This is a genomic window from Nonomuraea longicatena, from assembly GCF_039525605.1.
In the GTDB taxonomy this organism is placed as follows: Bacteria; Actinomycetota; Actinomycetes; order Streptosporangiales; family Streptosporangiaceae; genus Nonomuraea; species Nonomuraea longicatena.
Window position 1 is genome coordinate 215,992 of record NZ_BAAAHQ010000011.1, and the last position, 55,521, is coordinate 271,512.

Sequence of the window (55,521 nt, forward strand, 5' to 3'; positions counted from 1 at the left end):
GCAGAACCACGAAGGGAACCGGGAACATGACCACCACCATCACCCGCGGCAACGCCTCCACCCGCACGCTGCTCACCGCCGCGGCGGCCGCCATGCCCGTCTGGACCGTCCTCGCGCTGACGCAGGCGTTCACCCGCGAGGGCTTCGACCTGGTCCGCCACCCCTTCAGCCAGCTCGCCACCGGCTCGCTCGGGTGGATCCAGATCGCCAACTTCCTGATCGTCGGCCCGTTGCTCATCGCCGGCTCCCTCGGGTTCCGCAAGGCCCTGCACGGCAAGCCCGGCGCCACCTGGGTACCGCGCCTGACCCGGATCGCCGGGATCGGAATGATCGGAGCGGGCGTCTTCGTCGTGGACGCCGGTTACGGCTTCCCCGTGGGCACACCGGCCGGGCCGCCGGCGGAGATGAGCTGGCACGCCGTCCTGCACATGGTGGCGGGGTCGGTGACGTTCCTCGCCTTCGCCGCGGTGTGCTTCATCCTCGGCCGGTACTTCACCCGTGCCGGCGCCCGAGGCATGGCCCTCCTCTCCCGCCTGGCCGGTGCGGCCGTGATCGTCGGTGACGGCTGGGCGATCACCGGCGGGCACGCCGGCTCGGTGACGCTCGCCACCGGCGTCGTCATCGCGATGGGCTGGATCTCCCTGGTCGCCGCCCATCTCCGCAAGTCCGCCTGAATCACCCACCACATCACCCCAGAGGAGAAACCATGAGAAAGATCGTCGCCGGGCTGTTCGTCTCGATGGACGGAGTCGTGGAAGCACCCGAGAAATGGCACTTCCCCTACCTCAACGAGGAGATGACGGCCGCGGTCGGCCAGATGTACGCCGAGGCCGACATCCTGCTGATGGGACGGACGACCTACGAGACCTTCGCCGCGTCCTGGCCGCACCGCAGCGGCGAACTGGCCGACGCGATCAACGGCATCCACAAGCTGGTCGCCTCGACCACCCTGGACACCTCCGACTGGAACAACACCACCGTGATCGACGGCGATGTCGTCACGACCCTGAAGGAGATCAAGGGGCGACCGGGCGGGAACATCGTCCTCGTCGGCAGCATCAGCCTGACGCGCAGCCTGCTGCAAGCCGGGCTCATCGACGAACTACGGCTGCAGGTGCACCCGATCGTGCTGGGCACCGGGATGCGGCTGTTCACCGAAGAGACCGGCCGGGTGCCCCTCAAGCTCACCCGATCCACCGCCTTCGCCACCGGCGTGCTGGACCTGACCTACCAGCCCGCCTGACCCACCGGCATCCTCACGGCGTGTCTCCCATGGTCGCTGAGACGCACGACCTCTCCAGGAAAGGACCGATACCCATGGCCAAGTTCGACTCCGTGCAGGACTACCTCAACGCCCTGCCCGAGACACAGCGGCAGATCACCGACCAGCTCCTGCCGATCATCGAGGCGGCTCTCCCCGGAGCCGGTGCCCTCTACCAGGGACACCCGGTGTGGAGCGCGGGAGAAAGCCCGGCAAGTCCCCGATCTGCTACGTCAAGGCCTACCCCTCCTACGTGACCTTCGGCTTCTGGAAGGGCCAGACGCTGACCGACCCGTCCGGCCGACTCGACGCCGGGGGCCGGGGGATGGCCGGGGTCAAGCTCCGCTCCCTCGCCGACATCGACGCCGACCTGTTCGCCGAGTGGCTGCACCAGGCACGAGCCATGGAAGCGACAGCCGGAAGCTGACCCAGCAAACCGCTGACGTACGACCGTACCGAGACATCCGCTGCACTCAACCCTGAAGGAAACCGAACATGAGCCTCCACACCGTCGTCTCCAAGGACGGCACCCAGATCGCCTACGACCGCTCCGGCAGCGGCCCCGTCATCATCATGATGGCCGCCGGGCCGACCGACCGCTGGGCCCTGGCGGGGATCGCCGAACTCCTCGCCAAGGACTTCACCGTCTTCAACTACGACCGGCGCGGCCGAGGCGACAGCGGCGACACCGCTCCCTACGCACGCGAGCGCGAGTACGAGGACCTGCAGGCACTCATCACGGAGGCGGGCGGGAACGCTGGGGTCTACGGCTCCTCCGGCGGCGCCGTCCTCGCCCTCCAAGCCGCCGCGTGGGGCGCCGACATCGGCCGGCTCGCCCTCTGGGAAGCACCGTTCATCCTCGAAGGCAGCCGACCGCCGGTCCGCGCCGACTACCGGCAGAACCTGGAGAAGCTCCTGGCCGAAGGCCGCCGCGGCGACATGCTCGACTCCTTCATGATCGACGCGGTCGGCATGCCCGCCGAGTTCGTCACCCCCATGCACGACCTGCCCATGTGGCCCGGCATGGAACGCATCGCCCACACCCTCGTCTACGACTCGATCATCACCGGCGACTTCTCCATCCCCGCGGAGCTGCACAAGGTCACCGTGCCGACACTCGTCCTCGAAGGCGGCACCACCCCATGGATGACCCAAGCCGCCAAGAAGCTCACCCAGACACTTCCCGACGCCCGCCACACGGTTCTCGCCGGGCAGACCCACGACGTCCAGCCGGCGGCCATCGCTCCGGTGCTGGCCGAGTTCTTCTCCTGATCCGCCGTTCACACGACAGCCGAACGGCTGTGCCGCGATCCCGTCCGGTCTTCCGACCAGGCGGGATCGCGGCTTGTTGCACTCACCCGGAAAGCCGGAGGTCACCGCCAAGATCTCCCGGCATCGTGTTGGCCGCCGAGGTGAAGCGCGCCCGCATCGCCGATTTCCTCCATGTTGGTGCGGTACGCTGCGCATGGCAGCTAGCCAAATTTGGCTAGTGAAGATCGGGAGGGTTCGATGAAGCCGGTACGGCTGCTGGTGCTGGGCGCGCTGCGCAGGCGCGGGCGCGCCCACGGCTACCAGGTTCGCGCGGATCTGGAGTCGTGGGGCGCGCACGAGTGGTCGACCGCCACCTCGGGCTCGGTCTATCACGCGCTCAAGAGCATGGCCGGTCAGGGCCTGCTGGTAACGCACGAGACGGTCGCCTCCGAGGCCGGGGGGCCGCCACGGATCGAGTACGAACTGACCCAGCAGGGCGAGCGGGAGTACCTCGACCTACTGGGTCAGGCGCTGGCCGCCCGCGAGCCGAGCCTGGACGTGCTGGGCGCCGCCGTCGGCCTCATCGAGGACCTTCCCCGGGAGCGGGCCCTGGAGTTGCTGCGCCAGCGAGCCCGCGCCATGCGCGAGTGGCGCGCGAGCATCACCGCGCATCTGCCCGAGGACGCGGATCTGGCGACCTGGGGCCCGGTCGGTGAGGTGCTGTCCCTGTGGCTGAGCACCGCCGACGCGGGCGCCCAGTGGACCGACCGGATGATCCGCCGCCTGGAAGAGGGCGCGTTCACCATGACCGGCGAATAGGAGTTCCCCCGATGGCCGACGAGATCGCCATACCGCTGCTTCCCTGCCGCTCCATCGACGAGATGGCCGACTTCTACACGATGCTCGGTTTCCACCGGATCTACTACCAGGTCCGTCCGAACCCGTACGTGTTGCTCAAGCGCGAAGATCTTCAGCTGGGCTTCTTCGGCATGCCGGAGGCGTTCAAGCCCGAAGACTCCTACGGGACCTGCGCGATCGTCGTGCCGGACACCGGAGAGCTGTTCGAGGCGTTCGCCGAGGGCATGCGCGCGGCGCACGGCAAGCTCCTGGTCTCCGGCATCCCCCGGATGACCCGGCCACGCAGGCGGAAGAACGACGGCAACCACTCCGGCTTCGCCGTCATCGACCCCGGCGGCAACTGGATCCGCTTCACGGCCGCCCGCCCCCTGCCGGAGAAGGAGGAGGCCACGAGCAGGCTCACCACCTCGCTGGACCGCGCGGTCGTGATGGGCGACTCCAAAGGCAATCACGGGCGGGCGGCCGAGATCCTGGACGGTGCCCTGGAGCGGGACAAGGACACCGCGTCGGCGGCCGAGCTGCTGGAGGCGCTGGTTTACCGGGCCGAGCTCGCCGTCCGCGCCGAGGACCACGCCGCCGCCGGGCACGCCCTGACCCGGGCGCGCGCCCTCACCCTGACCGAGGCGGAACGCGAGCAACTCGCCCAGCCCCTGGCGGCCATCGACGACCTCGCGGCCGTGCTGGGTCTCTGACCGGGTACGGCGCTTGCACGGGGTCGCCGAGCGGCTGCGCGCGCATGTGGCTGAGGCGGGCGTGACGGCCAGGCGATGGTGTCCGTGGCCGTGCACGATCAGGGCTCGGCCGGGTGCCCTGTGGTGCGGCCGGTTTCCGCATCGGCCGAGGGCGGGCGGAGTGGCGGCCATGGGTGCGGCGGGGTCAGGCCCACAGTGCGTACACGTGGTTGTCGTCGCTGCCCACGAAGACGGTTCCGTCGCCGGCCGCCGGTGAGGACCAAAGGTTCTAGTCAGGAGTCGCCGCAGGACCGGCTGATCACCCGGAGCTGGGTCGCGGTCCCGGCGCGGACCTGCTCGGCGGCGGACGCCGCCGAGGCCGCGTCGGTGACCACGGCGCTCTTGTACGTCTCGGCCAGGCCGCCCAGGACGTCGTCGAAGCCCGGGTCACCGGACTCGACGCCGATCGTCCGCAGCCGCCCGGCGGCCTCGTCGAGTGCCTTGCGCATTGCGGCGGGGTCGCCGGTCAGCGTGGGCAGCCTCGACACGAGGCCGTCGGCGATCTCGGTCGCCTTCGCGCACGCCTCTGCCCGATCCAGGAGGTTCCCGGCCTCCTGGATCGTCCCGCACCCTGTGGCGAGGAGGACCGCGCAGAGGGCGGCCGAGAGCGATCTCATGCGTGCGACCCTATGTCAGCCGGTCGTCGACGCTGCCCTGGAAGATGGCGAGCAGTCCTTCCTCCAGGCCCAGGGTGTGGAATTCGTTGGCACCGTGCACGAGGCCCAGCTGCACGTTCTCGGCCACGGCGAAGTCCTCCTGGTCGAAAACGGCGTCGTTGGTGAACTCGAAGCGTTTTGCGAGACCCGCCTCGCCGCGCTCGCCGGGGAAATCCGGCTCGCGGTACAGCATCTCGTGGGTCCAGATGGTCCGGTCCGGCCCCTCCGGATGGAAGATGTTGATCGACACGTAGTCCGGGTGCATGATGAAGAACGTGTTCGGGAAGAGCACGTAATAGACCGAGGCGTATTCGAGGATCCGCCAGGTCTCCGGATCCGACCCCCGCGCCTCTTCGATATTGCTCCGGGCGGCGATCATCCGGATGTGCGGGCCGTGTTCCGTGTGCGCCAGCACGCCTTTTCTGAACATCTTCGACAGCGTCGTGCGGTGCAGATAGGGGACGTGGTACCCCTCAAGATAGGTCTTGATCAGCATTTTCCAGTTGGCCTGCTTGATCACCTTGGACTTCCGGTAGCGCACCAGGCCGTCGACCTGGAAGTCCACCAGGTCGTCCAGCATGGGCCCGAGGTAGGCCGCGAGGTCGAGGTCGGCCTCCGCCGTGGGGTGGATCCAGACCAGCCCGCCCGCCTCGGCGACCGGAAGCTCCTTCAGGCCGTACTCACGGCGGTCGAGCCCGGGGAAGTTGTATTCGCGGGTGATCGACCGCAGCGTGCCGTCCAGGTCGTACACCCAGTTGTGGAACGGGCAGACGAACGCCTTGAGCTGCTTCTCCTCGCCGGACACCAGCCGCGCGCCCCGATGGCGGCACTGGTTGAGGAAGCCGCGTAACCGCCCTTCCTTGTCGCGCACGATGACGTAGGGCAGCCGGTTCCAGTCGCTCAGGAGGTAGGAACCGGGTTCGCGCAGGCTGGAGACGTGACCGGCCACGAGGGGGTGGGTGCGGAAGACCTTCTCCATCTCCCGGTCGAAGATCTCGGTCGAGGTGTAATTGGAGACGGGTACCCGGACCACTTTGCCGAGCATTTCTTCATTACGGTCCTGTTCCCTGAGTGCGAACAGTTTCCGCATGGTGTCGATCTGTTCTCGTTGTTTCACCGCACACTCTCGCTGATGGTGTATGATCTTGGTGGATTGAATCACGGTGTGCGGTCGCCGTCAATGGGCATCTCGGTTATGGGAGCATGAATGGACCTGCAGCAGTTCGCGCGTGACGTGTTCGCATCTCAGCCGTTCAGCCAGTTCATCGGGGCACAGCTCTCCGAAATAGGCGCCACCAGCGCGGAAATCAGAATTCCGATCGCCGACAACCTGAAGCAGCAGCACGGGTTCGTGCACGGCGGCGTGATCAGCTATATCGCCGACAATTCCATCACCTTCGCCGGCGGCCTGGCACTGGGCGGCAACGCGCTGACGTCCGAATTTAAGATCAACTATCTGAAGCCGGCGGTCGGCGAGGTGCTCGTCGGCCGCTCCTCCGCGAAAAGCGTCGGAAAACGGCAGGCGGTGTGCCAGTGCGAGATCTACGTCGTCGCCGACGGCCTGGAGAAACTGTGCGCCATCGCCCAGGGGACCGTGGTGCCCGCCGGGTCCTGACGGCTCAGCGCAGTTCGATCAGCCGGGCGACCTTGAGCCCCAGATGCAGGGCCAGCCGCTCGCGCTCGCCCAGCGGCTGACCGGCCTCGTGCGTCACGGTCGCCACCAGCGTGCGCACCGGCCCGGCCGTGATCAGCTCCTCCTCGATCAGCCGATGCGCCGCGTCGCCGCGCACTCGTTCGTCGGCCGAGATCAGGTCGCGCACCAGCTCGCGTTCGCGTCCCCTGCTCAGCTCGCCGAGCAGGAAGTCCCGGTGCAGTACGCGCGCGGTGTTCTCCGCCGCCCGCCGCAGCGCCGCCGCGTCCTGGCCGGTCACCGGGCCGTCCGAGGCGAGCAGCCACAGGAAGCCGAGGAGACTGTGTTCGTACCGGACCGGCATGCCCACGCGCGCCACCCGCAGCCCGAGCTCCGGCCGGGCCGGTACGGTGAACAGGCCGGTGGCCCGAGCCGCGCCGCCGGCCCTGACGTGCGCCACCAGCTCGGCCGGCACACTCCTGCGCATGATCGACTCGACCCGGGCGTCGTCCGTCTCCCCGGTGTGCGAGTTGTAGGCGAGCAGCCGCAGGTTGGGGTCGTCGAGCGCCACCGACCGGCCGAGCCGGGTCCCGAGGTTGTCGACCAGTCGCTGGAGCTCCGATGCCATGCCTCGCAGGCTAGTCGCGCCCTTCAGTCCACCGGCGTCATGCCGAGCTCGCGCATGAGGAAGGACACGATCTCCGAGTAACGCTCGATCGCCTCGGCGCCGTCCAGCGGGGTGTGCCCGGCCCCCTTCCACACCCTGAGCATGACCGGGTGCCCGGAGGTGCTGGCCGGACGCAGCGCGGAGGTGAACATCCGCCCGTGGAACGGCTGGCACCCGAGGTCGTGCTCGCCGAACGCCTGCAGGATCGCCGGGTAGGCCGTCCCCGGCCGGACATTGTGGTACGGGGAGTACTTCCGGATGATCGCGGCGTCCTCCCGCTGGTCCGCGTCCCCGTAGTCCTCGTGGAAGACCGAGTAGACGTCCCGGTGGCCGTGGGTGAGCGGCCTGAGCATCTCGAACAGCGGTACCTCGGCGACCAGCGCCCGCCACAGGTCGGGGCGCTGGGTGAGGGCCACGCCGGCGACCAGGCCGCCGTGGCTGGAGGAGTGGAACGCCAGCCGGCCGGGCTCGGACAGCCCGGCCGCGATCAGGTCCTCCGCCACGGCGTACAGGTCGTCGAAGGTGGTCTGCTTGCCGGCCAGCCTGCCCTGCTCGTACCAGTCGCGGCCGTACTCCGCGCCGCCCCGCAGCACCGCGTGCACATAGATCCCGCCCGCCTGTAGAAAAGGCGCGTAGTCGCCGAGGTAGCGCGGCAGCCACGCCACGTTGAAGCCGCCGTAGGCGTTGACGAGCGTGGGCTGCGGGCGGTCGAGGTCCAGGTCCTTCCGGTGGATGACGAAGCAGGGCAGCCGGGTCCCGTCGCGGCCGGTCGCGAAACGCCTGGTGACCGTCATCCCGGCCAGACCCGGCCGGGCCCGGCCCACCGCGATCGGCTCGTCCCCCTCGACCCGGTAGGCGGCCGTCGGCTCGACGAAGGTGTTGAAGGAGAACACCGGTACGTCGGAGCGGTCGAACCGGCGGAAGATCAAGGCCGTCGGCGAGCTGCCGATGCCCGGCAGCGGGATCCGGCCCAGCGGCTCGCCCTCGACGGTGAACAGCCGGAAGCCGATGGCCGCGTCCACGACGTCGCACAGGACGAGACGGTCGCCGGCCTTGGTGACGCAGCGCAGCACCGCGTCGGACTCGGGGACGAGTTCGCGCCAGGTCCACTCGTCGGTCGAAGTGGCGACCGGAATGGCGACCAGCCGCCCGCGCGGCGCGTCCCCGGTGACCACGGCGAGGTAGGTGTCCTCGTCGTACCAGACGCCGTGGCACTCGCCCGCGTACCCGGGCGGCAGGAACGGCCGCCACGTGCCGGTCCGCCGGTCGCCGACGTGTGTGGCCGCCTGCTCGTGCTGCCCGGACAGCGTGATCACCCAGGTGCCGCCCGGCGACACCTGCGGGGTGAGCCCGGACGGCGAGCCGGGCAGCCCACCGGGGTCGATCTCGTGGACCAGTTCGCGCTGTTCACCCTCCATGTACCAGACGCGGTGCTCGCCGCCCTCCGACCGGTCGCACACGTAGAAGGCGCTGCCGTCGGGCAGCCAGCCGGGCACGGCGCCGGAGAGCAGATGCGGGTGAGACGCGAGCGGCAGGGGGCGGCCGGTTCCGGTGTCCACGACGCGCAACGGGCCGATCGGCCGGCCGCCGTGGTACAGGCCGAAGACCACGCGGTCGCCGTCCGGGCTGGGCTCGAACCAGACGAGCTGCGCGGGCCTGCCGTCACGCGCGTGGTCGTCGTCGCGGGGATCGACGAGCAGCCTGCCCGGGTCGTCCGCCGAGTCCGAGACCCACACCCCCTGCTCCGGCTGCCCCGCTTCCACCGGGCCCATCCGGAACCACCGGCCGCCGAGGCGGCGCGGAGCGCCCGCCCCCAGGCTGTCGAAGGCGGCGGCGGCCGCGACCTGGGCGTGCACCCTCGGAAAATGGTGCCAATCGCGCAGATAGGAGCGCGCGGCCTCGTCCTCCTGTTCCTGCCAGGCCAGGGATTCCTCGGTGTCCTCGCGCAGCCACTCGTACGGGTCGCTCATGTGTACTCCTCGCACGTCACACCCTCGGGAACTGGTCCTTCCGGCACGCTACCGATGAGGTGTCGCCGTCGACCGTGGACGATCGTCGTGATCAGCGAGTGCGGATTCCGACAGATGTCGCAGCGCGAAGGCGCGCCCGCCGAGGTAGCGGGCGCGCCTTGGGCAGGTCAGTCGAGGTACCACTTGCCGCACTTGCTCGTCCCGCCGATCCGGGCGCAGGCACGCGCGGCGTAGTAGTTGTTGAAGACCGACTGCGTCCGCCAGGTGAACGGGCCGCACTGCTTCCACCCCCGTGCCTCGGCCTCCGTCCGCCCGATGATGCCCTTCCGGTCGGCGGGGAAGCGCCGGTGACTGCGGTCCACCCACACGCGGTCGCCCGACTGCCGCCCCGACTTGATCTCCGCCCGGCTGTACCGGTCGAAGATGCTCTCGTTCTGCAACTCGACCCGCCGCCCCCGGTAGTCGAACGACGCGCCCGACCCCACGGCGCGGAACCTGCCCATGACGCCGTTGCCGTCGCAGTCGTCCGGCGACGCCACCGAGGTGCCCGCCTCCGCGTGGGCGGTCGTCGCCATCGGGAGCCCCAGTACCCCGATGGTGATCATGATCGTGATGATTCTCATGTTCCCTCCCCGTCCGGTCTTCGGCCACCACCGTGGGGCGCGCTCGGCCCGCCGCTCAACAGTTGCTCGGGCGAATGGGACGGATGGGACGCTTCCCAGCCCCTGACCTGCGAGTTCCGAGAGGTCTTGGGACGGGACTGCCGCCGCGCGGAACGGCCTGGGATCATAACTGGCGATGGCTCATTCGACGCTTCTGCAGAGCTTGAAGAAACGCAGCGGACAGAGTTACACCGACCTCGCCAGGAAGACCTACCTCAGCAGTTCGACGCTCCACCGCTACTGCACGGGCAAGGCGCGGATCCCCGACGCCGCCGTCCTCACGCGCATCGCCCGCGCCTGCGGCGCCACCGACCAGGAGATCGTGGAGCTCACCCGCGCCTGGCTCGCCGACCGGGACCCCGAGCCCACTCAGCTTGCCGATCCCGCCGCCCCCACTGAGCCGGCCGATCCCGCCGTTCGCGCCGATCCCGAGGTCGGCGCTTTCGCGCCGGCCCGCAGGTCGGTACGGCGCGGCAGGGCGTTGCGCGTCGCGGCCGTGGCGCTCCTGCTGGCGGCGACGGGCCCGCCAGGCGGCCCGTCCGAGGCCGCTCCGACGCAGTGGGTCAGCGGCCCGAGCTGGGTCATCGCCCCCAAACCCGTGGAACCCACCAGATTCGGCGTGACCGTGAACAGCAACACCGGCGAGGTGCCCGGCTTCCGGGTGGGATCGGTGCGCTTCTGGGACAGCCACAGCCGATGGACCCAGATCGAACCGCGTCCGGGCGAGTACGACTGGAGTGCCACCGACCGCCTCGTCAACAGCGCGCGCCGCGCCGGGCTGCCCGCGCTGTTCGTCCTCGGCGGCACCCCCGCGTGGGCCGCCCCCGACGCGCCGCGCATGGCCTACCCCGACGGCTCGCGGGCCGCCGCCCCCGACGATCTGCGGCATTGGGAGAGGTTCGTCGGCACGCTCGCCGAGCGGTACCGGGGCCGGATCGAGGCGTACGAGCTGTGGCCGAACGGCAACGACCGCCGCTACTACGCCGGGGACACGGCGTCGCTCGTCGAGCTGACCAGGGTGGCGAGCCGCGCCATCCGGCAGGCCGACCCGAAAGCCGTCGTGGTCTGCCCCGGCATGGGACGCCTGTGGAGCGACGAGGGCCGCGACCTGCTCCGCAGGTTCGCCGAGGCGGGCGGTTACGCCCACTGCGACGTGGCCGCTGTCAAGCTGCACCAGCGCATCGCCTCCGATCCGCCGGAGACCGTACTGTCGATCCTCGACTCCGCCTACAAGATCATGCACGGCGCGGGCGTCCACCCGCCGATCTGGAGCACCGGCACCACCCACGACCTCGTCCTGGAACACCCACTGGACGAGGCCCGCGCGATCGACCACGCGGTGCGCTTCTTCCTGGCCGGCATCTACGGCAGCGCCAGCGGGAACCTGCAGCGCACCTACTTCTACGCCTGGGGCAACCCGAACCTGCCGATCGTGCTCCAGGCCGTCGGCGGGGCGCCCACCAAAGCGGCGCTCGCGGTCGAGCAGCTGCAGCGATGGCTGGCCCGCGCCCGGGTGCGGGCCTGCGGGAAGGGCGCGGCGATCCGGCTGCCCGCCAACGTGTGGCAGTGCGAGTTCACCGTCCCGGACGCCTCAGGGCGGCAGCAGGACGCCGTCGTACGCTGGACCCACGCGGGCACCGCCTCGACCCCGGCCCCACCGGGCGCCGCCCGCCTCCACCGCCTCGACGGCGTTTCCACGCCGATCTCACCCGGCGACTTCCTCGACATCGGCACCCGGCCGGTGCTCATCACACGGACTCCAGCCACGGCGGGGCCACCGTCGTGAAATGCTGCCAACTGCCCGGTTCCGCGCCCGGCAGCCCGCTGCCGACCTCGGACAGGTGCCGCAGCGTGAAACCCGCCTCCACCAGGCTGTTGACGATCCGGCTCAGCGTCTGCGTGTACTCCCTCGGCTCGCTGATCCGGCGGCCCTCCGGCGTCCGGTTGTAGACCCAGGGCTGGTCGGGGTAGCTGGTCTCGGACTCGTCCAGGTAAGGGCGCCTGAGCGAGTAACCGTCGCCGTTCCACGCCTCGTGGGTGAGCCCGGAGCCGCAATGGAGTCCGATCTTTGGGATCGGATGGAGGCAGCGGCAGGGTGATCGCCTCCACCCAGTCGGGCAGGCCGCAATGGAGTCCGACCTTTGGGATCGGATGGAGGATCCGAGGACAAGAGGCTGTCGCCTCCCGTGACGGAGCCGCAATGGAGTCCGACCTTTGGGATCGGATGGAGGCCGAGGGCGCGCCCCTGGTGATCGACGACACCGCGCCGCAATGGAGTCCGACCTTTGGGATCGGATGGAGGGCGCGGGGCAGGGCCCGGACGCCTACTGGAGCAGCGGCCGCAATGGAGTCCGACCTTTGGGATCGGATGGAGGTGTCTGTGACGTTGATAAACGGCTGTGTGGCGACGGCAGATGGCGGGGTTGGCGGGTGATTTGTACATGAAACGGGGGGTTTGGGGTTCGGAACCTCCCGGGGAAACTGTGTGAGCTTCGGGTTCCGAAGTGGGTGGCGCCCCTGAAGGGGTCACCGTTGTCGGTTTCTGTTGTCAAGTGGCTGTGGTTGATTAGAGCGATTCGAAGAGGCCCAGGCCGAAGTGGGAGAGGTGGCCCAGGGCGAGTGGGCCGGAGACGGGTTCCGGGAACTCCAGTTCAAGGGCATGTGCGGCACGAGTGCCAGTGGAGCTGGGGTCTCGCCGTCGGCGTCGGACGAACATGGTGAAGTGCGGCTCAGTCTGCTCCTGGACGATCAAATCATGTGACGGTCTACCGCGATAGGTCAGCTCCCGCGCCACCTCCCCGAGTAGAAAGTCTCCGACGTCCCAGCGAGGCTTGCGGTGACGTGAGGATACGAACGGTGTGGCCGACCGCCAGCGCCGAGCCGGAGCCGCAGCCGGACAACACGATCAGCGCGACGAACGCGAGAGGGAACGCACCCTCTCAGTGTCGCCGATTCTGTCGGTGCCGCCTGCTTTGCTGGTCGCCGCAGCCGGAGGATCCGGCTCGGGGAAGGTGGCGGAGATGATGCTCCCGGCGGGAGACGAAGAGCGTTTCTGGGCCCTGGTGGAGGCGGCGTGGGCGCCCCTCGGCCCGTCGGCGACCGAGGCCCGGCAGGCGCTCGCCCGCCGCGACCCGGCCGAAGACGTGTGGAACAACCAGGCCCTGGGCTTGGTCGACTCCATGCTGCCGCGTTTCCTCGATCAGCTCGCCGACCTGACGCGCGAACTCCCGGCCGCCGACCTGGTGAGCCTCGACCGGGTGATCGAGCGCAAGCTGTACGACATCGACCGAGCCGACATCCAGGAGGTGACCGACGGCTCCGACGACGGCTTCCTGTACGCACGCGGCCTCATCGTCGCCTTGGGCCGCGACTTCTACAGCGCGGTCGCCCGCGACCCGAGAATGGCGGTGCCGGACGGCGAATGCGAGGACATGCCCTACTTCTTCTCCCGCCTCCACCACCGGCGCTTCGCTTCCTTCCCCGACACCGGCTCAGGCATCTCCCGCGAATCGGCCAGCAACCCCGTCGGCTGGGCGTCCTGACACCGGACCGGACATGATCAACCGGCCTCACGCAGCGGCCGGAACTCGACGCTGAGCCGCATCCCCAGAGCCTCTGCCAGGCGCTCCAACATGGGGATGGGCGGCATGGTCCCGCCTGCCTCGAACCGCGCCACCGCCGACTGCTTCAGCCCCGTGCGCTCCGCCACTTCGGCTTGCGTCAGCCCCAGCCCCTCACGCCGCACCCGCACGGCCTCACCCAGCTCGCACCGGATCCTGGCCGCCTCATAGGCCGCTCCGGCACCGGGCCGACCCATCACCTCGGTCTTCCTGTCCGCCGCCGCAATGGAGTCCGACCTTGGGTCGGATAGAGGACAGTGCCTCCAGGCTGAGGAGAATCCCGAGAATGTCGTGGCCGCAATGGAGTCCCCCTATGGGGTCGGATGGAGGCAGCGAGACCGAGGCACACCAGTCCGCCTACCCGGTGCCGCAATGGAGTCCGACTTTTGGGATCGGATGAAGGCTGAGGAGACGACGAACTCCAGCGGCGAGGCTCTGGCCGCAATGGAGTCCGACCTTCGGGATCGGATGAAGGCGCAGAATTCGCGCGGGCGGCCGGACCCGGTGTAGGCGCCGCAATGGAGTCCGACCTTTGGGATCGGATGGAGGCCGAGCACTGTCGGCGTCTACAACGCCGCTGGCGCGGGGGCCGCAATGGAGTCCGACCTTTGGGATCGGATGGAGGTGTCCGTGACGTTGGTAAACGGCCTTATGGCGACGGCGGATGGCGGAGTGGTCGGGTGGTTTGTACATGAAGCGGGGTGTTTGGGGTTTGGAACCTCCCGGGGAAACCGTGTGAGCTTCGGGTTCCGAAGTGGGTGGCGCCCCTGAACGGGTGACCGTTGTTGGTTTTCTGTTGTCAAGTGGCTGTGGTTGGTCAGAGCGATTTGAAGAGGCCCAGGCCGAAGTGGGAGAGGTGGCCCAGGGCGAGTGGGCCGGATACAGGTTCCGGGAACTCCAGTTCAAGGGCGTGCCCAGCACGAGTGCCAGTGGAGCTGGGGTCTCGCCAGCGGCGTCGGACGAATGTGGCGAAGCGCGGCTCAGTCTGCTCCTGGACGATCAAAGCAGCTGATGGTCTACCGCGATAGGTCAGCTCCCGCTCCACCTCCCTGAGTAGAAAGTCTCCGACGTTCCAGCGAGGCTTGCGGTGACGTGAGGGTACGAACGGTGTGACCGAGCGCCAGCGGCGAGCTGGCCTTACCCAGTCGTCGGGCAGCAACTCTTCACCTCCGGCGCCGGTGAGCAGGACCTGGAGGTTGCGTGGTCCGGTCACGCCCTCGGGGACCCCGACGCTTCGGCGTCCCAGCGCGTCGAGTACGTCGAGTTCCCGAGTACTCAACCCGCCCGGTGTCCAGACGACGATCTCGTCGATTCGCCCGTCCCCGTCAGCGTCGTACGGCAGAAAGTGCGCATGTCGATGCGCGTCGGTGAGTGGTACGCCCTCGGCGGACTTGCCGGCGAGCAGGCTCTCGCCCGCCCCTCTCCCACGCGTGAGCATCTTGACGCAGGCTCCCCGCAGCGCGTCCATCAGGGGAACCGCGTGCGCGAGGCGCGGCTGCCGCAGACCGTGGACGGTCAACCGTACGACGGTGACCTCCGCCCGAGGCCGTACCGCCGTCCGGCGCGGCTCCGACGGCGCGGGCACCGCGTAGGCGATCTTGTGGGCTCCCGGAGGGTAGAGCAGTTTGGCCGCGCGGACGTCGGCCGGTCGCTGGAGCAGCGCGTCCAGGTCGAGCGGCAGGCTCGGACACAGCAGCTCGGCCTGCTGCTGGTGCGGGGCGACGGCGTCGAGGTCCAGCCCGACCGGTACGGCGGCGCCGTGGCCGGCGGCCTCCGGCGGCACCCGGTCGAGCACCCGCGCCTCACACGTGGAGTCGGCCCGCCCGAGGTAAGGAACGGACTTCGCCAGCCGCGCGAACGCCTCCCGCTGCTCGGGGTCCAGCTCAACCGGCCAGACGGCGTACACGGTCTGGTCGCCGTCCAGGACGGCGAACGCGTCGATCGCCTTGTCCGAGCTGGTGGATCCGCTGCGATGCCGGGCGTCGGGATAGTAATGACGGGAGTGCGCGATCCGGTACGGCGGCAGCCGGTACGACGGCGGCACGGCGAGCGCGGCCAGCAACGGATGCACGACCCGCTCCTCCAGTTCCGGCACCCGCATGCGCCACGTGGCATAAAGGGCGCGCAGCAGCCGCCACGGCGAGGGCGGGATCTCGACGACCCCCTCGTTGACGTACCGCCCCCACGGGGTGGCGTGATATCGGCCCCAGGGAAAGTGGACGGCCAGGACGACGGCCATGTCAGCTCTTCCACAGGACGGTGACCGGCTCGGCGCCGACGTCGCCGACCAGCGCGGCGATGCGCGACTCCAGCGCGACCACGTCGGGCAGGTCCTTCGGCTGCTCGACGACCTCCAGGTCACACGCGGTGCGCAGCCGCAGCCCGCGCGCGAGCAGGGTGCGGATCTCCCAGAGCGCGAGCAGCGTCAGCAACTCGGTGACGTCAGCGCCGAGGCCGTACGAGCGCAGCAGATCGACGTCCACGACGAACATCGCCTTGATCTCCGAAGCGGTCCATTCCACCCGGTGGAAGGGGATCGAGCCGTACCCCTCGCTGGTGCCGCTCTCGCCCGCGACGAGCTGGTGGCGCACGTGGTCGGCTTTGCGCCCGCCGCTGAACACCTCGCGCACGTCGTACGCCTCGATGACCGAGGACACCGCGCGGGTGAACCGGGGCTGCCCGAGCCACGACTTGTGGCTGAAGAACACGCCGTGGAGCAGGCAGAACGGGTCCAGTTCCCAGACGGCGCGGGCCATCCGGGGATAGTCGAGCGGCGTGTCCTTGACCAGCCCGAGCCGGTCACGGATGACGTCGAGCATGGGCCTGCCGTCGAGGGTGGAATCGCGGACGAACGCCGACGCGAGCCGGTGGGCCTCCTCGCGCGAGGAGGTCAGATACCCGTCGGGATCGTCCCGCCGGCACACCCGCACGTACGGCAGCGCGGCCACCAGCGCGGCGGGCCGACGCTCGGCCCGGTCCCACGCGGTGGCCTCCAGTCGATTGGCCATGGATTGCACGGATTCCACCAGCAGGCTGTCCCCGCTGCCCGCCCGGCTGAACTTGGCCGCGCCGACGTCGGGGAAGCTCGTCGGCTGGAAGGTCGATCCCAGCACGGGCCGCAGGTGGACGGTGAAACGCAGGCGCGGCTGGTCCAGGGGGATCACGCGGGCACTCCTTCGGTATCGGAAACGGCTTGGTCGACGAGCTCGGCGACGCAGATCCGCGTGAGGGACCGCTCTCGGGCCCGCCGGGTGACCGGCAGCAGGAGGGCGGCGGCCAGGCGGGCGCCGTTCACCCGGGACGGTGGCGGGCTGGGGACACGTGGTCGCAGCCCCGCCATGCGCAGCCGCAGTAACGCCTCCCTGACCACGCCGTCCACATGCCCGGCGGCCAGCCGGGCGGCCCAGCCGGGGCCGGGCGCGAGCTCAACCGCGTGGTGACGGTCCTCGCCGCTGCGCTCGTCGCGCACTTGGACGGTCAGGACGCCGGTGCCGAAGAACGGCAGAAGCAGTGAGACCGTCCAATCGGGCAGCAGCCGATCCTGCTGCGGCCAGGCGGCGGCGCCGGGACGGCACCCGAGCGCCAGCAGTCCCCGCAGGTGGTCGGCGATCAGCTCGTCGCGAACGAAGGCCGCGACGAACGCGGCGACCAAGCCCGGCGGAACCCGCTGCCCGCGCGCATAACCCGTCTGCGCGCCCCGGACCGTGGAGGCCGCGCGCCCGTCGTCATCCGGCGCTTCGGGGGGTGTGAGCGCCCGGACCCGGTGCGCTGCGGCGAGTGCCCGCGCCAGCGTCGGGCCGTACAGATCGACTCCGCTGCCGGGTGCGTCCTGCCAGCTCCTGCCGGTCACCCGGGTGAGCAGGGCCCGGATCTCAGGGCCGCTCGTCCCGGTGCCGTCCCTCAGGGCGGCGAACGCGGCGGCCAGCCAGACCTCAGGCGAGCCGTCGTCCAGCGCCGTCAGCCAATCTGCCCGCTCGTTCGGAAGGTAGGGCGCGATCTCCTTGCGCATGCGCCCCGACCGGCCGACCTGTTCGTGCAACCGTCCGAACTCGACCACGAACCGGCCGAGCGCCGCCCGCCCCTGCCCCGCCGCAATCGCGTACATCTCGCGTTCGACCCGCCGCAGCGCCGTGGCGACCTCGCCGGGCGGGTCCGCTCTGCGGACCTGCTCGATCCACCGGTACGGCTCGCGCAGCAACGCCTCTTCCGGACGCGCCACGACGGCGATCTTCCCGGCATGGACGGCCAGCGGGTTCTGCCCCAGCCGTTCGGCGATTACGAACCGGTGGAACGCGGTCAGCCCTCGGTCGACGCCCAAGGAGGCCAGGGCCATCGCGAACTCCAGCCCCGAGACCGCCTGGTGGCCCCGCCACTGCGCCCGTCCCTCGCCGATCAGCTGGGCCACCTCGGCGGCACCGGCCGGACGGTCCCAGACGGGCACCCACTGCTCGCCCTTGACCGGCTCGGACTCGGCCGCGCTGCCGTGCCCGAGCGGAGTCGACCGGGTGAAGAACGGCTTCGCCTCGCCGGCGCCGCCGACGCCGTTGCGTCGTACCGCGGCGCTCGCGAACAGCAGCGTCCCCTCCATGACCAGCACGAACGACCAGGGGTTGGCGAAGCCCCGATCGTTGTCGTCGGCCGCGGAGTGGATGCCGCCCGCCCGCCCCGGGTCGTACTGGCCGACGGTGTCGCGTAGATACGCCACGTCCTCCCGGCCGTACAGCGCCGCCGCCGCCCACCTGTGGCTCTGGGCCGGATCCGCCTTCGGCCCCATGAGCCGCCGCAGCCGGTCGTAGTAGGTGGCGGACAGGTCCTGCCGTCCGAAGTTGCCGCCGGTCCCGGCCAGTGCGTTGAACGCCACGTCGTCCACGGTCAGTGTGACCGCGACGTCCAGCCAGGGCAGCGCGTCATCGGGCAGGAGGTTCCGGCAGAGCCGGATCACATCGATCTTGTGGGACTTGTCCCAAAGCTCACCCTTCTTGCCACCCCAGCCCAGGCGCCGCCCCTCGGCCACGATCCGGCGTCCGACCGCGATGGCCCGGCGCAACGGGGCCAACCGCTCATCGTCGAGATCCTGGACGGCTTGCAACGTCTGCTCGGCGGTCGGGCTCTTGCCGTTGCCGGCGAACCCCGAGCCGGAGTTCCACGGTGAGACGATCGGCGTCGGCACGTACAGGCGGGCCAGCCACGAGGCCAGGTCCTCCTCCCGCAGCGTCGTGTCCAGCACGGCCACGTCGCCGCGCCAGTGCAGCCGCGCGTACGGATCGACCTGCGCGGCCACCACGCGCAGCAGGCCGAGCGCCTGCAACTGCCCGGCCAGCACCTCGGCACGGCACCCGCGCAGCTCGATCCGGCTCATGGGCCCTCCCGATACCCACGGCTGACGCGCATGTCGGCGATGCGCACCAACGCCTCCAGGAAGGCCAGCCGGAACGGCCCCAGATCCGGCCGGTCCCGCAGCGTCACGGCCCGGGACGTCCAAGTCAGCCCCTCGACCGCCCCCAGCCGCAACTCGTCGGTGGACAGCGTGAGCGGCCCCACCCGCTCGTCCGGCACCGGCGGCGTCCGATCACCGTCGGCGACCCCCAGGATGGTCGGTGGATCGGCGGCGGACTCGTTCCCGACCGACCGCACGCTCAGGCGGACCTTTCCATGGTGCGCGGCGGCCAGGTAGACGACCAGGTCGCGTTCCGGCTCGCCGTCCAGCAACCGGCAGGACGGATGGGTCAGCATCAGCGCACTCACCAACTCGTGCCGGAAGTACGGCCGGGCGTGCCGGATCCGCCCACCCGGAGACTTCGCCAGCAGCCCTTCGACCGTCGGTTCGCCGACCTGTCTGAGTGTCTCCTGGAAGACCTGATGGCATTTGCCGAGGTCGTGGTAGCGCCCCGCCATCGCGGCGGCCCCGAGGTGCCCGTGGTCCAACCCCGGCAGCCGCAGCTCGCCGCACAGACGGACGACCTCCTGTTCGACGTCCTGCAGATGCTGCGACAGGGTGACCCACGGCTGCCCGTGCGAGCTCAGCGGGTCCGCACCGATCGAGTCCTCCGACGGTACGGCCCGCACCGGAGCCAGCACCTCGACCGGCTCCCGCTTCTCCGGCGCCCACCCCAGCACCGGGTCGTACCCGCCACCGGCGGCGTTCGCCAGCAGCACCGCGCCGGGCACGACGTCCGAGCGGGCCGCCTGCCGCCACACCCCGTCAACGCGATCCTTCACCCAAACCCGCCGTAGGTGCTTTCTCCGCACATCGGCCACCGGCGCGGGACAGAGCTCTCGCCGCAGCGGCCACGGTTCGTCCTCGGCGGGCCGTCCGCCGGTGGCCGACCAGTCGCGCCACGCCACGAAGACGCCGCCGTCGTCACCGTCCCGGATCCACAGGCTGACGTCGATGTCGGCCCCGCTGAGATCCGGCATCGTGTCGAACAACTGCAGCAGATCACGCCGCCGCACGGCCGCGTGCAGCTCCGGCGCCTGCCGTACCCGGAGCTGCTGCAACCGGGTGGACGTGACCGCTGCCCCCTCCAGCTCCACCAGCGCCTGTGACGCCGCCTCCACGTCCTCCCGTTCGTACGGCGCGGCGGCGGCCCGGCCCGGCGGGGAGCACCACAGCAGGGCGGCCGTCGCGTACTCGCCACCCCGGTTGCATCGCCCGGCCCGCTGGACGATCGAACTCCAGGGCGCCGCCTCGGTCACCAGCGTCCGCGCCGAAAGATCGATACCCGCTTCCAGGACCTGGGTCGATATGATGATCTGCCCCTCTTCAGGGGGATCCTCGCTGATCAGGTCGATGAGCCGACCACGCTCCGCCGGACGGAACCGGGAGTGCACCAGCACCACCTCGGCCTGCGGGGCGATCTCCAGGACGGCCTCGCACACGGAGGTGGCCCGCTCGACGGTGTTCAACACCGCGATGGTCCGAGTGCCGACGTGATGCCGATCGACCAGTTCCCTGGCCAGCGCCGCCGGATACTCCTGGGCGTCATCGGGCAGTTCCAGCCGCTGGACGGTTCTGGTCGCCTCCAGCCGTACGGCAAGACCGCCGGTCCGATCCGCCGGTGACAGTTCGACGGTCCGCAGAGCCGAAACGTCATGGTCGACCGTGGCCAGCCCGTGCTCGTTCAGTGTCGCCGACATCCACATGGTTCTGGTCGGCGCCGCCGTACCCAGGATGTCGCGCAGTCCTTGAAGCTGGGCGCTCGTCGGCAACGCGGGCCCCAGCAACTGCGTCTCGTCGAACACCCACTGTGTGTCCGTGTGCAGCAACGCGTAGGAGATCGGCCACCTGGCCCGCGCCTCCGCATACCCCCGCATCAGGCCACGGCTGAGGATCATGTCCTGGGTCCCGACGAGTACGGCCCGGCGTTCCGGCTCAAGCTGCCAGAGATCGTCATTGCGGTCGGCGCCGCCCAGCAGGACCTGAAGAACCACTTCGTCCTCCCGGGTGGCCACCTCGGGATCGGGGGAGGCCCGCAGCCCGAGAGCGGACAACCACCCGGCCACCTTTCCCGCCGTCTGCTCGACCAGCGTCCGCAGCGGCAGGACGTACACGAGACGCCGAGGCGTGGCGTCGGGAAAGTTCTCGGACCGCCACAACCACGGCAACACCGCCGCCATCGTCTTCCCGGCGCCGGTCGGAACCCGCAACAGCTCCGGCAGACCCTCCTGGGCAAGCTCCGCCTGATACGGATACGGGATAGCTCCCTCTTCGGTCGCACGCGCGACAAAACCGCCGAAGTCTTGCGGTCGAGAAGGCACGGGACACCTCTGTACGTGAGACGCCTACGAAGCACCGGCAATCTAGCGGCCGGCACCGACAATCTAGGTGTGCTGGGTCTTGGTAGAGTCCTTGTGCGGCGCTTCTGCCTCCTTGAGGCAGCTCCATTGCGGCTCGTTCCTGTGTGTTCACTCGTCGGATTGCCCAGTCGCGCCCGGCTTCTATCGGTCGGCTCCATTGCGGTGTGGACGCCCGCTGCGGCGGACGTCCACACCGTCAGCTAACGGCTGGCGACTGCCAAGGCCAGCTCATGTGTTGCCAGGACCCGCAAGACAATTACCAAGATGATCACGTATACGACGATCTCTTTCAGATCGCCATAGCTCCGGTTGGACTCACTTGCCGTCACTTGGTGCCTCCTGCCTGAGGGGAGGTGCGCCACGCTCGAGTGAGCACGGCGGGGGTACTCTAGCAGAGCCAAGCGGAGTGCCGGTGCCTTCAAGTTGGTTCTGCTGGGATAGCCACAGCAACGAGAAGTTGAATTTGCTTCGCGCCCACCGAGGTCCGTGACGGCAGACCGGCGATGATCGTGCAGTCCACGGGTGACACCCGTAGCGTTTACGGGGGCGCCGTCGCCCTGCACCGCGCGCTGCCCGCCTCCCGCATGGTCACGTTGCGGAACGTCCGCCGCCACGGTCTTTACGGCATGTACCCCAACCGCTGCGTCACCGAGGCGGTCAACGCCTACCTGGCCTCAGGCGTACTCCCCAAGACCAACCTGACCTGCGAAAGGTAGCCGCAGTTCACTTTCGAGGCCGCTTCGCCCACGGCGCGTACTCGGTGTCGTCCGGGAGGACCCACACCGGCACGTCCGGGCGTTCGATCTCCCGTAGCAGTGTCACCGCGCCGGTCTTCGGGGAGACCTCGTGGACCGCCACCCCGGTGGCGGTCCGTGAGCGGACGACCAGTCGCCCGTCCCGGGCGAAGTCGACGTCGTCGATGTACTGTCCACCTGGCAGTCGCACGTTGACGACGCCTCCGATGGCGCGGCCGGTGCGCAGGTCCAGCAGCCGCAGCTTGCGGTACTTGTCGGATTTGCCGACCAGTGCCACCGCCGTGCGGTAGTCACCGGCGAGTGCCACCGGGTACAACCGCGTCTTCGCCCGCAGCCGCGAGCGCAGCCCCCGATCGAACACCACGACGGGGCCGTCCGTCTCGCGGCTCAGCGCCAGCCGTTCGCTGTCCGGGCTGAACCCGTGGAAGCTCCACGCGTCCGTCTTCTCCGGAGGCGGCGGCTTCCGGCCCGTGCGTAGGTCGACGAAGGCTCCGAGGCCCGGCGCCGACGTCCCGGTGACCACATAATCGCCGTCGTATGAGATGAACGGCCACTGCTCGCCGATGGAATCGACCGAGATGTGCTTGGTGACCACCTTCTCCGTGCCGTGTACGGCCCGCCGTACGAACAGCCCGTCCTTCTTGCGGTAGTAGAAGGTGTATCGCCCGTCTCCGCTGATCAGGAGCGGCGTGTCAGCTCCCTCGGACAGTGCGTTCTTGGGGGCGACGGTGAGGGCCTCGGGCAGGTCCACCACGCTTCCGTCGGTGAGGACGAGTTGCCACCCGTCCGTCCGCTGCGCGTGGGCGATCGTGGCCGGTGTCTCGGCATGGGCGGGGGCGGCGGTCAAGCCGATGACGACGAGCACCGCGAGTGTTCCACGAAATCTCATGTTTCGTGAGATGTCGGCAAGCTCGAAAAGGTTGATCACTCGCGTTCGAGCCCCGCGAGAAGGAGCGCGACCAGTCGCCGGGCGTCGTAACGGGGGTCGTTCTCGGCGCCGACGCACAGGTTCCCGATGCCGCGCATGAGCTGGTAGGCATCGATCTCCGCCCGGATCTCCCCGGAAGCGGCGGCGGCGTCGAGAAGCCGGGCGCACACCGGCAGGAGCCGGTCGAGGAAGTAGGCGTGCAACGCCTCGAACCCGGCGCTGTCGGCCTGCATCACCCCGGCGAGCCCGTGCTTGGTGACCAGGAAGTCGACGAACGACTCGACCCACCGGGTGAGGGCGGCATAGGGCGTCGGGCCGGCGGCGAGCAGGGCGGGCCCGGCCTCGGCGCAGGCGTCGACCTGGTGGCGGTAGACGGCGATGACGAGGTCCGCCCGGGTCGGGAAGTGCCGGTAGAGCGTGCCCATCCCGACGCCGGCCCTGGCCGCGATGTCGCGCACCGGCGCCTCCACGCCCGAGGTGACGAACACCGCCGAGGCCGCCTCCAGCAGGGTCTGCTCGTTGCGCCGGGCGTCCTTGCGCCTGCCCTGGTCGTTCACCTGTTCCTCCTTGAGCTTGCAAAGCGGAACAGTGCTCCGTATTGTTTCGGAGCGAAGTTCCGTTTCACCATCATAGGAGTCGCGCAGCATGTGGACATCCACCCAGCCGGTCATCCTGCCCGCCCCGGGCCGAGGCGAGGACCTCCAGGTCCGCGTGTCGGCCCCCGCGACCGGCGCCGATCTGCCCGTCATCGTCTTCTCGCACGGCTTCGGCTGGTCGATGAACGGCTACGCCCCGCTGACCGACCACTGGACGGCCAACGGCTTCGTGGTCGTCCAGCCCACCCACCTCGATTCCAGAACCCTCGCCGTCCCCGCCGAGGACCCCCGCACCCCGCGTATCTGGCGCTTCCGCATCGAGGACCTCAAGCGGATCCTGGACGGGCTCGACGTCCTTGAGGCCGAGGTCCCCGGGCTCAAGGGCCGTCTCGACCGAGGCCGCGTCGCGGTGGCGGGCCACTCGTGGGGCGCGCAGACGGCGAGCACGCTGCTGGGCGCCCGCATCCTCGACGCCGACGGCCGTCCGGGCGAGGACCTGTCCGACCCGCGCGTCAAGGCGGGCGTCCTGCTCGCCCTGGCCGGGCTGGGCGACGACCTGACCCCGTTCGCCGCCGAGCGTTTCCCCTTCATGCGGCCGTACTTCGGCGACATGGCCCCGCCCGCGCTCATCGTCGCGGGCGACCGCGACCGGTCGCGGCTGTCCACGCGCGGGCCGGACTGGTTCACCGACCCCTACGTCCACAGCCCCGGGGACAAGAGCCTGCTCACGTTGTACGGCGCGGACCACTCCCTGGGCGGTGTCCCCGGCTACGAGGTCGCGGAGACGACGGACGAGAGTCCCGCCCGCGTCGCGCTGATCCAGCGGCTCTCGACGGGCTTCCTGCGCAGCGCCCTCTACGGGGAGGACACCGGCTGGCAGGAGGGGGTGGCGCCCCTCGGAGAACTGCGGAGCAAGTAACTACCCCCGGCGGGCTTCGAGGGCGTCGAGGATCAGGTCGAGGCCGTAGTCGAACTCGCTCGCGTGATCGTAGTCGGGCCGCAGGGCGTGCTCGACGATCAACTCGGTGAGGTACGGCAGGCCGTCCTCCGGCAGGTCGTCGAGGATGCCGCCCGCCACCTCCGTCACCTCCTCCCGCGAAGCCATCGGCAGACTCGCCTCCTGGAGGACGAACCCGCTGATGTAGCTGTCGATGAGCGAGACGGCGTGCGCGGCCATCGGCAGGGTGAACCCCGCCCGCCGCAGGACGCCGAGCACGGCGTCGTGGTGGCGCAGCGTCGCGGGCCCCGGGTCGCGCCGTGAGTCCATGAGCCCGAGCGCCCAGCTGTGGCGCGACAGCACCGCCCGCGCGGACAGGGCCCGCGCGCGGATCGCCGCCCGCCAGTCGCCGTGCCCGGAACCGGGTAGTTCGATGGCGGCGAACACCCGGTCGACCACCCCGTCGAGGATCGCGTCCTTGTTCGGCACGTGGTGGTAGAGCGACATCGCCTCGACGCCCAGTTCCTGGGCCACCCGCCGCATCGTGATCGCCTCGACGCCGCCGAGGTCGGCGGCTCGGATCGCGGCTTCGAGGACGAGGTCTCTGCTGAGTGGCGGCACGGCGGGCTCCCCGGGGTGTTGACAGCCTTACAAGCGTAAGCCAACCTTACGCCTGTAAGCGCGAATGGAGGCGATCCCGATGCCGATGCCGATCTGGTGGGGGCACGTGAACAAGAGGGTGTTCAACCCCCGCGCGATAGCGGGCGGCAAGTGGCCGGTGCTGATCCACGTCGGACGCGTCTCCGGCGCGACGCACCACACCCCGCTCGACGCGCATCCCGTCGAGGGCGGCTACCTGTTCGTCCTCGTGTACGGTTCCCGCTCCGACTGGGTGCGGAACGTCCTGGCGGCCGACCAGGCACGCCTGCGGGTCGGCGGGAAGGAGGTGCGACTCACCGCCCCGCGCCTCGTCGGCACGGACGAGGCGTTCCAGGCCCTGCCCCCCGAGGTGTCGCGCCCGCCGAAGGTGCTGCGCATCACCGAGTTCCTCCGCATGGACCTCACCACGTAATCCGCTCGCGCCGCCCCCGGCGTCCGGTGTTGGATCGACGGTCATGACCGCCCTCGCCCTTCCCTCGCCGCACGGCCCGCACCAGGTCGGAACCCAGGACCTCTGGCTCCTCGACGAGGACCGCACCGACCCCTGGCGCCAAGGACACCACCGGGAACTGATGGCCCGGCTCTGGTACCCGGTCGAGCCGGACGCTGTTGACGGGGGAGTACCGGTCGGCGCTGTCGGCTGCGGCGGCGAGGCCGAGCCGGGCGGTGTAGAGCCGGGCGCTGTCGAGCCGGACCCGGCGGCCCTGCCGGCCGGATACCTGCCGCCCGAGGTCGCGGCGCATGTGCTCGGGATGTGGGCGGAGGAAGGGGAGGAGTTCGGCCCGGACCTGCACGCCGCGCTGGCCGGCGTACGCGTCCACGCGGTGCGCCGCCCTCCGGCGGGCGACCGTCCCGCTCCGCTCGTGCTGCTCTCACCCGGGCTCGGCGAGTACGCGGCGGGACTCACCGCGCTGGCCGAGGACCTCGCCTCGCGCGGCTTCCTCGTGGCGGCCGTCGACCACCCCTACGACGCCGCCGCCGTACGGTTCCCCGACGGCACCCTCGCCCCCCATCACGAGCCCGGCGACGACCTGGAGACCCGCTACCTCCCCACCCGCGTCGCGGATCTCCGCCTCGTCCTCGACCGTCTGCTCGCCCCCGGCTCCCCGTTGCGCGTGGATCCCGCCCGGATCGGCGCCGCCGGCCACTCCCTGGGCGGCGCGGCGGTCGCGGAACTGGCCAGGACCGACCCCCGCCTGTGCGCCGTCGCGGTGCTCGACGGCAGCCTGTACGGCGAGGTCCTGTCCACCGGCCTCGACCTGCCGGTGCTGCTGTGCGGCCTGACCCCGCCTGACCCGGACGACCCGGACGTCCTGGCCGGCTGGGACGCGCTGTGGCCGAGGCTGCGCGGCCCCCGCCGGCGTACGACGGTGGAGGGCGCCGGCCACATGTCCGCCACCGACTTCGACGCCCTGGCCGGACCACTGGGGCTGCGCGGTCCCGGCGACCCCGACGACGTGTTCAACTTCGGCACCCTGCCGGAGGGGCACGGCCTGGCCCGGGTGCGCCGAGAACTCGCCGAATTCTTGGCGGAGCACACGGCAAGGGACCTTCGGCCCGCGCTTTGAGGACGTTCGCCGCTGCTGACCGGTCCGGCGGCGGCGGACAGTTGAGAACATGGACCGTGCCGCCGCGTACCGGCGTGCCGCCGACCACCTGCCGGCGGGGCAGATCCACCTGCGGGACGACCCGCTGCCACGCCAGAAGACGGCGGAGGCCCACCTGCACGCCCGCGCCTGTGCTCACACACGCGCTCACGCCCGCGCCTGTGCTCACGCCCGTGTCCACGGCGAGGGCGCCCCGGAGATTCGCGACCGGACCTGGAGGATGACATGACCGCACCGGCCGACCAGGCGGCCCGCACCGCGCTGGAGGCGGCGCGGTGGGCGCCGTCGGTCCACAACACCCAGCCCTGGTCGTTCGCCGTGGCGGGCGAGGAGATCTCCGTACGCGCCGATCCCGACCGCAAGTTGCGGCTCGGCGACCCGGGCGGCAGGGAGGTGCTCATCAGCTGCGGAGCGGCCGTGTTCAACATGACGACCGCGTTGCGCGACGCCGGTCGCGAGCCGATCGTGCGCATCCTGCCCGACCCCGACCGGCCGTCGCTGCTGGCGACCGTACGGCTCGGCCCGGCCGCCGAGCCGGGTGAGGACACCAGGACGCTGGCCCGCGAGATCGAGCGCAGGCACACCCACCGCGCCGGGTTCGCGGACGCCGTCGTGCCCGAGCAGGTCACGGCGGCCTGGGAGCGCGACGCGATGGCGGAGGGCGCCACCCTCATGATCTTCAGGACGCCCGAGGCGGTGCGCGGGCTGGCCGGGCTGACCGAGGCGGCCCAGGCCGTGCAGGCGCAGGACCGGCCGTACGCGCTGGAGGTCTTCCGGTGGGGGCGGGCGCCCGGCAGCCGCCGTGACGACGGGGTGCCCGCAGGCACCTACCCGAACGAGCCGGAGGGGGAGTTCGCCCAGCGCGACTACGCCCGAGGCGAGGACTGGGGTGCGGAGGAGAGCCCGTTCACCGGGTCCGGCCTGGTGGCGCTGCTCACCACCCGTGAGGACACTCGTGAAGCCTGGCTGGCGGCCGGCCAGGCGCTGGAGCACGTGCTGCTGCACGCCTCCGCGAACGGGATCAGCGCGGCCTTCCACACGCAGGCGCTGGAGGAGCCGCATCTGCGCGACTTCCTGCGCGAACGCGTCTGCGGCGGCGCCCATCCGCAGATGCTCATGCGGCTCGGGGTCGCCCCGGAGGAAGGCCGACGCGTCCGGCGCCCGCTCACCGACCTCCTCGGCCCGTGATCAACGTCGGCCGCGCAGTATCTCCACGCGGCGCGTGTACTCCTCGGTGTCGATCTCGCCGTGGGCGAGCCGGGCGGCCAGCACGTCCTCCGGTCGGGCCGGTCCCGAGGACTGCTGGGCCGCGTTCCGCGCACCGCCGATGTAGTGGATCAGTGCGACGATCCCGGCGATGATCAGGCCCCAGAGCAGGATCACCGTGATACTCATGATCAGCCAAGAGCCGATCCCATAACCCCACATCATGGCCTACCTCGGTCCTTCGGCGGAGTACTCCCGACGCGTCCCAGCGTGCGCCCGCCGGCGGCCCGGCCGTCAGGGCCGTTGGTCCTTGATGTGCGTGCCGAGAGTCACGTCGAAGATCGATTACCGTGTGTGACCGTACAGGTGACATTAGTGATACGTGGCAGCTGAGGCGCGTGGGACGGGGGATGACTCGGGTGGCTCTCATCGGCCTCTCACCAAGGAGGAATCCCCCATGCAGCACCTCACCATTCCTGGCCGCCTGCTCGTCGGCGCGGTGCTCGGCGCGGCCACCCTGGCCGTCGTGACGCCGTCCGCCGCCGCCGCCCCCGCCGCGCAGCGGACCCCGGTGTGCCTGGACGCCACCAACTCCTGGGCCGACAACACCGAGGTACGGCTGTGGGCCTGCCTCGACCACCGCAACCAGAAGTGGGTGGTCCAGGACGGCCAGATCAAGCTGCGGGCCACCGTCGGCACCGGCCGCGAGGTGTGCCTCGATGCCACCAACAGCCGCGACAACGGCACCAAGGTGCGGCTGTGGCGCTGCCTGAACCACACCAACCAGAAGTGGGTGCTGCGGCGCGGCCAGATCGTCGTCGCCGACACCTTCCGCACCGGCCGCGAGGTGTGCCTGGACGCCAACGACAGCCGCGCCAACGGCACCAACGTGATCCTGTGGACCTGTGTGCGCGGCAACCGTAACCAGGAGTGGGTCGTCCAGGACGGTCACATCAAGGTCGAGGACACGCTGTAAACCCTCGGCCGCCGCCGCGCCCGTGGAGCGCGGCGGCGGCCCGCACGTCGTGGCGGTCACGCGCCGGCCAGCAGGTCCTCCAGTTCGGCGGCGAAGAGCATGGCCGGGTCGAACCCCATCCCGGCGAAGTGGCCGGCGAGTTCGAGGGACAGGACGCCGTGCAGCCGGGTCCAGACGCTCAGCGCCCGGTGGAGGGTGGCGGGCGGCGCGGAATCGCCGCCCGCCCACTCGCGATGGCGGGCCAGATGCGAGTCGAACGGCGTCGCGGGGCGGTCCGGGGGCGGCGGTGGGCAGGCGTCGAGCAGGACCGCCATGGTCTCCGCAGAGATGAGCGTGATGTCGTCGGGCGCGTGGTAGCCGGGGACGGGGGTGCCGTAGATGAGCAGGTACCGCTGGGGGTCTTCGAGTGCCCACGTACGCAGGGTGTGCGCCAGTGCGGCGAGGTCGGCGCCGGTGCCGGCGGCCGCGCGGAGGGTGTCGGCGAGGCTGCGGTAGGCGTCCCTGATGAGTTCGGTGATCAGTTCGTCGCGGCCGGCGTAGTAGCGGTAGAGCGCGGGCCCGCTGACGCCCATCCGCTTGGCGATCGCGTTGAGGGAGAGCGCCGAGGCTCCCGTCGTGGCGATCTGCTCCCACGCGTGTTCTTTGATCTCCGCGCGTACCTGTGCCCGGTAACGCTCGCGGGGAGTCTCCGCCATGACCAGTCCTTCGTACGCCCGGACAATCTAGTTAGAGGGTATCACGAATCTTATTGACAGTTTCTGGACGGCTGAGTTATAACTTCTAACACAAGTGACGCTGTATTAGTCAGCCAAGGGGAACCCTCATGATCGCCGCGCTCACCCTCCCGCTCGCCGCCGTTCTCATCACCGGCGTCCCGCCCGTCCAAGCAGCCCCCGCCCCCGCCGGGCTCCAGTGCGCGGGGAAGGGCGTCGACCCCGCCGCCAAGATCCGCTACCGGACGGAAACCCTGATCAAGGCGCCGCTGCGCACGGTCTGGGACCTGCAGACCGACGTCGAGGGCTGGCCCGCGTGGCAGCGGCCCGTGGCCACCAGTGAGCGACTCGACTCCGGACCGTTCCGAGAGGGCTCCCGCTTCCGGTGGACCACCCCCGTGCCCGCCACCCCGGTCAGCCCGCCCACCACGCTGACCATCACCTCCACGGTCCGCCAGCTTGAGAAGGGGGCGTGCATCCGCTGGATCGGACCCGCGATCGGCGAGGGCCTGCGCATCGACCGCGGCGTCCACGTCTGGACCTTCACCGAGGTCAAGGGCGGGGTGCTCGTACGCACGGAGGAGACCCACGTCGGCGAGCAGGTCGAGAGCGACGTCCCCCTCGCCACCGAGTTCCTCGGCAAGGGCCTCGAAGCCTGGCTGCGCGAGCTGAAGGCCACCGCCGAGGCCCGCGTCACCGACGGCTGAGCCGGGTCAGAACCAGTATCGCCGCCCCGCGACCGGCCGTCCGAGCGCACCCAGCAGCAGGAAGACCAGGCCGATGACGAGGATGATGATGCCGAGTGTGGTGAGGATGGAGATGCTGAGCAGCCATCCGAGAACCAGGAGAACGATGCCGAGGATGATCATTTCATGCCTCCTCGCGATTTATGGCCCTCCCTAATTACCCGGTATCCGGCGCGGCATTCGGGCTTGCCCACGAGGACCGGGCCCGAAACGTGGTCGCCCGCAAAGAACCCGCAAGGAAAGGGCCCCTCAAGCGGCGCCGCTTGAGGGGCGAGGGCTACGCGCTGTCCAGGTCGGGGCGGGGGCTACGCGCTGTCCAGGTCGCGGCGGCGGAAACCGTACAGGGCGGCCAGGACCAGGAGTACGGCGGCGGCGGAGAGCGTCACCAGCGGCATGAGCCGGAAGTCCTCGACCGGCATGCGCGGAATGTGGTTGAACGGCGACAGGGCCAGCAGCCAGTCGGGCAGGTTCGTCCCCCAGAACCTGGCCACCCCGCCGTAGCCGATCACGACCCAGGCCCCGACCAGGATCCTGGGCGCCAGCCCGAACAGCGCGGCGGCGACCGCCAGCACCACCAGCGACTCCGGAGCGCGGGCCAGTGTCATGCCCGCGACCTCCCAGACCAGCCCGCCGTCGCCGAGGGCCGACGCGGCGCTCACACCCGCGGCCAGACCCGACAGGGCCAGCAGTCCCACGGCGGCGAGGGCGGCGACCAGCAGGGTGGAGCCCAGCCAGGCGGGCCTGCTGGTCGGCGTGGCCAGCAGCGGCGTCACCAGGCCGCGTACCTCGTCGTTCCGCGCCCTGACCACCGACATCACCATGAGGATGCTCACGAGCCAGGACAGGAAGTTGACGGTCAGGCTGAGGAAGCCGTCGACCATGTCGGGCCCGCTGCCCGTGCCGGCGGCCGTTCCGGTCACGCGCATCGCGCCCGCCAGGCCGCCGAAGAGCAGGCCGACGACGGCGAGGCCGATGCCCCAGCCGTAGAAGGAGGCCCGCTGCAGGCGCAGGGCGAGCGCGAACGGCGAGCGCAGCCGGGCCGTGGCCCGCGCGGGGCCCGGCCGTACGGGCATCAGGCCCGCGCCGAGGTCCCGTCGTGCCGACAGCCGGTAGGCCGACGCCAGCAGGACCGCCGTGAGCAGGACGGACAATGCCAGCGGCCACCAGCGCTCCTCGTCCAGCACCCGGGTGAGCAGTGACCAGCCCATCGGGGTCAGCCACGTCGCCCAGCCGCCCCGGACATCCTGGACGGCTCCGACGGCGCGCAGCGTCCACACGAGGAACAGCACGCCCGACGCGATCCCGCAGGCGGCCTTGGAGTGCCGGGTGAGCTGTACGGTCACCGCCGTCACCCCGGCGAAGACCAGCCCGAAGACGGCCGTGCCGACGCCGAACAGCGCCGCGCTGCCTGCGGGCAGTCCCACCGCGACACCGGTGAGGGTCAGCAGCAGGGCCATCACGACGTCGGTGACGACGGCGACGAGGAACGCCGCCGTGAGTGAGGCGTGCCTGCCGACGACGGCGGCACGGACCAGTTCGGCCCGGCCGGTCTGCTCCTCCGCCCGGGTGTGCCGGGCGACGAGCAGGATGTTGACGACCGCCGCGAGCAGTTGGAACTCGACGACGAAGGCCAGCATCAGGAACGTCGACTTGTCGGCGTTGTCCAGGCCGAACAGGGGCCCGGAGAAGACCTGCATCAGCGGCAGCTCCATCAGCGCGCGACCGGCCTCCAGGATGTCGGCCTCCGGTCGCAGCTTGGGCACCACGAGCGCGAAGTAGGCGGCCATCACCGAGACGCCCAGCGTCCAGGCGGGCAGCTTGATCCGGTCGCGGCGCAGGGCCAGCCGCAGCAGGATGCCGGTGCCGGTCAGCGCGCCGCCCTCGGCGGCGACCGCTGAACGGCGGTGCGACACCGTGACGGTCATGCCTCCCCCTTGCCGTAGTGACGGAGCATGAGCTCCTCCAGCGACGGCGGGTGGCTGATCAGCGTCCGGACGCCGAAGGTGCTCAGGTGCCTGATCGCGCCGTCCATGTGGTCGGCGTCCACGTCGAAGCGCACCCGCGCGCCGGCGGTCTCCGCGCTGTGCACGCCCGGCAGACCGGTCAGCCCCGTGACCGGGGCGGCGGTCTCGGCCTCCACGCTGGTGCGGGTCAGGTGCCGCATGTCGGCCAGCGTGCCCGTCTGGACGATCCGGCCCTTCCTGATGATGCTGACCTGGTCGGCCAGCTTCTCCACCTGGGCCAGGATGTGGCTGGACAGCAGTACGGTGCGCCCGGCGTCGCGCATCTCCGCGACGACCTCCTGGAAGACGGCCTCCATCAGCGGGTCGAGGCCCGAGGTCGGCTCGTCCAGGATCAGCAGCTCTACCTCGGAGGCGAAGGCGGCCACCAGGACGACCTTCTGCCTGTTGCCCTTGGAGTAGGTGCCGCCCTTCTTGGTGAGGTCGAGGTGGAAGCGCTCGACCAGTTCGGAGCGGCGGGTCTCGTTCAGCCCGCCGCGCAGCGTGCCGAGCAGGTCGACGGCCTCGCCGCCGGTGAGGTTCGGCCACAGCTCCACGTCGCCCGGCACGTACGCCAGCCGCCGGTGCAGCTGTGTGGCGTCGGCCCACGGGTCGCCGCCCAGCAGTTCGGCGCGGCCGGAGTCGGCGCGCATCATGCCGAGCAGGATGCGGATGGTGGTGGATTTTCCCGCCCCATTGGGGCCGAGGAAGCCGTGGACCTCGCCCGAGCGGACGGTCAGGTTCAGCCCGTCGAGGGCGCGGGTGGGGCCGAAGGTCTTGACCAGGCCCTTGGTGTCGATGGCGCTCATGGTACGGATCACCACTCCACCGGGACGCTCTTGGGACCGTACAGGGGGGAGTCGTCTTGCATCGGGATCTCCTGGAGCGGCGCCGCGAGGCGCAGGTTCGGGAACCGGGCGAAGACCGCGGGCAGCGCGACCCGCAGTTCCACGCGGGCGAGCTGCTGGCCCAGGCACTGGTGGATACCGTGTCCGAAGGACAGATGGCCCTGGGCCGAGCGGGTGATGTCGAACTCGCCGGGGCGCTCGAAGCGGCCCGGGTCGTGGTTGGCGGCGCCGACGAGCAGTTCGACGGTCTGGCCCCGGGCGATCAGCTCGCCGCCGACCTCCACGTCACCGACACCCCCTCCTATCCGGCTGTGCATCAAACTGCTCTGCGCAGTCTGATACTACACACTCGTGTAGTCAATCGCTCGTATGGATAGCGTTGGTGTGCGTCATGGCCACCGACCGCGAACAGGCGGTCGCGCGTCGTGGCGGTCGGCGGACAACAGAAGGGCCGGAACCGCGTGTCGTGGTTCCGGCCCTCAGGTGATCACGGCCTGGGTGTTCCCCGGCCGGTCAGCGGCGCGCCTCCCCGGCCGCCTTCTCGGTCATGGGCAGGCAGGGTGGCGTCTGGAAGACCACGCCGTCCAGGAAGTTGCCGACCGCCGGGTTGCCCCCGGCGGCCGACACCGACTCGAAGGCGAACCGGGTGACGGTCTGACCGGCGGGCACGACGTACGTGCCGGTGTAGCGGCCCCAGGCGGTGTTGCCGTCGGAGATGTCGGGTGAGGACGCCCCGGCCGGGGTCTGCGGGGCGGTGGCGCCCGGCGCGCCGACGAGCACCCGCATCACGTCGGTGCCCTGGCGGCCACGGTGGTACAGGGACCAGGTCATCACGGTCCCCGGGACGGTGGGCACGTCCTGGTAGAGCGTCGAGGGCTCGTTCGCGTTGAGCTCGGCGAACTGCTGGCCGTCGGCGGCCGGGACGCCGCTCGCGCTGTTCCAGAACTCCAGCTTCCGGTCGGAGGCGGTGGTGTGCCAGCCGACGGCGGCGTCGGTGGAGGCGTCCGGGATGTTCCAGTCGGCGGTGGCCACGCGCGGCGCCTCGAAACTGCCGTTGACCAGGTTGATGGGCTTGCGCGTGCACGAGACGGCGACGGTGACCTTCGCGGTGCTGGTCCCGCAGGCCGTCCTGATCGTGTAGGTGAAGGTGTCGGTGCCCGCGCGGTCCTGGGCGGGCGTGTAGACCACGCTGTTGCCCGAGATCACGGCCGTGCCGTTGGCGGGCTGGGTCACCGAGGTGATCGTCGGCGACGTACCGGTGTCGTTGGACAGGACCGGCACGGTGACGGCGGTGTTCTCGGTGGTGGTGGCCGTGTCGTCGGCGGCCCTGGTGGGTGAGATGGTCTGTCCGTCGACGATCCGGATCGCGGGGGCCGGGGTGTTGTTGCCGAGCTGGCCGGGGGCGGCCAGGACGCTGCTGATCCCGGTGGGCCGGATGGTCATGCTGCGGCCGACGGTGCCCTGCTTGACGCGGAAGGTGATGGTCTTCGGCGGCGGGTCGGTCTTGGTGCCGGGCGACTGGATCGACAGGGTGTTGCCGCTGATGGTGCCGGTGCCCGACTGCCCGACGACGTCCGCGCCGGCCAGCAGCGACGACAGGTCCCACGTCGTGGTGTAGGTGCGGACCAGCACCGGCCACTGCGCCGTGCGGTGCGCCAGGGTGAGGGTGAAGGTGCCGCCCGGCGCGATCTGACCGCCCCACAGGGAGGGGGAGGTGGTGACCGAGATCGACCCCCGGCCCAGCTGCATGCCGAGCGCGTTCTTCCAGTAGTAGTCGACGGGGTAGTTGGCCTGGCCCTGGCGGACACAGGGGGCGGCGGACTGGTGGACCGGCTTGGGCGTACCGGCCATCGCCTGGGGAGCGGCGGCGGCGATCAGGCAGAGCGCGAGTGCCCCGGTGAGGGCGAGCTTGGATCGGCGCGGAGGGTGTGCCGTTTGCTTCAACTGGCCGTCCTTACGGTGAGTAGTTGAGCAATAACTACAGGTAGTTTTACGGTGGAGCAAACGGCGCTACCGTCGCGGGCATGACTGATGAATGTTTCGGGCATCCGAGGCTCGCCGCGATCTACGACCCGCTCGACCCCGATCGCGGCGACCTCGACGCGTACGTCCGGATGGTGGCGGAGTTCGGCGCGCGCCGGGTGGTGGACCTCGGCTGCGGGACCGGTGTGTTCGCGTTGCTGCTGGCCGGGCGCGGCATCGAGGTCGTCGGCGTCGACCCCGCGCGGGCCTCCGTCGACGTCGCCCGCGCCAAGCCGGGCGGCGATCGGGTGCGCTGGATCCACGGCGACGCGACGGCGCTGCCCCCGCTGCGGGCCGACCTCGTGACGATGACGGCGAACGTCGCGCAGGCCATCGTCGAGCCGGAGGCGTGGCGGCGGACGCTGGAGGCGGCCTACGAGACGCTGGCTCCGGGCGGGCGCCTGGTGTTCGAGACTCGCGACCCGGCCCGGCGGGCCTGGCGGGAGTGGAACCGCGAGGCCAGCCTCGGGGTGACGGAGATCCCCGGGGTCGGCGCCGTCGAGACGTGGGTGGACCTGGTCGAGGTCGAGCCGCCGCTGGTGACCTTCCGCTGGACGTACGTGTTCGCCGCCGACGGGCAGGTGCTGACCTCCCGTTCGACGTTGCGGTTCCGTGAACGGCAGGAGGTCGAGGCGGACCTGGCCGCCCACGGGTTCCTCGTCGAGGACGTCCGCGACGCACCCGACCGGCCGGGCAGGGAGTTCGTCTTCGTGGCGCGACGCCCTGAGCCGCCGCCCTCCGGTGTCCGGCAGGACTGAACGGGCGTCGGCAGGGCTGGACGAGCGTCCGGCGGGCTGGGTGGGTGAACACCGAAGGGTAATTCATGTATATCCAGTAGGAAATGTTGACTTTATGGTGGCCTGCGGCTTAGCTTCGCAAGCATGAGTCAGGGCCTCGTAGAGATCACGCCCGACCCGGAGCGGCCCGCCGCGCTCCCCGACGTCCAGGCACCGCAGCGACCGCTGCCCGTCGTCACCGCCCGCCGCCCCCTGCGCTGGCTCGCCGCAGGCGGCGTACTCGTCGTCCTGGCCATGGCCGCCAGCGCCCTCGTCACCAACCCGGCGTGGGAGTGGGCGGTCGTCGGGCAGTACCTGTTCGCGCCCGCCGTGGTCCGTTCCGTCGTGGTCACGCTGGAACTGACCGGGCTCGGCATCGCGCTCGGCTTCGCCCTCGGCACCGTCCTGGCGCTGATGCGCCTTTCGGCCAACCGGCTGCTGTCGGCCGTGGCCTGGGGATACGTGTGGTTGTTCCGCTCGGTGCCGCTGATCCTCCAACTGCTGTTCTGGTACAACCTGGCCCTGCTGTATCCGAGGCTGTCGGTGGGGGTGCCGTTCGGCCCGGAGTTCTTCGACTTCGGCACCATGGACCTGATCGGCCCGCTCACCGCCGCGGTGCTCGGACTCTCGCTGCACCAGGCCGCCTACGCCGCCGAGATCGTCAGAGGCGGGCTGCTGTCGGTGGACAGGGGCCAGCGGGAGGCCGCCGTCGCCCTCGGGCTGCCGCCCGCGCGCCGGTTGTTCCGCATCATCCTGCCGCAGGCGATGCGCACCATCGTGCCCAACGCGGGCAACGAGATCATCGGCCTGGTCAAGGGGACCTCGGTCGTCTACATCATGGCGCTGCCCGAGCTGTTCTACCAGGTACAGGTGATCTACAACCGCAACGGCAGAGTCATGGCGCTGCTCCTGGTCGCCGCCCTCTGGTACCTCATCCTGACCAGCGTCCTGTCCCTCGCTCAGCACTACGTCGAACGCCACTACGGCAGGGGGCGCGCGTGAGCGCCATGGTGGAACTGCGCGGGGTGCACAAGAGCTTCGGCGGCCTGCACGTCCTGCGCGGCGTCGATCTGGACGTACGGCAGGGCCAGGTCCTGGTCGTGCTCGGGCCGTCGGGATCGGGCAAATCCACCCTGTTGCGTACGATCAACCACCTGGAGAAGGTGGACAGCGGCTCGGTCCGTGTGGACGGGCGGCTGCTCGGCTACCGCCAGGACGGCCCCCGCCTGTTCGAGCTGCCCGAGCGCGAGGTGCTGCGGCAGCGGACCCAGATCGGCTTCGTCTTCCAGGCGTTCAACCTGTTCCCGCACCTCACCGTTCGGCAGAACCTCATGGAGGCCCCGCTGTACGCCCAGCGGCGGCCCCGCGCGGCGGTGGTCGCGCTGGCCGACCGGCTGCTGGAGCGCGTCGGGCTCGCCGACAAGGCCGACGCCTACCCGCGCACCCTGTCGGGCGGCCAGCAGCAGCGGGTCGCCATCGCGAGGGCGCTGGCGCTCGAACCCAAGCTGCTGCTGTTCGACGAGCCGACGTCGGCCCTCGACCCGGAGCTGGTGGGAGAGGTGCTCGACGTCATCAAGGACCTCGCCGTCGGCGGCACGACGATGATCGTCGTCACGCACGAGATCGGGTTCGCCCGCGAGGTCGCCGACCTGGTGGCGTTCATGGACGCGGGCCGCGTCCTGGAGCTCGGACCGCCCGCCCAGGTCCTCGACGACCCCGTTCACGAGCGCACCCGCGCCTTCATCGCCAAAGTCCTCTGACCCCGACTCCGCTGACCCCCGGCTCCGCTGACCCCCGAATCCGAGGAAGGACCCATGCGCGCCACACTCGCGCGGGTTGTACTACCCGCACTCCTGCTCGTCGCGGCCTGCGGCGCCGCCCCCACCGCCGAGACCGCCGCCCCCACGGTCTCGGGCAAGAAGGTGAACCTGGACCCCGACCAGCGCCGGATCCGCGCGAAGAAGGTCGCCGCCATCGCCGCCGAGGTGCCACCGGCCGTGGCCGCCGACGGCAGGCTGACGGTCGGCTTCGACGGCGAGGGCAGCCCGCCGCTCGTCTTCCCGGCCACGGACGAGACCACGCTGATCGGCGTGGAGACCGACCTCGCCCAGCTCGTGGCCGACGTCCTCGGCCTGGAACTGGCCCCGGTGCCCAGCTCATGGGAGAACCTCTTCCTCGCCACCCGGTCGGGCAAGGTCGAGGCCGTCTTCAACAACGTGACCGTGACGGAGGAACGCAAGGACGTCTACGACTTCGCCACTTACCGGGTCGACCAGCTCGGCTGGCAGGTGCCGAACACCAGCCCGATTAAGACGATCACCCGGCCCGCCGACATCGCCGGGCTGCGCGTGTCGGTCGGCTCCGGCACGAACCAGGAGAAGATCCTCCTCGACTGGGACAGACAGAACCGCGCCGCCGGGCTGAAGCCCGTGGAGATCCAGTACTACCAGAAGTACGGCGATGTGCTGCTGGCCCTGAAATCGGGCCGGGTGCAGGCGTTCTTCGGCCCGAACCCGTCGATCGCCTACAACATCGCGGTCAGCGGCGATTCCAGGATCGCCGGTACGTTCTCAGGCGCCGGCCCCGACCTGGAAGGACTCATCGCGGCCATGACGAAGAAGGGCAACGGCCTGGCGGCCCCGATCCAGGAGGCGCTCACGGCGGTCATCGCCGACGGCACCTATCGGCAGGTGCTCGACCGCTGGGGCCTCGCCACCGAGGCCGTACCGAAGTCGCTGCTCAACCCGCCGGGCCTGCCCAGGCAGGCCCCGTGAGCGGCCGCACCGCCGAGGTGCGCCGGGTCCGTATGTCCGACCCGGCGGTGGTGCCGCTGCTGGCCGGGCTGCACCTGGAGTACACCGCGCGCTACGGCGGCAACGACGAGCTGGCCCGGTATCCGGAGACGGACTTCGCGCCGCCGTACGGGGCCTTCCTCATCGTGGTGCAGGACGGCGAGACGGTGGCGGGCGGCGCGTTGCGGCGCTTCGACGCCGTGACCGCCGAGCTGAAGCGGGTGTGGACGCATCCGGGCCACCGCCGCTCCGGGCTGGGGCGGCTGGTGGTGGTCGAACTGGAGCGGGAGGCGCGGGCGAGGGGCTACCGGCGGATCTTCCTGACGACCGGCCCGCTGCAACCGGAGGCGGTCGAGTTGTACCTGGCCAGCGGGTATGAGCCGCAGTTCGACACCGGCGCCCGTCCGGAGTCGGGCGTGCTCGGCTTCACGAAGTCGTTCGGCGGGTAGCGGCCGGTCGGTGGTGGACGTACTCGACCACGGTGCCGTCCGGGTGCCGGGCGCCCGCTCCGACGCCGCCCACTGGTGGGACTGCCGGACGGTCGCGAGCTTCCGCCCGATGGCGGTCGAGGTGGCCGGTGCCGTACCGGAGCGGTTGTTGTTCTCGCTGCTCCGGCCGGTCGGCGACGGCGGTGTCCTCATCCTCACCCAGACGCCGCAGCCCGCTGGGTAGTCCTGTAGAGGAGGATCCGCATCTCGTTCTCGAAGAGGGCGTCGACGTCGATGTTCATCGCCGTCAGGCCGCCGCCGATCTCCAGGCTGACGATGCCGTGCAGCTTCGACCAGACGGCGACGGCGAGGTAGAACTCCGGGGCGCCGGCGGCCCGGACGGCGAGCACCTCCTCGTTGCCGTAGGCCCGAGGCGGGGCGGTCTCCTCGGCCCGGAGATCGGCGAGGATGCCCAGCAGGATCATCATGAGCGACCGGGCGGCGAGGGCCAGCGGCTCGGCGTGCGCGTCGTAGCCGGGCACCGGCGGCTTGAACAGCAGTTCGTAGCGGTGCGGCTGGGCCTGCGCCCAGGCCCGGTAGGCGCGGGCCAGCGCGTGAAAGCGCTCCTGCGGCGTCCCGGCGGCGTCGACCTCCTGCGCCACGGCGTCGCGCAGGTCGCCGTAGGCGTCCAGGACCAGTGCGGTGAGCAGGTCGTCGCGGCTGGCGAAGTAGCGGTAGAGCCCGGCGCCGGACACGCCGAGCTGCTTGGCGATGGCGTTGATCGAGAGCGCCTGGGCGCCGCCCGAAGCGAGCTGGTCCAGGGCAGCCGCCTTGACGTCCTCGCGAACCTGCTCTCGGAACCGTTCTCGCATCGAGCTGGGCATCGTGTCCTCCTACGGGTACGGAAGACAAGGGTATTTGCCTCGGCCTTGAGATCCATCCATTCGCGAGGTGTACTATTCAATGCTATAAGTTCTCGCATATTTAAGATGGTTATGCAGCAAGGAGCATCGACATGAACCCCGTCCTCGAACCGGCCGCCGCGGCGTTCGCCGAGGCCACCGCCAAGCCGCCGTACCTGTTCCAGCTGCCCGTGGCCGAGGGGCGCGCGGCGGTCGACGACGTCCAGTCCGGCGACGTCACCGCACCGGAGGTCGACGACGAGTGGATCGTCGTCGAGGGCGGCCCCACCGGATCGGTCGACGTCCGCATCGTCAAGCCCAAGGGCGCCACCGGCCCGCTCCCCGTCATCGTCTACATCCACGGCGCCGGCTGGGTCTTCGGCAACGCCCGCACCCACGACCGGCTGGTCCGCGAACTCGCGGCGGGCACCGGCGCCGCCGTGGTCTTCCCCGAGTACGATCGCTCGCCCGAACACCGCTACCCGGTCGCCCTCGAACAGAGCTACACCGCCGCCCGCTGGGTGGTCACCGACGGCGCCGCCAAGGGCCTGGACGGCTCCCGCATCGCCGTGGCCGGCGACTCCGTCGGCGGCAACATGGCCATCGCCGTGACCCTGCTGGCCAAACAGCGCGCGGACCTGCCCCTGCTCCAGCAGGTGCTCTTCTACCCGGTCACCGACGCCGCCTTCGACACCGCCTCCTACGACCGGTTCGCCGAGGGCTACTTCCTGCGCCGCGACGCCATGCGCTGGTTCTGGGACCAGTACACGACCGACCCGGACGAACGCGCCCAGATCACCGCCTCACCGCTGCGCGCCACCGTCGAGCAGCTCACCGGCCTGCCGCCCGCGCTGGTCATCACCGCCGAGGCCGACGTCCTGCGCGACGAGGGCGAGGCGTACGCGGCCAAGCTCCGCGCCGCCGGGGTCCCGGTCGTCGCGGTCCGCCAGCTCGGCGTCATCCACGACTTCGTCATGCTCAACGCACTGCGGGAGACGCAGGGCGCCCAAGCCGCCATCGACCAGGCCGTCCACACCCTGCGCACCGCGCTGGCGCCGGACGCGCGGAAAGGGGCCTGATGACGTTCACCCACCGGCTGGTCCCCTCACCGGCGGGCCGGACCCATCTGGTCGAGCAGGGCACCGGGCCGCTGGTGCTCCTGGTGCACGGCTTCCCGGAATCCTGGTACTCGTGGCGCCACCAGCTACCCGCGCTCGCCGAGGCCGGATACCGCGCGGTCGCCCTCGACGTCAGAGGCTACGGCCGCTCCTCCAAACCGTCGGACGTGGCCGCGTACCGGATGCTGGAGCTGGTCGAGGACAACGTCGCGGTCGTCGAGGCGCTCGGTGAGCGGAGCGCGGTGGTCGTCGGGCACGACTGGGGCGCGGTCATCGCCGCGAACTCCGCGCTCACCAGGCCCGACATCTTCCGCGCCGTCGGCCTGCTGAGTGTTCCGTACACGCCGCCGGGTGGGCCGCGCCCCAGCGAGGTCTTCACGAGGATGGGCGGGGACGACGAGTTCTACGTGTCCTACTTCCAGGAGCCGGGCCGGGCCGAGGCGGAGATCGAGCCGGACGTCCGAGGGTGGCTCGCGGGCATCTACGCCGCGCTGTCCGCGGACACCATGCCCGCACCCGGCGCCCCGGACCCGCACTTCGTGAGCCGGGGCGGCACCCTGCGCGACCGGTTCCCGGCCGACCGGCTGCCCGCCTGGCTCAGCGAGGACGACCTCGACCGGTACGCGGAGGAGTTCGAGCGGACCGGGATGAGCGGGGCGCTCAACCGTTACCGGAACATGGACCACGACTGGGCGGACCTCGCCGACTTCGGCGGCAGACCGCTCACCCAGCCGTCCCTGTTCCTCGGCGGCGCGCTGGACGCCTCCACCATGTGGCTGACCGAGGCGATCCGCGCCTACCCCGCCACCCTCCCGGGGCTGGTCGCCTCACACATCCTCGACGACTGCGGTCACTGGATCCAGCAGGAACGCGCGGACGAGGTCAACCGCCTCCTCCTCGACTGGCTGAGCGCCGTCACCGGGGACTGAGGACACGCTCGCGCAGCGCGAGGTTCTGACGGCGCATGAGCGGTTCGTTCGCCGCAAGCAGCCCGCGCAACGGACGGGCCAGCACTCCCGAGTACGTGTCGGAGTGCACCACCCGGGTTCCGTCCCCGTCGTCGTCCAGACGGAACTCGTGGAGCCCGCTGAGGACCCGTGAGTGCAGCACCACCGCGTCCCAGCGCAGCAGCCGTCCCGGCTCCACGGCCACCAGCCTCGGCCGGAAGGTCACCGCGCGCCCGCCGGGCCCGACGATGCGGACGACGAGCCGGACCCCGGCCTTGGCCGGGCCGGACACACGCAGGATCGTCGGGCTCCAGAGTGGATAGGCGGCGAAGTCGGTGAGCACGTCCCACACCTGGTCACGCGGCCTGGGGACGAAGATCTCAGTCAGGATCACGAGACCCGGCCAGCCGTGCGGGGAGGGCGAACTCCAGCGTCTCGACGGCGGCGCGCTCGACCTCGATGGAGGTGAACCCGCGCTCGGCCAGAAGGGACAGCAGCGCGTCGATCAGCTCCTCCGGGGCGCTGGCACCCGCGCTCACCCCGACCGTGGCGACCCCGTCGAACCAGGCGTTCTCCAGATGGTCCACGTCCGGCACCAGGCGGGCGCGGGCGCCCGCCGCCTCCGCCACCTCGACCATGCGGACCGAGTTGCTGGAGTTGGTCGAGCCCACCACCAGGACCAGGTCGGCGCGGTCGGCGATGGACTTGACCGCCTGCTGCCTGTTCTCGCTGGCGTAACAGATGTCGCTGGTGGCCGGGACCGCGAGATTCTGGAAACGCCCACGCAGCGCGGCGGTGATCTCCTGCGTGTCGTCCAGCGACAGCGTGGTCTGGGTGAGCAGCGCCGTCGGGGTGTCGGTGGCCAGGGCCAGGCCGAGCGCGTCCTCGACGGTCTCCACGACCAGCGTGCGATCCGGTGCCTCGCCGTAGGTGCCCTCGACCTCCTCGTGGTCGTTGTGCCCGACCAGCAGCAGCGTCCGGCCGTCGCGGGCGTAGCGCCGCGCCTCCTGGTGCACCTTGGCGACCAGCGGGCAGGTGGCGTCGATGACGTCGAGTCCTCGGCGGGCGGCGTTCTCGCGGACGGCGGGGGAGACGCCGTGGGCGGAGAAGACGCACAACGCCCCTTCCGGAACCTCGTCCTCCGACTCGACGAAGACGGCGCCGCGCGACTGGAGGTCGGCGACGACATGATGGTTGTGGACGATCTGCTTGCGCACGTACACAGGCGGGCCGTACTGCTCCAGCGCCTGTTCGACGATGGAGATGGCACGTCGGACCCCCGCGCAGAACCCCCGTGGTTCGGCGAGCAGGACGGTGCGCGCGGGCGGCGCGGTGCTGTTCGGCAAGGCGGTATCCCCTTCACTCACGTGGAGTGGGCGTCGGTGTCGGTGACCAGAGTGTGCAGTTGGGCGGGACTGATCGGGCCGAGCAGGGTCCGGATCGGGACGGTCTGCCCGTAGGCGGCCTTGATCCTGGTGCGCAGTTCCACGGCGAGCAGGGAGTCCAGGCCGAGGTCGCGCAGCCGGTCGGCGCCGCGCACGACCGACACCTCCGAGATCTGGAGAGTCTCCATGATGAGCGGCTCCAGCCCGGTCGCCTCCTCCCTGCCGGGGCCGGGAGCGGGTGCGTCGGGCACTACGGCCGGGCGGAGCAGACCGAGGAACGCGTCCCTCCGCAGCGTCTCGTAACGGCTGCCGAACTCCGACCAGTCGGCCGGATAGCACACCGGCAGCCCGGCATCGGGTGCGGAGAGCACGTCCCAGAGGAAGGCGTGGCCGTCGTCCGGGCCGATCTCGCCCACGCCCGCAGGAGCGAACGAGCGGGTCGGGTCGAGGTCCCGCAGCATGCCGGCGCCCGCCCAGAAGCCCCACCGCACTCCGCGTACCGGCACGCCGGACGCCGAGAGGATGCCTTCCATGGCGGCGTTGGCGGCGCCGTAGTGGGCGAACTGCGGCGAGGGCAGCACCGCGGACGCCGACGAGTAGGCGACCAGCAGGTGCGCGCCTGCGCGGCGGGCGGCCTCGGCGAGATGCCGGGTACCGTCCACCTTCGGGGCGAGTACCCGGATCCAGTCGGCGGGCTCCAGTTCGGTGAGAGGACCGGCCGACAGCCTGCCCGCCAGGTGGAACACATACGTCTCGTCGGCTGCGATCCGCGCCATCCGCTCGGTGAGCACCTCGACCGAGGACGGTTCGGCGACATCGCAGCGCAGGTAGTCCGCTCCGGGCGCGTCGCGGGTGCCGACCAGCACGACCGTGTCGAACGAGCGGGCCTTCAGCTCGGCGGCGAGCGCGGACCCGAGACCGCCTCGGCCACCGACGACGAGCGCCGCGCGGTGCCGTACCGGTGTCGCCTCGGTCGAGTATGTCGGCTCAGGGAGGGCGGCCAGTGCGGCCTCCGCCGGGGAAGTGGTGGCGCGGAAGGGGACCGATCTCGGCCACGCGCCGGTCGGTGAGAGGTCCGGCAGGGTGAGCACGGCTGTGTCGTGCCCGGCGGGCGGATCCGCCGTGACCAGCAGGTCGACGTCGGGCACGGAACCGTCTAGGGCGATGCCGACGCGCCGCGCGGGCGGGTCGGCGGCGACGCGCGGACCGGCGAGCGCGGCACGCAACAGCGCCGCCCTCGCCCGGTCACCGGTGACGACGAGTTCGTCTTCGGGCCCCAGCCGCGCCACCGGCCCGACGCGCTGCGCGGTGTGGGCCGCCCACAGCAGGTCGGGCAGCCGCCGCAGCCCTTCATAGCCGCCCGGTAGCGGTCGGACGCCGACGCGGCGCGGTCCGTGGTCCGGGTCCGACCAGAGCAGGGCGACGTCGGCGGCACGCTCGCGATGGGGCCGTACCCGGGCGATCCAGCCGTGCTTCCCGGGCCGGGGACGGGGGCGCCGGTCGGTCAGCCTGGCGACGGACAGGCCGTCGCCGAGCCGTACCCGATACTCGCCCTGACGGGCCAGGGTCCGGATGGACGGCAGTTCGCCGAGCGTGTCTTCGGCGTTCGCGCACACCGCAGCGGCCGCGAGCGACGGGAACTCGTAGGGCAGGGCCCCCGCCAGCGTGAACAGGAACCCGCTGACGGCGCCCGCCAACTCGCCCGAGGGGGGCTCGTCGGGGTCGCGCACGACCACGCCGAGCGGCACGCCAGCCTCGGCGGCGGAGTGGGCCAGCCGGGTCACCGCCTGTCCGAGCTCGGCCAGGTGCTCGGTGAGCGTCAGCCGAGGACGGGCGGCGGGTGTGCGAGCGTCCAGGAGCAGCTCGGTCCCGGGCTCCAGCCCGGACAACAGTTCGGGGACGGCGGCGTCGAGGTCGACGAGCAACTGATCGGTCCGCTCGGCGGAGCCGGAGTACGGTACCCAGACGCGGTAGAGCGCGGGGATGGCGGGGCGGCCCTCCATCGTGCGGATGCGGACGCCTTCGCAGTGCACGACCAGCCGGTCCGCCGCATCCAGTACGGCGACGTCGAAGCCCGTTCCCGAACGGCTCGGTGAGATGAGCGACCTGGCTCGGCCGCTCAGTTCATGTTGGTGGAACGTCATGCGGTCCACCCCTTCGAAGTAGAAGGGGCAGGTGGCCGCGCCGCCGTCGGCCAGGCCGTACCGGACGGCGGCCAGACCGTGGAGCGCCGCGTCGAACAGGGCCGGGTCGATCAGGCCGCCGACCTCTGTGGGCGTGTCGAGGTCGGCGCGCACGTACGCGTGGGAGGCTGACGCCCACAGCTCGGAGATGGACCGGAACGGCCCCTCCCACAGGTTGCCCGCGTCGGCGAAGCCCCGGTAGAAGTCGTCCACGGACAGCCGGTCCAGGTCGAGCGGCAGATCGACGGACGAGGTCGCGGGCCGGGCGGGCGCGAGTGTGGCCGTGCAGCACAGGGTGGGGGTGCCCCCGGGCTCGGTGGCGAAGCGGACCTCGACGCGGGGGCCGTTCCTCGACACGGTGAGCGCGAGGTAGTCGGTGTCGTCCACGACGATCGGCTCGACGAAGCGCACCGCGTCCAGGCGCAGCGGCCGGTCGTCCTGCCGTAGGGCGCTCACCAGCCGGCTCAGGGTCAGCGTGCCCGGCGCCACCGCCTCGCCGCGCACTCGGTGCCCGGCGAGGAGTCGCACCTGCGCTCCGCGCAACTCGTACGTCACCGACTCCGGCCGCGCCCGCGCCGTGTTGCGGCTCGCCGGACGCATCGGCGCGATCCGGCGCGGCTCACGCCGCCAGGTCAGCGCGTCGGCGAGTTCGGACGTCCAGGGCGGCAGCCGGTCCGGTCGCAACGGGACCCCGGCCGCGAAGAGCGCCGCCAGTGCGCTGCGGAGGACGTCGTCGCCCTCGACGGCGGCCACGCTCCCCGGAAAACGGGTGCGCAGGTGGCCCGCGAGCACCGCACGCGGCCCGATGTCGAGGACGACCTGGTAGCCGTCGTCGGCCAGCCGCCCGGCAACGGACGGCAGTTCGACCCGAGTGCGCAGGTTGTCCAGCCAGTGCCGAGAGGGGACGACCTCCATCGCCGAGGCGGCGGTGGAGGTGGAGGAGTAGAAGGGAACGTCAGAGGCCCGTGGGCCGCCGACGGCGTCCACGGCGAGGGTGAAGTCGGGCAGGGCGGGCTCGACGAACGAGCTGTGCGAGCCGAACACCACCTCCAGTGGACGGGCTTCGTGCCCGTGGGCGAGCGCGGTGTCGACGATGACCTCGACGTCGCCTGCCGGGCAGGCCAGCACGACACAGGTAGGGCTGTTGACGACCGCGATCTCGGCAGACGGCGGCAGCCAGTCGTGCTGGCCAGCGACGTCCTCCCCGGTGATCACGATCATGCGGGTGTCCGCGGAGTGCGCCCGCACCGCCTCCGTACGGCCGACCAGTAGCCGCGCCGCCTCCTCCAGACTGAGCGCGCCCGCGACGCACGCCGCCGCGATGTCGCCGAAGCTGTGCCCCAGGACGGCGTCCGCCCGCACGCCGTAGTCCTGCAGCGCGAGCGCGATCGCGACCTGCGAGGCCCACGTGACGTACGGCTGCAGCGCCGGCGGCACGTCGGCACCGCCGTCGATGAGATCCCGCTCGTGCTCCGGCACCTCGGCCCGCACCGCCGCATAGGCGGTGAGCAGCCGCTCGCGCAGGACGGGGTCGCGGGTGTCGGCGGGGTCGAGCCAGTGCGCGCCGAAGCCGCCGAAGGCGAACACCAGCTTCGGCCGCTCCCGCCAGAGCCCGGCGAGCAGCCCCGGGCCGCCCTCGGCGGGGCCGGTGTCGCCGAGGCGGTGTCCCGCGCTGTGGTTGACCCGGTAGGCGAGCGCGGCGCGGACCGCGTCGGTGCGTGCGTCGGGAACCGTCACGCCGGGAGAGGTGAGCAGAGGGAGCGAGACCCGGGGCGGGTCCTCGGCCCGCGCAGTGGGCGGCGCGGCGAGGACGGCGTGCGCGTTGCTGCCGGTGATGCCGAAGGAGCTGATCCCGATCACCGCGTCGTCCGGCAGCGGGAGCCCGGCGCCGATGTGCGCGTACACGCCCTGGCCCGGGTCGGCGAGGTCGTCGCGCAGCCTGCCGTGCACGAGCATCGGCGGCACGGTGGCGTGGTGGATGCTCAAGGCGGCGACGATCAGCCCGGCCATCCCGGAGGCGGCCTCGCAGTGGCCGATCCGCGTCTTCACCGACCCGATCGGCAGCGGCCGGTCACGCCCGCCGAAGACCGAGGTGAGCGCCTCGATCTCGGTCTGGTCGCCGACGGTGGTGCCGGTGCCGTGGGCCTCGACGTAGTCGACGTCGTCCGGGGTGCGCCCGGCCAGGCTGAGCGCGTGGTGGATGACGTCCGCCTGGCCGTCGGCGGACGGGGTGGGGAGCGAGCCGCTGCGTCCGCCGTCGTTGCCGGTGGCGATGCCCTCGATGACCGCGTAGATCCGGTCCTGCTCGGCCAGCGCGTCGGCGAGCGGCCTCAGCACCAGGGCGGCGAAACCGTCGCTCCGGACGAATCCGTCGGCTCGGGTGGTGCCGAACTTGCACAGACTGTCCGAGGCGAGCATGTCGGAGCGGTAGAACGACAGCGTCTCGTACGGGTCGAGCACCAGATTGGTGGCGGCGGCGACGGCGATGGAGCAGTTGCCGAGGAGGATGTTGTCGATCGCGACGGCGACGGCGGCGAGCCCGGACGAACAGGCGCTGTCCACGGTCAGGGACGGCCCGGTGAGGCCGAACACGTGCGACAACCGGCCGGACAGGCCGCTGCCCGCGTTGCCGACATTGCTCATGGCATCCAGACCGGTGTCCTGGCGGGCGCTGAGCCAGTGGTCGCGGGTGATGTAGCCGCTGACCACGCCGGTGCTGCGGCGCTGGAGGTAGTCGAGGGTGAGGCCGGCGTCGCCGACGGCCTCGAACACCGTTTCCACTAGGATGCGCTGCTGCGGGTCCATCACCCCGGCCTCGCGGGCGGAGACGCCGAACGCCGCGAAGTCGAACTCATCCCAGTCCTCGACGAACCCGCCCGTACGGACCACCTGGTCGAACCGCGGGTCGGCGACCTCGTGCTCGGTCAGGAAACGTGTCCGGCCGGCAGGCGCGGCGCCGATCTCGGCGGCGTGCCGCTGGAGCATGCGCCAGACCCCGGAGGGGCCGTGTCCGCCCGGCAGCCGCGCGCCGATGCCGACGATGGCGATACGTCGATCCATGGGATGGTTCACCTTCGTTCGAGGAGCGGGGCGTCTTCGTCCTCGGACAGCGCCTGCCCGGGGCAGCAGCTGACGGCGTGCCGCAGCAGGTCGGGATCGGCGGCGCGGACGGCGTCTGCGTCCACCAGGACGAGGCCGTCCTCGTCCTGGTGGAAGACGTCCGGGGCGATCAGCACGCACATGCCCGCGCCGCAGCAGCGGGTTCGATCGGCATGGATCACGGCCGGTCGGTGCCGGACTGCCGGACGAAGAGCCGGTTCAGACCGTGGACGATCGTGTCCGACTTCATCTCGTAGGAATCGAGAGTGAAGTCGTCGTACCGTTCGAGGAACACACGCAGCGCGATGGTGAGCTCGACCCGAGCCAACTGCTGCGCCACACACTGGTGGACACCGAAGCCGAAGGCGAGGTGCCCCCGGTCGCGGCGGGAGATGTCCAGCCGGTGCGGGTCGGAGAACCGCTGAGCGTCGAAGTTGGCGGCGGGCAGCGAGACCGTGATCGTCTCACCCGGCCGGATGGTCACCCCGCCGAGCTCCACTTCCGTGAGCGCGGCCCGTGAGATGCCGAACTGGATGATGGAGAAGAAGCGCAGGAACTCCTCCATCGCGTCGGCGACGGCGGCGTCCGAACCTCGGATCGCGGCGACGGCCTCCGGATGGTTCAGCAGGTACAGCCAGCTCAGCGCGATCATATTGGTGGTGGTCTCGTGACCCGCCGTGTAGAGCTGGAAGGCGATGCTGGTCATCTCCGCATGGGACAACTGGCCGTCGTCGATCATGTTCTGGATGAACCCAGGCCCGCCGTCCTCCTGGCGCCGGGCCACGACGGCGCCGAGTTCGTCGAAGATGACGGTGAACATCTTCCTGACGTCGTCGGCGGTGGACTCCAGCGACAGCATGCGCTCCAGGCAGCTGGACAGCGTGTGGCTGACCTCCTCCTCCACACCCAGCAGTTCGGTGATCACGAGGGCGGGCAGCGGGGAGGCGACCTGGGAGACCAGGTCGACGCGCTCACCGGTGTCGGAGTCGAACAGCGCCCTGGCCCGCTCGGCGATGTCGTCCTGCAGCCGCCGCATCTCGCCCAACCGCAGCGCCGCGGCGACGATCCGCCGGTAATGGGTGTGCTCAGGCGGGTCCATCCCGACGAACATGCCGGGGCGCTCCTCCGGCGGCTGGCCGTCGCCGATGGCCTCGTGGATGGCCGAATGCCGCAGGTCCGGGCGGGAGCTGAACTCCGGCATGGTCAGCACCTTGCGGCACAGCTGGAAGTCGGTGACGATCCAGCCGACGTGGCCGCCGGCGTACTTGAGCCGGTGGATCGGCCCGGCGGCGGCCATGTCCATGAGCCCGGTCGGCAGCTCGAACACCGAGCTCCGCCCCCGGGGAATCGTCGGTAGTTCGTGCTCGAATAGCTCGGTCATCGTTCCCCGATTCCGTCAAGTGCTCGTGCCAGCGTGTCGACGATCTGGCGTACGTCGGTGGAGGTGTGGTCGGCAGGGTCGGCGATGACCGTGATGACCACGGCCCGGGTCGCCGGGCTCTCGTTCACGGCGATCATCGGCATCCCGGGGATCGAGACCTCGGGCAGCACGATCACCTTCCGCGCGTCGGCCAGCCTCGGGAAGCGCCGGGCCGCGCCCCGGGCGTTCGACACCACGAGGTGGGCGGGCCCGTTGTGCTCGGGCAGGTACCGGCGCCCGTCGCGGAAGGGCGCCGTGGGCGTCGCCGCCTCCAGTTGGTCCATGAGCTCGTCGTCGAAGGCGCTGGCGGTGGCCAGGACGTCGGCGGAGCCCCGGGCGATCGGGACCAGCGCGCCGTGACTGCCGTTGCCGATCGCACGCGGCGGAACCGGTACGGTCCGGTCGGTGCCGATGTACACCCGGCAGTCCACCGGCACGCCGATCGTCACCCGGTCGGTGTCGCCGTGGGTGAGGGGTGCCACGGTCGCGGCGATCAACGCGGTCAGCGACACGTCGCAGCGGTCGTCCAAAGCCTTGGCCCGCTCGCCGGACAGCGTCAGGGAGATCGGCTGCGCGGGCTTGAGCGAGGGGGAACCGGCCTGGGCGTAGAAGAGCCTGGTCGCCCGTACGGCGTCGGCGGGCTGTTCAGGTCCGAACAGGGTCTCGGCGGCGATCGGCCACTCCCGGGCCACCTCCGGAGGGATCGAGTCCGCATGCGGGCCCGCACCCAGCAGACCGAGCAGCTCATCGGCCATGGACAGGATGCCCGTGACGTCGCACAGCGCGTGGTGCAGCCGCCCGGCTACGCGCACGACGTCCGGCTGGGAGAGGTCCACGTCGAACGCCGAGAGCGTGGCGTGTACGCGGGCGCCGTCCGGCCTCCTCTCCACGGTGGCGGACCCGGGCTCGAAGGCGAACCCGTCCGGGGTGCGCCCGATACCGGCGGCCAGCCGGGGGAAACCGGCGTAGAGGCGCTCCAGCGCCCGCGCGGCCGCGTCCGGCGTCACCTGTGCCGGCACCTCGACCTCGAAACCGGTCTGCCAGTCGAGGAACGCGTGAAAGACCTCGCTGGGCTCCAGCAGCCGCGTCATGCCCGATCACCGGTCAGCCGCGCGACCCTCGCCCGTACGGTCCCCGGAATGATCGTGGCCAGCGGCCGCCCGCGCGGATGCTGCGCCTTCGCCGTGTCGATGCGCACGGCGGCGAGCATCTCCGCGACGACGATCCACATCATCTGCCACGCGTACTGCTCGCCCACGCAGTGCCGGGGGCCGAGACCGAACGGTGTGTAGGCGCCCTTGGCGACCGGGCAGCCGCCCGCGCCGAAGGTCTCCGGCTCGAAGGCGGCCCCGGCGGAGAACCAGGTGCGGTCGCGGTGCATCGCCCACGGGCTGTACATGACCTCGGTGCGCGCGGGCAGTCTGAGGTCGCGCAGCCGAGTGTCGCGCACCGTCCGCCGGGAGATCACCAGGATCGGCTGGCGGCAGCGCAGCAGCTCCGACAGGGTCTTCTTGAGCAACGGGGTCTCCGACAGGTCCGGCCCGTACGGAACACCGCGCTCACGCGCCCGCGCCAGTTCGTCCCGAAGGGCGTCCTGCAGCGTGCCGTCCCTTGCCAGTTCGGTGGTGAGCCACGACAGCGCGGTGGCGGCGGTCTCCGCGCCCGCCATGGTGACCGCCACGATCTGGTCGGCCATCTCGGAGCGGCTGAGGGGAGTGCCGTCGGGGTGGCGCACGGAGCGCATGACGGAGATGAGGTCGAGCCGGTCCGGGTCGGCCTGCCCGGGAGAGTCCATGGCCGAGGTGATCGCCGCGCGCAGCCGGTCCATGGCGGTGTCGTGCATCCGGTTGCGCTTGGTGGGGACGCGCAGGTACCAGTTCGGCACCAGGGTACGGATCATGATCGCTTCCAGGGTGAGCGCGAGCCACTCGTGGATGCGGTCGAACTGGCCGCGGTCGATGTCGGTGCCGAACATCGTGGCGGCGAGGATCTTGAACGTCATCCGGTGCAGGGCGGCGTCGATGTCGAGGCTGGTCTTCCAGCTCGCCAGTTCGTCGCGGACGACGGTGGTCATCAACTCGGACAGGCCGACCACGTGATCGCGTTTGAAGAACCGGTCGAGGTAGTCGCGCTGCCTGCGGTGCTCGGCGCCGTTGGCGAGCACGACTCCGTTGCCCGCCAGCCGCCGGACCCGGTCGTAGAAGACGCCCTTCTCGAAGTCGCCGCGCCGGTCCACGAGCATGTCGTTGATCAGAAGCGGGTCGGTGACGAAGACCATGGTCTTGCCGAGGGCCGTGAAGACGTGGACGTCGGCGGAGGAGTTGAGCGCGGTCACGGCGCCCAGCGGATCGCGGGCCAGCCGGGTCAGCTCGCGCAGCAACCCGAGGTCGTGGTGGACCCGGGTGCGGTATCCGGCGGCACGCTTACGCCAGACCCTCGGCGACGAGGTCGGCGTACCTCTTGTCGGTGAAGAGGGTGCTGCCCTTCTGAAGCTGAACGACCTGAGGATACCGGCCAACCCACTGATGCCTTTCTCCGTTGTAACGCGTGGTGCGGTAGGACCAGTCGACGTTGCCGCACATCATGTGCCACAGCAGGCCGCCGTAGACGCTCACCGCGTGGTCGGGTCCGAGCGCGGCCACGCACTCGTGCAGAGCCCGCCGGAAGTCGATCTCGTTGCGCTGCACCTCGAACCCGACGCGGTCGAAGGCGGCCTGGACCGTGAGGTTCTCGCTGAGCATCAGCGTCGCGACGGCGTTCACCGCGTCGTCGGCGTCGGCTTCGGCGCGGAAGGAGAACAGGTCGTTGGCCAGCGCGATGTGGTCGAGGGCGTGGGCGAGCAGCCGGGTACGGAACTCGGCACCGTCCGTCTCCTCTGCGGCGAACGGCGGCGCCAGCGCCTCGCCGAGTGCCAGGTACATGCCCATACCAACGCTGTCTCGCCGCATGCGCAGATAGGTGTGGAAGTCGTAGACGGTGTCCGAGTTGCGGTACTGCACCTCTTCGACACACCCGATGAAGAACCGCTCGACCTCGCGGTGGAAGTTCTCCCACACCTCGGGGGTCAGGTAGGTGTGCAGGGTGGACAGGCACTCGTCGAGCGGCTTGAACCAGATGGCGAGCTCCTCGTTCGCCGGCCGGCCGAGCTGCTCCTGCCCGAACATGGTGTCGATGGCCGATTTCAGCTCGGCCGCGTACACCGGGTCGCTGCCGAGCCGGTCCTTGTCGACCAGCGCGTTGTCGAGGATCGACAGGTATTCGGTGTATCTCGCGGCGGCGACGAGGAACTCGTACGGCGCGGTGGGCAGGACCAGGGCGGTCCACAGCGAGGCGCGCTCGGCCAGCAGCGTCGTGAGGGCGTCGGGCGGTAGCAGGTCGGCCAGGTTCTGCCTGCACCACGTCTGGCTCTCGGCGACGACCTGGTCGTTGTCGGCACGCTCCAGGGTGGGGACGTAGTGCTCGAAACTCGGCAGCAGGACATGGGTGCCTGCCAAGGGGAGAGTGAAGTTCGCGACCATGTGCTAAGCGCTCTCGTCCAGAGGGACCGGGATCCGGAAGTCGGGATTCAGTTCGCTTTCGATGCGATCGATCGTGCGCTTGTGGAATCCGGCCTCGTGCAGCAGCTCTCTGGCCCGGTCCATAAGTTCGCGTAGATCGTCGGCGACGTGTGCGGTGTGGGTGTCGACCAGCCGCCGGTACTGGCGGAGGTCGCGTTCGGTGCCGTCGCCCCGGCCGTACACCTGGGCCAGGGTGGCGCGTTCGGCGGGCGTGCAGTGTGCGCTGACGATGTGGTGCAGCAGCGTCGCCTTGCCCGCGTTCAGATCGTCCAGCGGGTTCTTGCCGGTGACGGCGGGTTCGCCGTACACCTCGACGAGGTCGTCGAGGAGCTGGAAGGCTTCCCCGAAGGCCGACCCGGCGGCGACGAGGCGGGGGATCGTCTCCTCGGCGGCGCCGGCGCAGCGGGCCGCCAGGACCATGGGGGCGATCACGGTGTACCAGCCGGTCTTGTTGACCGACATCTCTGTGATGGCGGCCCGCGTGGCGCGGATCCTGCGGTGCTGCAGCACCGAGTCCTGGAACTCCCCGATCACCGTCCGCAGCTGCATCTGGTGGAAGAAGTCCGCGACGCCCCCCCGGACGGGCGGTGGAATGCGGTCGATTGCACGTGCGGTGAGCACCAGCAGCGCGTCGCCGCCCAGAAGTCCGGCCGCGACGCCGAACTTCGCCGCCTCGAATCCGTCCTCGGCCAGGTCGGCCGTGTCCCAGCCGGTGTGGAAGGCGGGGTTGTTCCGCCGGGTCGGGCTCTCGTCGATGATGTCGTCATGGACGAGAGAGGCCGCGTGGAACAACTCCAGCGCGGCGCACGCGTGGCCGAGTGCCGCGAACGCCGCCTCGTCGGTATGGCGGAAGCCGTCGAAGGCGTGCGCCGACACCCGGGTACGCCGCATGCTGCCGAACCGGGTGACGTAGTCGGACAGCCGCTGGGTGAAGGCGGGGGCGCCGACGCCGTCGGAGTCCGACTCGGAGGTCAGGGCGGCGAACTCCTTGAGCAGCGAGGCCACGTTCGCCCGCACCCGCTCGACGAGCCGTACTGCGGTGACGCTCGTCATCGCGAGACCAGCCGGCGCAGCCGCATCGGCAGGTTCCCCGGCACCAGGGCGCCCATGGCGGCGGGCGGCACGGTCTGGCCGGGCTGCAGCGACAGCTCGTAGCGCTGCAGGATGTTGACGATCGCGATGGAGATCTCGATCCACGCGAAGTGCTCGCCTATGCAGTTGCGGATGCCCGCGCCGAACGGCAGGAAGGCGGTGCGCGGGTACTTCTTGGCGTCGTCGATCCAACGCTGCGGCCGGAACTCGTTGGGCGCGTCGTAGACGTCGCGGTCGCGCTGGACGGAGTAGACGGAGTAGAAGACCTGCGTGCCGGTCGGCAGCGCGTAGCCGCCGAGGACGGTGGGTTGAATCGTGCGCCGCCCGAGCGCCCACACCGGCGGGTAGAGGCGCAGGGCCTCCTTCACCACCGCCTGCAGCAGGGGCAGCTTGAGGATCGCGGTCACGTCGCTCGATCCCGAGTCGAAGCCGGCGACCTCGTCGCGTACCTGCTCCTGGATCTCCGGGTGGCGCCCCAGCAGGTAGCACGACCAGGCGATGGCGCTGGGCGTGGTCTCAGAACCGGCTGTCAGGAAGGTCAGGAACTCGTTGAGGATCTGTGCCCGGTCGTTGTCGCGGCGGGTGACCGCGTCGTCGGTCTCGGTCAGCACGTCCATGAGGTCGGTGTGGCTGCGGCTGCCGCGTGACATGCCCAGCCGTTCGTCTACCAGGCGGTCGCCGAGGCGGCGCAGGTCGGAGATGGCCGCGTAGAACGCGCGGTTCTC

General features: G+C 70.8%; 55 protein-coding genes and 1 pseudogene (1 of these 56 only partly in view). 24 read left to right on the top strand and 32 right to left on the bottom strand.

Features of this window, described 5'->3' with window-relative positions; genetic code table 11:
• Window positions 1-26 precede the first annotated feature (26 nt).
• The 6 genes from ABD120_RS13725 to ABD120_RS13750 all read left to right on the top strand — a co-directional run bounded on the left by ABD120_RS13725 (window position 27) and on the right by ABD120_RS13750 (window position 4,062).
• On the top strand, window positions 27-674 hold the full coding sequence (locus ABD120_RS13725) for a DUF998 domain-containing protein (RefSeq protein ID WP_343950221.1): 648 nt from the start codon (window positions 27-29) through the stop codon (window positions 672-674).
• Between the two features lie 32 nt (window positions 675-706).
• On the top strand, window positions 707-1,243 hold the full coding sequence (locus tag ABD120_RS13730) for a dihydrofolate reductase family protein (protein WP_343950222.1): 537 nt from the start codon (window positions 707-709) through the stop codon (window positions 1,241-1,243).
• 208 nt (window positions 1,244-1,451) lie between these two features.
• Entirely contained in the window at window positions 1,452-1,688 is a 237-nt protein-coding gene (locus ABD120_RS13735; RefSeq protein WP_343950223.1) for a DUF1801 domain-containing protein, read from the top strand.
• A 68-nt stretch (window positions 1,689-1,756) separates the two neighbouring features.
• On the top strand, window positions 1,757-2,533 hold the full coding sequence (locus ABD120_RS13740; RefSeq protein ID WP_343950224.1) for an alpha/beta fold hydrolase: 777 nt from the start codon (window positions 1,757-1,759) through the stop codon (window positions 2,531-2,533).
• 237 nt (window positions 2,534-2,770) lie between these two features.
• Window positions 2,771-3,331 carry a PadR family transcriptional regulator gene (locus ABD120_RS13745; protein WP_343950225.1) on the top strand — a complete coding sequence of 187 codons (561 nt, stop codon included), beginning with the start codon at window positions 2,771-2,773 and terminating at the stop codon, window positions 3,329-3,331.
• Window positions 3,332-3,342: 11 nt separating this feature from the next.
• Window positions 3,343-4,062 (top strand): VOC family protein, encoded by a 720-nt coding sequence (locus ABD120_RS13750; protein ID WP_343950226.1) that lies wholly within the window; start codon window positions 3,343-3,345, stop codon window positions 4,060-4,062.
• Between the two features lie 272 nt (window positions 4,063-4,334).
• Here the strand turns inward: ABD120_RS13750 and ABD120_RS13755 are convergent, their stop codons facing one another.
• A complete protein-coding gene (locus ABD120_RS13755; protein WP_343950227.1) occupies window positions 4,335-4,718 on the bottom strand; it encodes a hypothetical protein in 384 nt (127 codons plus the stop codon).
• A gap of 10 nt (window positions 4,719-4,728) precedes the next feature.
• On the bottom strand, window positions 4,729-5,802 hold the full coding sequence (locus ABD120_RS13760) for an aromatic ring-hydroxylating oxygenase subunit alpha (RefSeq protein ID WP_343950228.1): 1,074 nt from the start codon (window positions 5,800-5,802) through the stop codon (window positions 4,729-4,731).
• Between the two features lie 162 nt (window positions 5,803-5,964).
• On the opposite strand from ABD120_RS13760, the gene ABD120_RS13765 reads away from it, so the two are divergent.
• The gene (locus ABD120_RS13765; RefSeq protein WP_343950229.1) at window positions 5,965-6,372 is read left to right on the top strand and encodes a PaaI family thioesterase; all 408 of its coding nucleotides are present in this window, start codon (window positions 5,965-5,967) and stop codon (window positions 6,370-6,372) included.
• Between the two features lie 4 nt (window positions 6,373-6,376).
• Here ABD120_RS13765 and ABD120_RS13770 read toward each other — a convergent pair whose 3' ends face one another.
• The 3 genes from ABD120_RS13770 to ABD120_RS13780 all read right to left on the bottom strand — a co-directional run bounded on the left by ABD120_RS13770 (window position 6,377) and on the right by ABD120_RS13780 (window position 9,647).
• Window positions 6,377-7,015: a hypothetical protein gene (locus ABD120_RS13770; RefSeq protein WP_343950230.1), complete on the bottom strand. Its 639-nt coding sequence runs from the start codon at window positions 7,013-7,015 to the stop codon at window positions 6,377-6,379.
• Window positions 7,016-7,038: 23 nt separating this feature from the next.
• Entirely contained in the window at window positions 7,039-9,039 is a 2,001-nt protein-coding gene (locus ABD120_RS13775) for a prolyl oligopeptidase family serine peptidase (protein ID WP_343950231.1), read from the bottom strand.
• A 152-nt stretch (window positions 9,040-9,191) separates the two neighbouring features.
• Entirely contained in the window at window positions 9,192-9,647 is a 456-nt protein-coding gene (locus ABD120_RS13780; RefSeq protein ID WP_343950232.1) for a hypothetical protein, read from the bottom strand.
• A gap of 202 nt (window positions 9,648-9,849) precedes the next feature.
• Between ABD120_RS13780 and ABD120_RS13785 the strand changes: the two genes are divergently transcribed.
• On the top strand, window positions 9,850-11,472 hold the full coding sequence (locus ABD120_RS13785; RefSeq protein ID WP_343950233.1) for a helix-turn-helix domain-containing protein: 1,623 nt from the start codon (window positions 9,850-9,852) through the stop codon (window positions 11,470-11,472).
• 780 nt (window positions 11,473-12,252) lie between these two features.
• On the opposite strand, the pseudogene csb2 (ABD120_RS39780) reads toward ABD120_RS13785, so the two are convergent.
• A pseudogene (gene csb2 / locus ABD120_RS39780) lies at window positions 12,253-12,561 on the bottom strand (type I-G CRISPR-associated protein Csb2); the annotation flags it as partial.
• Window positions 12,562-12,706: 145 nt separating this feature from the next.
• Between csb2 (ABD120_RS39780) and ABD120_RS13790 the strand changes: the two are divergent.
• The gene (locus tag ABD120_RS13790; protein WP_343950234.1) at window positions 12,707-13,228 is read left to right on the top strand and encodes a DUF4240 domain-containing protein; all 522 of its coding nucleotides are present in this window, start codon (window positions 12,707-12,709) and stop codon (window positions 13,226-13,228) included.
• Between the two features lie 17 nt (window positions 13,229-13,245).
• Here the strand turns inward: ABD120_RS13790 and ABD120_RS13795 are convergent, their stop codons facing one another.
• The 5 genes from ABD120_RS13795 to cas3g all read right to left on the bottom strand — a co-directional run bounded on the left by ABD120_RS13795 (window position 13,246) and on the right by cas3g (window position 21,064).
• Window positions 13,246-13,503 carry a helix-turn-helix domain-containing protein gene (locus ABD120_RS13795; protein ID WP_343950306.1) on the bottom strand — a complete coding sequence of 86 codons (258 nt, stop codon included), beginning with the start codon at window positions 13,501-13,503 and terminating at the stop codon, window positions 13,246-13,248.
• A gap of 620 nt (window positions 13,504-14,123) precedes the next feature.
• On the bottom strand, window positions 14,124-15,545 hold the full coding sequence (csb2, locus tag ABD120_RS13800; RefSeq protein WP_343950235.1) for a type I-G CRISPR-associated protein Csb2: 1,422 nt from the start codon (window positions 15,543-15,545) through the stop codon (window positions 14,124-14,126).
• A 1-nt stretch (window position 15,546) separates the two neighbouring features.
• Window positions 15,547-16,470, bottom strand: a complete 924-nt coding sequence (gene cas7g / locus ABD120_RS13805; protein WP_343950236.1) for a type I-G CRISPR-associated RAMP protein Csb1/Cas7g — start codon at window positions 16,468-16,470, stop codon at window positions 15,547-15,549.
• Entirely contained in the window at window positions 16,467-18,665 is a 2,199-nt protein-coding gene (gene cas8g1, locus ABD120_RS13810) for a type I-G CRISPR-associated protein Cas8g1/Csx17 (protein ID WP_343950237.1), read from the bottom strand. Before cas8g1 ends, cas7g begins: the two co-directional genes overlap by 4 nt.
• Window positions 18,662-21,064, bottom strand: coding sequence for a type I-G CRISPR-associated helicase/endonuclease Cas3g (cas3g, locus tag ABD120_RS13815; RefSeq protein WP_343950238.1), 2,403 nt, complete (start codon window positions 21,062-21,064; stop codon window positions 18,662-18,664). The genes cas8g1 and cas3g overlap by 4 nt, the downstream gene beginning before the upstream one ends.
• Window positions 21,065-21,564: 500 nt before the next feature.
• Between cas3g and ABD120_RS13820 the strand changes: the two genes are divergently transcribed.
• The gene (locus ABD120_RS13820; protein WP_343950307.1) at window positions 21,565-21,819 is read left to right on the top strand and encodes an alpha/beta hydrolase; all 255 of its coding nucleotides are present in this window, start codon (window positions 21,565-21,567) and stop codon (window positions 21,817-21,819) included.
• A 7-nt stretch (window positions 21,820-21,826) separates the two neighbouring features.
• Here ABD120_RS13820 and ABD120_RS13825 read toward each other — a convergent pair whose 3' ends face one another.
• Together ABD120_RS13825 and ABD120_RS13830 are read right to left on the bottom strand one after the other, a co-directional pair.
• Window positions 21,827-22,747, bottom strand: coding sequence for a beta-propeller domain-containing protein (locus tag ABD120_RS13825; RefSeq protein ID WP_343950239.1), 921 nt, complete (start codon window positions 22,745-22,747; stop codon window positions 21,827-21,829).
• A gap of 35 nt (window positions 22,748-22,782) precedes the next feature.
• The gene (locus tag ABD120_RS13830; RefSeq protein ID WP_343950240.1) at window positions 22,783-23,343 is read right to left on the bottom strand and encodes a TetR/AcrR family transcriptional regulator; all 561 of its coding nucleotides are present in this window, start codon (window positions 23,341-23,343) and stop codon (window positions 22,783-22,785) included.
• Between the two features lie 88 nt (window positions 23,344-23,431).
• On the opposite strand from ABD120_RS13830, the gene ABD120_RS13835 reads away from it, so the two are divergent.
• Window positions 23,432-24,301 carry an alpha/beta hydrolase family protein gene (locus tag ABD120_RS13835; protein ID WP_343950241.1) on the top strand — a complete coding sequence of 290 codons (870 nt, stop codon included), beginning with the start codon at window positions 23,432-23,434 and terminating at the stop codon, window positions 24,299-24,301.
• Here ABD120_RS13835 and ABD120_RS13840 read toward each other — a convergent pair whose 3' ends face one another.
• Window positions 24,302-24,940, bottom strand: coding sequence for a TetR/AcrR family transcriptional regulator (locus ABD120_RS13840; protein ID WP_343950242.1), 639 nt, complete (start codon window positions 24,938-24,940; stop codon window positions 24,302-24,304). It abuts the gene before it with no gap.
• A 79-nt stretch (window positions 24,941-25,019) separates the two neighbouring features.
• Between ABD120_RS13840 and ABD120_RS13845 the strand changes: the two genes are divergently transcribed.
• From ABD120_RS13845 to ABD120_RS13855, 3 genes are all read left to right on the top strand, one after another.
• Window positions 25,020-25,391: a nitroreductase family deazaflavin-dependent oxidoreductase gene (locus ABD120_RS13845; RefSeq protein ID WP_343950243.1), complete on the top strand. Its 372-nt coding sequence runs from the start codon at window positions 25,020-25,022 to the stop codon at window positions 25,389-25,391.
• 43 nt (window positions 25,392-25,434) lie between these two features.
• Window positions 25,435-26,547, top strand: a complete 1,113-nt coding sequence (locus ABD120_RS13850) for an alpha/beta hydrolase family protein (RefSeq protein WP_343950244.1) — start codon at window positions 25,435-25,437, stop codon at window positions 26,545-26,547.
• Between the two features lie 264 nt (window positions 26,548-26,811).
• Entirely contained in the window at window positions 26,812-27,774 is a 963-nt protein-coding gene (locus tag ABD120_RS13855) for an Acg family FMN-binding oxidoreductase (RefSeq protein ID WP_343950245.1), read from the top strand.
• Here ABD120_RS13855 and ABD120_RS13860 read toward each other — a convergent pair whose 3' ends face one another.
• Entirely contained in the window at window positions 27,775-27,981 is a 207-nt protein-coding gene (locus ABD120_RS13860; RefSeq protein ID WP_343950246.1) for an SHOCT domain-containing protein, read from the bottom strand.
• A gap of 268 nt (window positions 27,982-28,249) precedes the next feature.
• On the opposite strand from ABD120_RS13860, the gene ABD120_RS13865 reads away from it, so the two are divergent.
• A complete protein-coding gene (locus ABD120_RS13865; protein WP_343950247.1) occupies window positions 28,250-28,768 on the top strand; it encodes an RICIN domain-containing protein in 519 nt (172 codons plus the stop codon).
• Window positions 28,769-28,824: 56 nt separating this feature from the next.
• Here ABD120_RS13865 and ABD120_RS13870 read toward each other — a convergent pair whose 3' ends face one another.
• Window positions 28,825-29,463, bottom strand: coding sequence for a TetR/AcrR family transcriptional regulator (locus ABD120_RS13870; RefSeq protein ID WP_343950248.1), 639 nt, complete (start codon window positions 29,461-29,463; stop codon window positions 28,825-28,827).
• A 128-nt stretch (window positions 29,464-29,591) separates the two neighbouring features.
• Here ABD120_RS13870 and ABD120_RS13875 point away from each other — a divergent pair, with 128 nt between their 5' ends.
• On the top strand, window positions 29,592-30,188 hold the full coding sequence (locus tag ABD120_RS13875) for an SRPBCC family protein (protein ID WP_343950249.1): 597 nt from the start codon (window positions 29,592-29,594) through the stop codon (window positions 30,186-30,188).
• Between the two features lie 6 nt (window positions 30,189-30,194).
• Here the strand turns inward: ABD120_RS13875 and ABD120_RS13880 are convergent, their stop codons facing one another.
• The 5 genes from ABD120_RS13880 to ABD120_RS13900 all read right to left on the bottom strand — a co-directional run bounded on the left by ABD120_RS13880 (window position 30,195) and on the right by ABD120_RS13900 (window position 35,019).
• The gene (locus ABD120_RS13880) at window positions 30,195-30,350 is read right to left on the bottom strand and encodes a DUF6131 family protein (RefSeq protein WP_343950250.1); all 156 of its coding nucleotides are present in this window, start codon (window positions 30,348-30,350) and stop codon (window positions 30,195-30,197) included.
• A 182-nt stretch (window positions 30,351-30,532) separates the two neighbouring features.
• Window positions 30,533-32,152, bottom strand: coding sequence for an ABC transporter permease (locus ABD120_RS13885; RefSeq protein WP_343950251.1), 1,620 nt, complete (start codon window positions 32,150-32,152; stop codon window positions 30,533-30,535).
• Entirely contained in the window at window positions 32,149-33,036 is an 888-nt protein-coding gene (locus ABD120_RS13890) for an ABC transporter ATP-binding protein (protein ID WP_343950252.1), read from the bottom strand. The genes ABD120_RS13885 and ABD120_RS13890 overlap by 4 nt, the downstream gene beginning before the upstream one ends.
• Before the next feature lie 8 nt (window positions 33,037-33,044).
• A complete protein-coding gene (locus ABD120_RS13895; RefSeq protein WP_343950253.1) occupies window positions 33,045-33,392 on the bottom strand; it encodes a cytochrome P450 in 348 nt (115 codons plus the stop codon).
• 196 nt (window positions 33,393-33,588) lie between these two features.
• The gene (locus ABD120_RS13900; protein WP_343950254.1) at window positions 33,589-35,019 is read right to left on the bottom strand and encodes an Ig-like domain-containing protein; all 1,431 of its coding nucleotides are present in this window, start codon (window positions 35,017-35,019) and stop codon (window positions 33,589-33,591) included.
• A gap of 80 nt (window positions 35,020-35,099) precedes the next feature.
• On the opposite strand from ABD120_RS13900, the gene ABD120_RS13905 reads away from it, so the two are divergent.
• The 6 genes from ABD120_RS13905 to ABD120_RS13930 all read left to right on the top strand — a co-directional run bounded on the left by ABD120_RS13905 (window position 35,100) and on the right by ABD120_RS13930 (window position 39,337).
• A complete protein-coding gene (locus ABD120_RS13905; RefSeq protein ID WP_343950255.1) occupies window positions 35,100-35,855 on the top strand; it encodes a class I SAM-dependent methyltransferase in 756 nt (251 codons plus the stop codon).
• Between the two features lie 123 nt (window positions 35,856-35,978).
• Entirely contained in the window at window positions 35,979-36,875 is an 897-nt protein-coding gene (locus ABD120_RS13910) for an amino acid ABC transporter permease (RefSeq protein ID WP_343950256.1), read from the top strand.
• 5 nt (window positions 36,876-36,880) lie between these two features.
• Window positions 36,881-37,633 (top strand): amino acid ABC transporter ATP-binding protein, encoded by a 753-nt coding sequence (locus ABD120_RS13915; RefSeq protein ID WP_343950308.1) that lies wholly within the window; start codon window positions 36,881-36,883, stop codon window positions 37,631-37,633.
• A gap of 54 nt (window positions 37,634-37,687) precedes the next feature.
• On the top strand, window positions 37,688-38,647 hold the full coding sequence (locus ABD120_RS13920; RefSeq protein WP_343950257.1) for an ABC transporter substrate-binding protein: 960 nt from the start codon (window positions 37,688-37,690) through the stop codon (window positions 38,645-38,647).
• On the top strand, window positions 38,644-39,114 hold the full coding sequence (locus ABD120_RS13925; protein ID WP_343950258.1) for a GNAT family N-acetyltransferase: 471 nt from the start codon (window positions 38,644-38,646) through the stop codon (window positions 39,112-39,114). Before ABD120_RS13920 ends, ABD120_RS13925 begins: the two co-directional genes overlap by 4 nt.
• A 10-nt stretch (window positions 39,115-39,124) precedes the next feature.
• Window positions 39,125-39,337 carry a hypothetical protein gene (locus ABD120_RS13930; RefSeq protein WP_343950259.1) on the top strand — a complete coding sequence of 71 codons (213 nt, stop codon included), beginning with the start codon at window positions 39,125-39,127 and terminating at the stop codon, window positions 39,335-39,337.
• Here the strand turns inward: ABD120_RS13930 and ABD120_RS13935 are convergent.
• Window positions 39,309-39,965 (bottom strand): TetR/AcrR family transcriptional regulator, encoded by a 657-nt coding sequence (locus ABD120_RS13935; protein WP_343950260.1) that lies wholly within the window; start codon window positions 39,963-39,965, stop codon window positions 39,309-39,311. The two genes, ABD120_RS13930 and ABD120_RS13935, sit on opposite strands and share 29 nt — an antisense overlap.
• A gap of 143 nt (window positions 39,966-40,108) precedes the next feature.
• Here ABD120_RS13935 and ABD120_RS13940 point away from each other — a divergent pair, with 143 nt between their 5' ends.
• Complete coding sequence (locus ABD120_RS13940) at window positions 40,109-41,074, top strand: alpha/beta hydrolase (protein WP_343950261.1); 966 nt, start codon at window positions 40,109-40,111, stop codon at window positions 41,072-41,074.
• On the top strand, window positions 41,074-42,042 hold the full coding sequence (locus ABD120_RS13945) for an alpha/beta hydrolase (protein WP_343950262.1): 969 nt from the start codon (window positions 41,074-41,076) through the stop codon (window positions 42,040-42,042). Before ABD120_RS13940 ends, ABD120_RS13945 begins: the two co-directional genes overlap by 1 nt.
• Here ABD120_RS13945 and ABD120_RS13950 read toward each other — a convergent pair.
• The 10 genes in view from ABD120_RS13950 to ABD120_RS13995 are tightly spaced (at most 43 nt apart) and all read right to left on the bottom strand, a layout consistent with a single transcriptional unit that may run on beyond the window.
• The gene (locus ABD120_RS13950) at window positions 42,029-42,454 is read right to left on the bottom strand and encodes an SRPBCC family protein (RefSeq protein ID WP_343950263.1); all 426 of its coding nucleotides are present in this window, start codon (window positions 42,452-42,454) and stop codon (window positions 42,029-42,031) included. The genes ABD120_RS13945 and ABD120_RS13950 overlap by 14 nt on opposite strands.
• Window positions 42,441-43,406: a 4-hydroxy-3-methylbut-2-enyl diphosphate reductase gene (locus ABD120_RS13955; RefSeq protein ID WP_343950264.1), complete on the bottom strand. Its 966-nt coding sequence runs from the start codon at window positions 43,404-43,406 to the stop codon at window positions 42,441-42,443. Before ABD120_RS13955 ends, ABD120_RS13950 begins: the two co-directional genes overlap by 14 nt.
• A gap of 17 nt (window positions 43,407-43,423) precedes the next feature.
• Window positions 43,424-48,688, bottom strand: coding sequence for an SDR family NAD(P)-dependent oxidoreductase (locus tag ABD120_RS13960; protein ID WP_343950265.1), 5,265 nt, complete (start codon window positions 48,686-48,688; stop codon window positions 43,424-43,426).
• An 8-nt stretch (window positions 48,689-48,696) separates the two neighbouring features.
• Entirely contained in the window at window positions 48,697-48,909 is a 213-nt protein-coding gene (locus ABD120_RS13965) for a ferredoxin (protein WP_343950266.1), read from the bottom strand.
• Complete coding sequence (locus ABD120_RS13970) at window positions 48,906-50,108, bottom strand: cytochrome P450 (RefSeq protein ID WP_343950267.1); 1,203 nt, start codon at window positions 50,106-50,108, stop codon at window positions 48,906-48,908. Before ABD120_RS13970 ends, ABD120_RS13965 begins: the two co-directional genes overlap by 4 nt.
• Window positions 50,105-51,238: a hypothetical protein gene (locus ABD120_RS13975; protein ID WP_343950268.1), complete on the bottom strand. Its 1,134-nt coding sequence runs from the start codon at window positions 51,236-51,238 to the stop codon at window positions 50,105-50,107. The genes ABD120_RS13970 and ABD120_RS13975 overlap by 4 nt, the downstream gene beginning before the upstream one ends.
• Window positions 51,235-52,527, bottom strand: coding sequence for a cytochrome P450 (locus tag ABD120_RS13980; protein WP_343950269.1), 1,293 nt, complete (start codon window positions 52,525-52,527; stop codon window positions 51,235-51,237). Before ABD120_RS13980 ends, ABD120_RS13975 begins: the two co-directional genes overlap by 4 nt.
• 43 nt (window positions 52,528-52,570) lie before the next feature.
• Window positions 52,571-53,641, bottom strand: coding sequence for a terpene synthase family protein (locus ABD120_RS13985; RefSeq protein WP_343950270.1), 1,071 nt, complete (start codon window positions 53,639-53,641; stop codon window positions 52,571-52,573).
• Window positions 53,642-53,668: 27 nt separating this feature from the next.
• Window positions 53,669-54,757 carry a polyprenyl synthetase family protein gene (locus tag ABD120_RS13990; protein WP_343950271.1) on the bottom strand — a complete coding sequence of 363 codons (1,089 nt, stop codon included), beginning with the start codon at window positions 54,755-54,757 and terminating at the stop codon, window positions 53,669-53,671.
• Window positions 54,754-55,521, bottom strand: the 3' portion of a protein-coding gene (locus tag ABD120_RS13995) for a cytochrome P450 (RefSeq protein WP_343950272.1). Its footprint extends 573 nt past the window's final position; only the last 768 of its 1,341 coding nucleotides appear in the window; its start codon lies off the right edge, out of view; it ends in the stop codon at window positions 54,754-54,756. The genes ABD120_RS13990 and ABD120_RS13995 overlap by 4 nt, the downstream gene beginning before the upstream one ends.

Excerpts from the sequence above, each read along its gene's own strand:
- ABD120_RS13725 (WP_343950221.1), top strand. The coding sequence starts at position 27 with ATGACCACCACCATCACCCGCGGCAACGCCTCCACCCGCACGCTGCTC.
- ABD120_RS13730 (WP_343950222.1), top strand. The coding sequence starts at position 707 with ATGAGAAAGATCGTCGCCGGGCTGTTCGTCTCGATGGACGGAGTCGTG.
- ABD120_RS13740 (WP_343950224.1), top strand. The coding sequence starts at position 1,757 with ATGAGCCTCCACACCGTCGTCTCCAAGGACGGCACCCAGATCGCCTAC.
- ABD120_RS13745 (WP_343950225.1), top strand. The coding sequence starts at position 2,771 with ATGAAGCCGGTACGGCTGCTGGTGCTGGGCGCGCTGCGCAGGCGCGGG.
- ABD120_RS13750 (WP_343950226.1), top strand. The coding sequence starts at position 3,343 with ATGGCCGACGAGATCGCCATACCGCTGCTTCCCTGCCGCTCCATCGAC.
- ABD120_RS13755 (WP_343950227.1), bottom strand. The coding sequence starts at position 4,718 with ATGAGATCGCTCTCGGCCGCCCTCTGCGCGGTCCTCCTCGCCACAGGG.
- ABD120_RS13760 (WP_343950228.1), bottom strand. The coding sequence starts at position 5,802 with ATGCTCGGCAAAGTGGTCCGGGTACCCGTCTCCAATTACACCTCGACC.
- ABD120_RS13765 (WP_343950229.1), top strand. The coding sequence starts at position 5,965 with ATGGACCTGCAGCAGTTCGCGCGTGACGTGTTCGCATCTCAGCCGTTC.
- ABD120_RS13770 (WP_343950230.1), bottom strand. The coding sequence starts at position 7,015 with ATGGCATCGGAGCTCCAGCGACTGGTCGACAACCTCGGGACCCGGCTC.
- ABD120_RS13780 (WP_343950232.1), bottom strand. The coding sequence starts at position 9,647 with ATGAGAATCATCACGATCATGATCACCATCGGGGTACTGGGGCTCCCG.
- ABD120_RS13790 (WP_343950234.1), top strand. The coding sequence starts at position 12,707 with ATGATGCTCCCGGCGGGAGACGAAGAGCGTTTCTGGGCCCTGGTGGAG.
- ABD120_RS13795 (WP_343950306.1), bottom strand. The coding sequence starts at position 13,503 with ATGGGTCGGCCCGGTGCCGGAGCGGCCTATGAGGCGGCCAGGATCCGG.
- csb2 (WP_343950235.1), bottom strand. The coding sequence starts at position 15,545 with ATGGCCGTCGTCCTGGCCGTCCACTTTCCCTGGGGCCGATATCACGCC.
- cas8g1 (WP_343950237.1), bottom strand. The coding sequence starts at position 18,665 with ATGAGCCGGATCGAGCTGCGCGGGTGCCGTGCCGAGGTGCTGGCCGGG.
- ABD120_RS13825 (WP_343950239.1), bottom strand. The coding sequence starts at position 22,747 with ATGAGATTTCGTGGAACACTCGCGGTGCTCGTCGTCATCGGCTTGACC.
- ABD120_RS13835 (WP_343950241.1), top strand. The coding sequence starts at position 23,432 with ATGTGGACATCCACCCAGCCGGTCATCCTGCCCGCCCCGGGCCGAGGC.
- ABD120_RS13845 (WP_343950243.1), top strand. The coding sequence starts at position 25,020 with ATGCCGATGCCGATCTGGTGGGGGCACGTGAACAAGAGGGTGTTCAAC.
- ABD120_RS13850 (WP_343950244.1), top strand. The coding sequence starts at position 25,435 with ATGACCGCCCTCGCCCTTCCCTCGCCGCACGGCCCGCACCAGGTCGGA.
- ABD120_RS13855 (WP_343950245.1), top strand. The coding sequence starts at position 26,812 with ATGACCGCACCGGCCGACCAGGCGGCCCGCACCGCGCTGGAGGCGGCG.
- ABD120_RS13860 (WP_343950246.1), bottom strand. The coding sequence starts at position 27,981 with ATGAGTATCACGGTGATCCTGCTCTGGGGCCTGATCATCGCCGGGATC.
- ABD120_RS13865 (WP_343950247.1), top strand. The coding sequence starts at position 28,250 with ATGCAGCACCTCACCATTCCTGGCCGCCTGCTCGTCGGCGCGGTGCTC.
- ABD120_RS13870 (WP_343950248.1), bottom strand. The coding sequence starts at position 29,463 with ATGGCGGAGACTCCCCGCGAGCGTTACCGGGCACAGGTACGCGCGGAG.
- ABD120_RS13875 (WP_343950249.1), top strand. The coding sequence starts at position 29,592 with ATGATCGCCGCGCTCACCCTCCCGCTCGCCGCCGTTCTCATCACCGGC.
- ABD120_RS13880 (WP_343950250.1), bottom strand. The coding sequence starts at position 30,350 with ATGATCATCCTCGGCATCGTTCTCCTGGTTCTCGGATGGCTGCTCAGC.
- ABD120_RS13885 (WP_343950251.1), bottom strand. The coding sequence starts at position 32,152 with ATGACCGTCACGGTGTCGCACCGCCGTTCAGCGGTCGCCGCCGAGGGC.
- ABD120_RS13890 (WP_343950252.1), bottom strand. The coding sequence starts at position 33,036 with ATGAGCGCCATCGACACCAAGGGCCTGGTCAAGACCTTCGGCCCCACC.
- ABD120_RS13895 (WP_343950253.1), bottom strand. The coding sequence starts at position 33,392 with ATGCACAGCCGGATAGGAGGGGGTGTCGGTGACGTGGAGGTCGGCGGC.
- ABD120_RS13905 (WP_343950255.1), top strand. The coding sequence starts at position 35,100 with ATGACTGATGAATGTTTCGGGCATCCGAGGCTCGCCGCGATCTACGAC.
- ABD120_RS13910 (WP_343950256.1), top strand. The coding sequence starts at position 35,979 with ATGAGTCAGGGCCTCGTAGAGATCACGCCCGACCCGGAGCGGCCCGCC.
- ABD120_RS13915 (WP_343950308.1), top strand. The coding sequence starts at position 36,881 with ATGGTGGAACTGCGCGGGGTGCACAAGAGCTTCGGCGGCCTGCACGTC.
- ABD120_RS13920 (WP_343950257.1), top strand. The coding sequence starts at position 37,688 with ATGCGCGCCACACTCGCGCGGGTTGTACTACCCGCACTCCTGCTCGTC.
- ABD120_RS13935 (WP_343950260.1), bottom strand. The coding sequence starts at position 39,965 with ATGCGAGAACGGTTCCGAGAGCAGGTTCGCGAGGACGTCAAGGCGGCT.
- ABD120_RS13940 (WP_343950261.1), top strand. The coding sequence starts at position 40,109 with ATGAACCCCGTCCTCGAACCGGCCGCCGCGGCGTTCGCCGAGGCCACC.
- ABD120_RS13945 (WP_343950262.1), top strand. The coding sequence starts at position 41,074 with ATGACGTTCACCCACCGGCTGGTCCCCTCACCGGCGGGCCGGACCCAT.
- ABD120_RS13960 (WP_343950265.1), bottom strand. The coding sequence starts at position 48,688 with ATGGATCGACGTATCGCCATCGTCGGCATCGGCGCGCGGCTGCCGGGC.
- ABD120_RS13970 (WP_343950267.1), bottom strand. The coding sequence starts at position 50,108 with ATGACCGAGCTATTCGAGCACGAACTACCGACGATTCCCCGGGGGCGG.
- ABD120_RS13975 (WP_343950268.1), bottom strand. The coding sequence starts at position 51,238 with ATGACGCGGCTGCTGGAGCCCAGCGAGGTCTTTCACGCGTTCCTCGAC.
- ABD120_RS13990 (WP_343950271.1), bottom strand. The coding sequence starts at position 54,757 with ATGACGAGCGTCACCGCAGTACGGCTCGTCGAGCGGGTGCGGGCGAAC.